The sequence below is a fragment of the Rufibacter sp. LB8 genome (genome assembly GCF_014876185.1).
Lineage (GTDB): Bacteria > Bacteroidota > Bacteroidia > Cytophagales > Hymenobacteraceae > Nibribacter.
Genome location: NZ_JADALJ010000001.1, coordinates 1,382,537 through 1,440,011, shown reverse-complemented (window position 1 = coordinate 1,440,011; position 57,475 = coordinate 1,382,537). Strand labels below are relative to the sequence as shown.

Here is a 57,475-nt window from a genome sequence, read left to right as displayed (position 1 = left end):
GGGGCGGCGGAGCTCTTCCGGAAGGTGGTGAAGGACGTATTCTCCTCAAGGGGATCGGATGAGAAGGAGGAGCGGAAACTAGTGATCGAGCAGATAGGGGAGCAGGAGCGGCTGCTGACTGCGGCCAGGAAAAGGCTGCTGCTGGAGGAGATCGACGCGGATGATTTCAGGGAGATAAAGAAAGATTGCAAAGAAAAGATGGCCAGGCTGGAGGCCAAGTTGGCGGACTTGCCTGCGAAGGGCAGACCGGCCAAGCCCATAGAAACGCTGCTGGACGAGGTGGTGGGCAATTTCTCGGATTTGGAAGCAGTCTACCGGAACGCGCCGGTTGAGGGGAAGAGGAGGCTGGTGAGTTCGATCTTCCCCGGAAAGATCACCTTCGACGGGAAAGCACATCGAACTGAGGGGGTGAACGAGGCGGCGGAGCTTATGTTTCTGGTAAACAGGGAGTTGACTCAAAAGAAAAAGCGGAAGAACTCTGTTGGAGAGAATTCTTCCGCTTTGGTAGTCCGTAGGGGAATCGAACCCCTGTTACCAGAATGAAAATCTGGTGTCCTAACCCCTAGACGAACGGACCGTTTTGGTGTTGGTGGTGCAAATATAGAAGGCTCTTTTTTATTTGCCAACCCCCACTTTTAAAATAATTGCCCGTATGGAGGTAAAATGCTCTGAATGAGCCCCAAAATTTTTAGTTTGTTTTGCCTGCAGTATCCCGTAACTTGCCCCTGTTAAATGTGCATTTAAACCTAATTGAACATGTCTAAGAAAATAAGAGTAGCCATCAACGGCTTCGGCCGCATAGGCCGTCTTACCTTTAAGACCCTGATTGAGCGCGAAAACGTGGAATTGGTCGCTATCAATGACCTGACTGACAACGCTACGTTGGCGCACTTACTGAAATATGACTCGGTACATGGCCGCTTCAACGGCACCGTGACCGCCGATGAGAACAGCATCACTGTGAACGGTCAGCGCATTGAGGTATACGCCGAGCGCGAGCCGAAGAACCTGCCTTGGGGCAAGCTGAACGTAGACGTGGTATTGGAGTCTACCGGCCGTTTTGTAGACGAGAAAGGCGCAGGTGGCCACTTAGAGGCTGGTGCCAAAAAAGTGGTAATTTCGGCCCCGGCCAAAGGCAACATCCCAACCGTGGTATTGGGCGTGAACGAGGAAATCTTGACGGGCAATGAAACCATTGTGTCTAACGCTTCCTGTACCACCAACTGCCTGGCGCCCATGGCGAAAGTGTTGGACGAGGCCTTCGGTATTGAGAAAGGCTACATCACCACAGTGCACGCGTACACCGCAGACCAGAACCTGCAAGATGCGCCGCACTCAGATTTACGCAGAGCCCGTGCGGCCGCGTATTCCATTGTGCCCACCTCAACCGGGGCTGCAAAAGCCGTAGGTTTGGTGTTGCCGCATTTGAACGGTAAACTAGACGGGATTGCCATGCGCGTGCCTATTCCGGATGGTTCTTTGACGGATTTAACAGTTATCCTGAAGAAAGAAGCCACCAAAGAGCAGATCAACGCCGCCATGAAAGCCGCCGCTGAAGGCCCAATGAAAGGCATTCTGGAATACACTGAGGATGAGATTGTGTCTATTGACATTGTGGGCAACACGCACTCGTGCATCTTTGACTCCGGCTTGACTTCGGCCAGCGGCACGTTGGTGAAAGTGGTGGGATGGTATGACAACGAGGCCGGATATTCTAACCGCGCCGCTGACTTAATTGAGCGTTTAGGCGCTTAATCTGGTAAAGAAATAATATTGCAAGTGGTGCTGCCGTCCGGTGGCACCACTTTTTTTGTGTATTTTTACCTGATGGCCGCTTGGGCTTCTCCTTTTACTGGCAAAACCAGTAGAACAGAAAAAACCAGCGTAGCCTTGAGCCCTGCGTGACCCGCGTTGTATGACAAATTCCACCCAACCAGAGAAAGCCTGTTTCATCCTTAACCCAAAGTCTGGGGTGAAGAGCAGCGTAGATGTGCCGGCGCTCATCCATGAAAAACTAGACACCACCCGTTGGACGCCTGAAATTGTCTTCACTGAACGGGCCGACCATGCGCCGGAACTAGCCCGGAAGGCCGCGGAGGCCGGTGCTAGGTTGGTGGTAGCCGTGGGCGGCGACGGGACCGTCAATGAAGTAGCCCGGGGTGTTTTGGGCACCTCAGCGGCGCTGGGTATTTTACCGAAGGGCTCCGGCAACGGGTTGGCGCGGCACCTGGGCATTCCGTTGGTCCTACCGCAGGCGCTGGAACTGCTGAACCAACCATCTTTCGGGAAGATAGACACCTGTAACATTAACGGCCATGCCTTTTTCTGCACGGCTGGTATTGGTTTTGACGGTCTTATCAGTTCTGTGTTCGCGAAGAGTGCCAAGCGCGGGCTCAGCAGTTACATTCAGTTGATCATCAGGGAGTTTACCAGCTTTTCGGCCAAGCCAGCTACGGTGCGGGTGAATGGCAAAGAACTGACCTCCGACTTTTTTGTGGTGGCGTTCGGGAATGCGTCACAGTACGGCAACAACGCCTACATTGCGCCCATGGCCAACATTCAGGACGGCTTGCTGGACATCTGTTTGATCAGGCACGTGGGCGTGGCAGAGGCCATTCAGTTGGGCTACGGACTGTTGACCAAGCAGATTGCCAATTCCAGCCTGGCCGAGTTCCACACCTGTTCCACCATTGAGGTGGAGAGCCCCGAAGCCCAGCATTTCCACGCCGATGGGGAATACATGGGCGAGGCCACTTCGTTTAACATTCAATTATCGCCGGCCTCTTTAGAAGTAGTGGCCCCCTTTTAAGTTACCGCCATGAGCAAAAACAAGAAACAGCGCGAGGGTATTGTCTTCTCCACCAACCCAGATTTTACCTATGATTACCAGCAGGACGAAGTGGTGCAAACCTTGCCGCCTCAGCAGCAGAACCTGCGCGTGCAGCTAGACAAAAAGTCCCGCGGCGGTAAACAAGTGACGTTAATTACGGGTTTTATTGGCCAGGACGAAGACCTGCAAACCTTAGGCAAAACCCTGAAAACCAAATGCGGGGTGGGCGGCAGCGCCAAAGAAAACGAAATCACCATTCAGGGCGACTTCCGGGACAAAGTGCTGCAACTGCTCCTGGACTTAGGCTACAAAGCCAAAAAAGCGGGCGGTTGATTTTGCAAGTGTTGCCGATTCCTGTTTTCGGGCTCATTTCTGGAAATGAGCCCGAAAACAGGAATTTTATTTTTGATTCTGCAGAAAGTTCAGAGCTTTTTCCATGTCCTGGGGCGTGTCAATTCCCAGCGTCTCTAAATCGGTTTCAGCGGTAATGATGGTGAAACCGTGCTCCAGCCAGCGTAACTGTTCCAGAGATTCGGCCTTCTCCAGCAGGGTAGGAGCCAGTTGGGTCAGTTGCGCCAGCACGCTGGTTCTGTAGCCGTAAATACCAATGTGCTTGAAATAACTGTGTTTCTCCAGCCATTCTTGTTGATCATACCCGCGCAAATACGGGATTGGGTGCCGACTGAAATATAAGGCCTGCTGCTGCGCGCCCAAGACTACTTTGGGACTGTTGGGGTTGAACAGTTCCTGCGCGTCTTTCACCTTTTTCACCAACGTGGCAATCTGCGCCGAGGGCAGCTGAAAACATGACAAGACTTTGTTGATCTGCTCCGGCTGAATGAAAGGTTCATCGCCCTGAATGTTCACCACCACGTCAAACTCCTGGGCCAGTTGGGTGTAGGCTTCATAGCAGCGGTCGGTGCCGCTTTGGTGGTCTGCAGAAGTCATGACCGCTTGCCCCCCGAAGGCCAGCACGTGTTCCAGAATGCGCGTATCATCGGTGGCCACCACCACATGTTGCAGGTTAGCTTTTTTCGCCTGGGCGTACACCCGCTCAATCATGGATTTTCCACCCAGGTCCACCAAAGGTTTGCCGGGGAAACGGGTAGACGCAAATCGGGCCGGAATGATGCCAAGTGCTTTCATGGGCGATTGATTATGATAACTGAATTTCGGGCTAAATTACGATTAAATCTTTGCCGCAGGACACATCTGGCTTCTGAGAAAAATCCGCCCTGCATAAAATCTTCCGCTTTGCTGAACATAAAAAAGGAGAACCAGCGTTTTTCCGTTTTCGGGCTCATTTCTGAAATTGAGCCCAAAAACGGAATGGTTCTTGCGCTGGAGGCGAATGTCGGCCCCGGAAAACCTAGAATTCAGGTTCCGGGAAACATTTACTTTTTAACCGAAGCCGACCAATAGGTAAGAGCCTTTTAAAAATGCTTTGTCTGGAGTTCTTAACTGGTTTTTTCTTTCGCTTTACGCAAACGATTGTAAGGAAATCAGGGGGCAGGACAGGCTTTGGGTGGAAGTAGGAATTGGGTTGTTTCATGAAAAATTTGGTAACTTACACCCTCTCTGGGATTTCGCCCGGAAATTGAGGCGCGTAAGGAAACGGTTCAACGGCTCTAAAAGGGTTCATGCATGCCGCAGGAAACCCTTTTTGGCGGCCTGAAACCGTAGATTTGTCTGGATTGCAAGTGCCTTACCATAGTTGAATTAAAAAATTGAGTGACCATGTTGAAGAAATTTGTGTTTGTGCTGGGTTGTGTATTGGTGTCTTATGGCGCTGCATCGGCGAGCACGGTGGCGGTGAGAGATTCTGTGGGCGTGAAAGTGCAGAACGGCAAAACGTACATCACCCATAAAGTGGAACCCAAAGAAACGCTGTACGCCTTGTCTAGGAAGTACGGCGTGCCGGTGGCCAAAATCACCGAGGTAAACAAAAACATTGAGAAGTCTTTGATAGTAGGCCAGTTGGTGTTGATTCCTATTCTGTCGAAAACGCCGGCGGCTACCGTGGCCAAGACGGCACAGGCCCCAGCCAACAAGCCCGCCGATGCGCCCGCCAGTACCCCAGCCGCCAACAGAACCTACGAGATTGATGACAAAGGCAACAAAAAGCATGAAGTGCAGCCGCGCCAGACGCTGTTTTCCATCTCAAGATTGCACGGCGTCACCGTAGATGACCTCAAGAAATGGAACAAACTCCCCGACAATACCGTGAGCGTAGGCCAGTCCCTGATTGTGGGTGTGGGCGCGAAAGCACCGGCCCAGGCGGCCGCCAAATCTAAGATTTACGTGCCCGAGAAAGACGATGCGGTAAGCGCCACCAAGGAAACTACGGTCGCTACCACCACCACGGCCACCACCAATCCGGTGACCACGGCTTCCACACCAATTACCGCCACCGTTAAGACTACCCCAGAACCTGCTAAAACAGAAACCTCAGAAGAGAAATCTGCCGGCAAGACCACTGAGTATGTGTCTAGGGTGAATGAAAGCGGCATGGCCGAACAAATTGACCAGAAAGCCGATGCCAATAAATTCCTGGCCCTTCATAAAACTGCTCCAGTGGGCACCATTATGGCCGTGAAAAATCCTCAGAACGACCAGACCGTGTACGTGCGCGTGATTGGCAAACTGCCTTCTACCGGCGACAATGACAAAGTGGTGGTGAAACTTTCCAAGAAAGCCTGCCAGCAGATTGGTGCGGTAGACAAGCGCTTCAGGGTTGAAGTGTCTTACATGCCATAGGCGTTTTACCCGTTATTTGAGATATAGAGGCAAAAAACGTAATCTTTGGATTTCGCTTTTTGCCTCTTTTCTGTTTCTGATTTTCCAAGGTTTGCACTCCGGATGGAATGCTCGTTTATAAACTATTTTCAACTGCCGTTATTGATGTCATTTTCTTTTGAACAGGTAAAAGCCTTGCTAGAAGACCGGTACCAGCGTTACAACACGCCCGCTTTTATTCCGCACGACCCGGTGTCTGTTCCGCATTTGTTCCAGCAGAAACAGGACATTGAGATTGCCGGTTTTTTTGCCGCTATTCTGGCCTGGGGGCAGCGCAAAACCATCATCAACAAATGCCATGAACTGCTCCAGCGCCTGGACAACGCGCCTTATCAGTTCATTACTCAGCACCATGACGAAGATTTAAAACAACTCCTCGGGTTTAAGCACCGCACCTTCAATGACACAGATTTATTGTATCTGGTCTATTTTTTCAAGTGGTTCTATGAACAGCATGACAGCCTGGAAGAAGCCTTTCTTGGAAACCCAGCTTCGCCAATCACTTGCCAGAAAGCGCGGCTGGAGCATTTCTACAACCTTGTATTCTCGCTGCCTGAAGCTCCTCACCGCACCCGCAAACACATTTCTACACCTGCTAAAAAATCTGCCTGCAAGCGTATTAATATGTATTTGCGTTGGATGGTGAGAAATGATGAAAGAGGAGTAGACTTCGGGATTTGGAACCGCATTCCTGCGGCAGATTTGATATGCCCTTGTGATGTTCACGTGCAGCGCGTGGCCCGCCGCCTGGGCTTGATTCAGCGTACCCAATCAGACTGGGCTATGGCCGAGGAACTGACCCAAAACCTCAGGCTTTTTGACCCAGATGACCCAGTTAAATATGATTACGCTTTGTTCGGGCTGGGCATTGAGGAGAAGTTTTAAAGGAATTAGGAAGTAGGAATTAATTTTTTCTTGACTTCCATCTAAATTTTCTGGTTCAAGTTTTCAACTTGGACCTATCCATGTCCTGAAGTTTCCAACTTCAGTTAGGCATCAGCCTCAAACCTCTTTATCAGAATGTAATGTGTAAAGCAATAACTTTTGAACTATTAAAGCTTAATCTATAAAATTATGTTAAGTTAAATTCATTCTTCCATTATAAATTTAATTCCTCCTCTTTGGAACAACAGGGGGCAGGAGCTTGTTCTGAAATGCTAGGCAAACCCGTTTTTGGGCTACATTTGTGAAATGGAAGCCAAAACGATTTCCTGAAAACGAACAACTGATAACTAATTACTACACTTGATATATCCATCTAATTTTGAGCAGAAGATTGGCTTCCAACAAATCAGGGAAATGCTGTCTGATGCCTGTTTGAGCCCGTTGGGCCGCCGGTTTGTGGAGCGCGTCCATTTTCTGGACCGTTTTGATTTGGTGCAGCGCCTGCTGCAGCAAGCCGATGAATTTGCACATATCCTGCGCTCCGGCGAAGACTTTCCGTCCAGCTACTATTTTGACGTCTCTGAGCACCTGAACCGGGCTTCTCTGGAAGGTGCGTTTCTGGAAGTGCGGGGCGTGTTTGAAATAAAAATGTCGTTGCGCGCCATCCGGCAGGCCCTGGGTTTCTTTGTGGAATCTGAGGAGAATGCCTACCCGGCCTTGAAAGCGCTTACCAAAGATGTGGAAGTGGACCGGCAACTGGTGGCTGCGCTGGAGAAATTGGTAGACGACAACGGCAACGTGAAAGAAGACGCCTCGCCGGAATTGCAGCGCGTGAAGCGGGACTTAATTGGACAGCAAACCGCCTTGCGCAAAACCATAAACAGCATTCTGCGCCACGCCAAAAATGAAGGCTGGACCCCTGGCGATGCCGAACCAACCGTCCGCGGTGGCCGCCTGGTGATTCCAGTGATTGCCGAGTTCAAGCGCCGCATCAAAGGCTTGATCCATGATGAATCGGCTACGGGCCAAACGGTGTACCTGGAACCTGAAAGTGTCTTTGAACTGAACAACGACATCAAGGACCTGGAAAACGCCTACCACCGCGAGTTAATCAGGTTGTTGACAGCCGTGACCAACCAGGTGCGGCATCATTTGCCATCGTTGAAAAGAGCCTACCAGTTTCTGGCTTTGCTGGATTTCATAAGGGCCAAAGCGGTGCTGGCCAATAGAATTGGTGCCTTGATGCCTACGCTGCACAAACGCCCCTTGTTGAAATGGAAAGATGCCCGGCACCCTATTTTGCACCTCACGTTGCAGGCGCAGGGCAAGAAAGCCGTTCCGTTGAGCCTGGAATTAGACCAGGAACAGCGCATTCTCTTGATTTCGGGCCCTAACGCCGGGGGTAAATCGGTGGCGATGAAAACGGTGGGTTTGCTGCAGTACATGCTCCAGTGCGGTTTGCTGATTCCGGTGGCTGAAAACTCAGAGGCAGGCTTGTTTGAAGACGTGTTCCTGGACATGGGCGACGAGCAATCCATTGAGAATGACCTCAGTACGTACAGTTCGCACCTGCAGAACATGAAGCAGTTTCAGCTGTTTGCCGGTAAGAAATCATTGGTTTTGATTGACGAGTTCGGGACGGGCACGGAGCCAGCCTTGGGCGGCGCCATTGCCGAAGCTGTGCTGGGACAACTGCATCAGCAACAGGTTTTTGGGGTTATCACCACGCACTATACCAATTTAAAGAACTTCGCGGAGAAGAATACGGGCATTGTGAACGGCGCTATGCGCTACAACCCGGCGCAGCTCCAGCCGCTGTACCAACTGGAGATTGGCAAACCAGGTTCTTCGTTTGCGCTGGAGATTGCCCGGAAAATCGGCCTGCCGAAAAATATTATTGACAAAGCGGGCACGTTGGTGGGCAAGGAGAAAATCAGGTATGACAAGCTGCTGGAACAACTAGAACAGGAGAAAACCGATTTAGAGGCGCTCAATGCTACCGTGGCTAAGCAGGAACGCAAGCTGAAGAAGGCCGTGGAAGAATACACCGCCCTCAAGCAGCACCTGGAAGAAAGCAAGCAAGACATCATCCGGACCGCCAAAGGCCAGGCCAAGTTGTTGCTCAAAGATGCCAACCAGCAGATTGAGAGCACCATTGAGCAGATTAAACGCAGCCAAGCCGACAAGGAACAAACCAAAGTAGCGCGGCAGGAATTAGATACCTTCAGAGAGAAACTAACGCCTGAGCCCAAGCCGGTCTTCAAGAAAGCGAACGGTTCTGTGAAAACCGGCCCTTTGCAAATTGGCGAGCGCGTGGCGTTGATTGGTCAGGACTCTGTGGGCGAATTGTTGGCCATTAAAGGCAAGACTGCTGAGGTGAGTTTTGGCGGCCTGAAAACCATTGTGAAGCTGGAAAAACTGGAGCGCCCTGACCCGACCATGGTGAAGGAGAAAGCCAAAAAGGAAAAGGAATTCCAGGTGGCCCAGAACCAAACTAAAGGCCTGGACGTGACCCAACGCATGGCTGACTTTGTGCATACCATTGACGTGCGCGGGAAATACGCCGAAGATGCCCTGACCACCATCATGAATTTCATGGATGATGCCATTATGCTAGGCATGCCCGAAGTGAAAATCATCCACGGTCGGGGAAACGGAATCCTGAAACAGGTGATCAGAGACTACGTGCGCACCCTGCGCGAAGTGGCCAGCGTGAGTGATGAAGCTGTTGAACGCGGCGGCGACGGGGCAAGTGTGATTGTGTTGAAGTAAATTCCGTTTTTGGGCTCGTTTTCAGAAATGAGCCCGAAAACGCAAATGAAAAGAGCCAGCTGTAAAAGCTGGCTCTTTTTGGTTTACAGGTTTTGCGATAACATCTCTAATTTCCATAGCGTCTTCAACAACATGCGTCCGCGGGCATTGATGGCTTTTCCGCCTTTGGCCATGTGTTGGTGAATAAGTTCCTCTACTTCGTGACGGAGCCAGGGGTGCCGCACCGAAATATCTGTGAGCGATTGCAAGCAGAATACTTTCACAAATTGATGGTCAATATGCTGAAGCCAGTGTTCTAGCCGTTCCACCACCAGCGCTACGTCTTCGTCGGGCCATTTTAGCAAGCCCATGATGGGTGGAATATGGAAGTAAAACGCTTTATCTAAGTCAGGTTTCGCCATCTGGTGCAAGATTTCTGGCTGAAAAGGCTGCAACCATTCAGGTTTCTGTTTGGCCACGGTTTCCAAGACGTGAGCCGTCCGGGACCGGAGAAGAGGAGGGGCGTGCGTTAACCCCGGCCACAGGGCAATAAGCAGTTCGGGGCCTTGTTGTAGTATGTAAGCAGCCACGTCGTCCGCAAAACCCTTGCCCACGGGTTTGCCTTCGCTTAGTTTTTGCAGTAGTTCCTGGGTGGTCTGCATGGCCGTTTTGTGGTTAAATAATGTTCACCTCCGGCGTGAGCGCAATGCCGAATTTGGCTTTCACTGAATCTATAATCTCGTAGGCCAAGGCCTTCACTTCATTTCCGGTGGCACCACCGTAGTTCACCAGCACTAGGGCCTGGTCTTTGTGCACGCCGTGCTGGCCCAAGACTTTCCCTTTCCAGCCGCACTGTTCAATCAGCCAGCCGGCCGGAACTTTCACCAATTCTTCACTCACGGGGTAACCGGGCAAATTTGCGTACTGCGTTTTCAGTTGCTCAAACAGGGCTTTCGGAATCTCGGGATTTTTGAAAAAAGAGCCGGCGTTTCCAATTTGAGCAGGATCCGGCAATTTGCTTCTTCTTATGTGGCACACGGCTTCACTAATGGCACGCAAACTCAGTTCCTTATCTTCTTTTGCTGACAGTACATCTGTAATAGCGCCGTAGGAGGTATTGTAGCGGTGGTTTTCACGGGTCAATTGGAGCGTAACCGAAGTGACGATGTATTTACCCTTGGCCTCGCGCTTGAAAATGCTTTCGCGGTAGCCAAACCCGCATTGCTCTTTGGTAAACGTATGCAGCTGGCCCGTGGCAATCTCCAAAGCCTCCAGAGAATGGAACGTGTCTTTCAGTTCTACACCATACGCGCCAATGTTCTGCAAAGGGGCTGCGCCCACCGTGCCCGGTATCAAAGACAGGTTCTCAATGCCTCCCAAATTCTGGTCAATGGTGTACAAAACCAGGTCATGCCAGGTCTCGCCGCTGCCCGCCGTCACCAGCACGTGCTCGCCTTCTGCGGTTTGCGTGATACCTTTGATTCTGTTCAGGAGCACCGCCGCAGTTACATCCTGGGTTAAAAGCACGTTGCTTCCGCCGCCCAAAACCAATAACGGAAGCTGTTGCACCTCAGGCTGTTGCAGTAAGGTTTTCAGTTCTTCCACCGAAGTGAATTCGGCCAAAAGGCTGGCAGTGGCGTCAATCCCGAAGGTGTTGTAGGCTTTCAACGAGGCGTTTCTCTGAATCTCCATGCGGTCATCTGATCTAAAGGCCAAAAGTACGCAAAGCCGCCCAAATGTTGGAAGGATTTTGTGTAGGCTCTCTTTTATCTGAATTGGGCAGAGGCTCAATACCTTGCGTCTTGCACGCATTCCAACATTTTTGCTTCATAGACGCAAGGCGCATAGCTTTCCGTCTCTACAGAATTTCCGTTTTCGGCTTCATTTTCAGAAACGAGCCCGAAAACGGAAATTCTAAGGTTTCTGCCAAGCGCGCCGTCATTCATTTTCACCTTGGCGTTTATTTGTTGAAATTGCGGCCCAAACAGTCGGTCGCACGGCGGCCCCACAAGCAGCAACCCATGGCAAAAGCAAAGGCTTCAGGAAATTTTAACATGACCGCCACCACCCTGGCCGGTTTAGAGGAAGTGTTGGCGCAGGAATTGCGTGATTTGGGCGCGCAGTACGTGAAAGTAGGCGTGCGCGCGGTCACCTTCAGCGGCAACCAATATTTGCTCTACCAAGCCAACCTTTGCTGCCGCACCGCCATCAGAATCCTCAAACCCTTCGCACAGTTCAAGGCCCGCGACGAGAAAGAACTGTACCTGAAGGTTCGAGAACAGGACTGGAGCCGGTTTCTGGATGTGAACCATACCTTTGCCATTAATGCAGTGGTGGCGCGCTCCACGTTTGAGCACTCTTTGTTTGTGGCGCAACTCACCAAAGACGCCATTGTGGACCAGTTCAGAGACGCCACCGGCCAGCGCCCCAGCGTAGACGTCACCACGCCCGACGTGCGCATTAACCTGCACATGCATGAGAATATCGTGACCCTGGCCCTGGACGCCTCCGGCGATTCCCTGCACCGCCGGGGCTACCGTCAGCAGACCAACGTGGCCCCGCTCAATGAAGTGCTGGCCGCTGGAATATTAATGCTGAGCGGTTGGGATAAGAATACGCCATTGTATGACCCCATGTGCGGGTCGGGTACGTTTCTGGCGGAGGCCGCCATGCTGGCCCACAATATCGCACCGGGTAAATTCCGGAAGGATTACGGCTTCATGCGCTGGCCAGATTATGACGCTGCTCTCCACCAACGCGTGATTCAAGACGAAGCCGCCAAAGAAGAACCAGACCATGAATTAGAAATATACGGCTCAGACATTGATCCTGACTTTGTGGAGGCCGCCTTCCAGAATCTGGAATATGCCGAACTGGAGCAATACGTGCGAATCAAAGAGCTCGACTTTAAAGATGCGGTCAAGCCACAGGAGCAAGGGTTATTGGTGATGAACCCGCCCTACGGCGAACGCATTGGGGAGGAATCTGAAATCAACGGCCTCTACAAAATGATTGGTGACACGCTTAAAAGCAATTTCCAGGATTGGGATGCCTGCCTTTTCACGGGTAACCTGGAAGCCGCCAAACACATTGGTCTTAAACCTTCGCGTAGAATTCCGCTATACAACGGGCCCATTGAATGCCGTTTGTTCAAATATGAGTTGTACCGCGGCAGCAGAAGAGAGAAAGAAACTTCTGAGGAAGCAGAGTAATAGTTTCCGTTTTCGGGCTCGTTTCCAGAAATGAGCCCGAAAACGGAAACTGCTTTACACTAGTTTAGATCTGCGGGCCAGCCAAACGCCAATCAAAATCAGGACAATTGGCCACAGGTAGCAAACCCCAACCAAGAGCGAGATAAACAGCTGCCATCCAGTTCCGAAGGCATTGTAAAACCGGCTTCCCAGGCCAACCCGCTCAGAGAAACTCAGGGGCACAATCTGGTAAATGCTCAATTTGATGGTACTGTAGCTGGTTTGGTCAGACATGTGCCGCAGGCGTGCATCGGCGCGTTCAATGTCTTCCCTGATTCGCTGCAGTTCATATTCCACCTTCATGATTTCCTCAATAGATTTGGCTTCTTTCAGGAGACTGATGAACCGTTCCTCCGTCAATTTTTTGGCTTTGATGCGGGCCGCCACATCCACCACTTCCAGGGTCACATCATCGGTGGAAAGGGTGCGGTAATCCAGTTTGGTGCTCTGCTTCTGAAGTTCCTCTAACAGTGTCAGAAACTGTTGCGGTTGTACCCTTATTTCAAAGTCGGTGGTTTGTTCATCACCAGCAATATTCTGGGCGGTATTGGTAATTAAGGCCTGATGCTTTTTAGCCGCCTGCTCAATGCGCTGGGTGCTGGTTTCCATGTTCTGCACCTGGAACCGCACCGAGGCGTTCTTGATAATCTTCTTTTCCGGGTTTGGCTCAGACGCTTCCTCAGATTTTGCATCAGTGGAGGCGGCGGCGTCTGTGGATTCCGTGGTAAATGGTTCCTCCTTAGCGCTGCACCCCATTAAGTTGGCAAGGCCAATCATGATCAGCAGGCGAAAGGCAGTGATTTTCAAGGTTTTCATAGGCATATGGTTTTAGCCTTAATGCCAGCAACCACCAATGGTAACCCTTGAAAACCAGATAATAAAACAGCACGAAGGTTCGTTTGCAGCCTATTTTTAAGAGATTAAATTTAGAAGCCGGAAATAAGAAAAGTGGGAAAACAAAAAGAGGAAGCACTTTTGGGAGCTTCCTCTTTCAATAAAAGATTTTCAGAAAATTTCTAGATTCTGGTAATCTGCGCGCCCAAGGCGTTCAAACGGCCGTCAATGTTTTGGTACCCGCGGTCAATCTGCTCAATGTTGTGGATCACGCTGCGGCCTTCCGCAGAAAGGGCAGCAATCAGCAAAGCCTGACCAGCTCTGATATCTGGGGAAGTCATGGAGATGCCCCGCAACGGTACTTGTTTGTTCTGGCCAATCACGGTGGCGCGATGCGGGTCACAAAGGATAATCTGGGCGCCCATGTCTATGAGTTTGTCCACGAAGAACAGGCGGCTCTCAAACATCTTCTGGTGAATGAGCACCGTTCCCTTGGCTTGCGTAGCTACAACTAATGCAATGCTGAGCAAATCTGGGGTAAAACCGGGCCAGGTGTGGTCAGAAACGGTCAAGATGCTGCCGTCAATGTAGGTGTCAATCTCGTAAGAATCCTGGGCCGGAATATAGATGTCATCGCCCCGGAATTCCATTTTAATGCCCAATCTCCGGAACGTGTCTGGGATCAAGCCCAACTCCATGATCTGGGCGTTTTTGATGGTGATTTCTGAACCCGTCATGCCTGCCAAACCAATGAAAGAGCCAATCTCAATCATATCTGGTAACATGCGGTGCTCGGTGCCGCCCAGGCTTTCCACGCCTTCAATGATGAGCAGGTTTGAGCCAATGCCGCTGATCTTCGCGCCCATGCGCACCAGCATCTTGCAAAGCTGTTGCAGATACGGCTCACAGGCGGCGTTGTAAATAGTGGTGATCCCTTCGGCCAGCACGGCGGCCATGGCAATGTTGGCGGTTCCGGTCACCGAGGCTTCGTCCAGCAGCATGTAGGTGCCTTTCAGGTTTTTGCCTTCCAGGTGGTAGAATGCGTCATTGGAGTCATAGGTGAACTTGGCGCCCAGTTTCTCAAACCCAATAAAGTGCGTGTCTAGCCTGCGACGGCCAATTTTGTCGCCGCCTGGCTTAGGCAACTTGGCCATCCCGAAGCGGGCCAATAATGGTCCAAGAATCATAACTGAGCCTCTGATGGCGCGGGCCTGCTCAATAAACGGCTGGGTAGTGAGGTAATCCAGATTGACGTTTTCGGCTTTGAAAATGTACGTGTCTGGCGCAGTCTGTTCTACAGAAACGCCCATGTCACGTAGCAACTCAATCAGTTTGTTGACATCCCGAATGTTGGGCACATTGGAGATAATGACCGGTTCCGGCGTTAAAAGTACGGCGCACAGAATCTGCAATGCTTCGTTTTTGGCCCCCTGCGGGGTAATTTCGCCTTTCAGGGGACGACCACCTATTACTTCAAAAGACGCCATGCGTTCTTACTTGTTCTTGTAGTTACGGTTGTTTTGATTCTTGTTCTGAGAACCCTTGTTGTTATTGTTCTTCTGGTTGTTCTGGTAGTTGTTGCCAGGCCCTTGCGGTGTTTTAATCACGCTCTCAAACAGGTTTCCTTTTTCCAGTAAAGCGGCATCAAGGTCCAGTTCGCCTTTAGAAAGATCGCGCAGGTTTTCCAGAATTACCTGGTCTGTCACGCTGTCTTTGTTGTAAGTGCGGTACAAGACTTTCATCAACTTCCCGATGGAGATAATAGCGGCTTCTTTTTCCTGGGGGTCATTGATCTGTTTGGCTTTGTCAATGAGGCGTTCCAGGTTGGTGCCATAGTGCATGAACCGTGGAGTTTGCGTTGGGTAGTCCACGCGTTGCGGCTTGTCATTGAGGTAGTCCATGGCGCTGAGCTGGAACGGCGCATCCACGTCCAGCTGACCGTCGGCCATTACGTACAAGTGGTTCCAGAGCGTTTGCTGGGCATCTTGTATGTCTTTCACGTTGGGGTTGAGGCGGCCCATGAGGTTCACCAGCAGCTGCGCCAGTTGGGTGCGCTTGGTACGGTCTTCCACGGTGAGAATGTACTGTACAATGTTCTGTACGTTACGGCCGTACTCCCTAAGCAAAAGCTCTTGTTTAAATGTAGAACTGGCTACCATGATTGTAGGATGAGATGCAAAGTCAAAATTAGGAAATTTTTAGGCGTATCAGGTATTGGGCAGCAAGTATCATGATAAAAGATTTCCTGTTTTTGGCTTCGTTTTAAGAAATGAAGCCAAAAACAGGAAAAATTATAATGAAAGGACGCCCAACTTGCTACCTGATACCTGATACTTGCTACCAGTTACGCATGTATGCGCAACTTAGCGAAGCTCAGGAGCAGGGTTTTCTCGCCCACGCCCTCAAAGTTGATGATGGCCTTGGTGGAGTTGCCCTGGGTGTCCATCTTGGCCACAGTGCCAAACCCGAACTTAGGATGCTCTACGCGCATGCCCGCCTGTAGGTTAGACGTGTCGCTGGGGGTGAAGTCAGTGGGGGGCGTGTAATTTGGGGCCACCGTGGGTTTCCGGGGCGGCGTGATTAAATTGCTTACCGGCGTTTTACGCTGCAAGATTTTCTCAACCGGACCGCGTTCCTCCCCGAACTTAAAGTTTAGGTAGGTGGGGTCAATCTCGTCAATGAACCGGCTTTTCTCGGCGGCTCTCAGGTTACCCCACTGGTAGCGGCTGGTGGCGTAGGAGAGGGTCAGTTTTTTCTCGGCGCGGGTGATGGCCACGTAGAACAAACGGCGTTCTTCCTCCAAATCTGCGCGCGAGGTGATCATCATCTGGCTGGGGAACAGATTTTCTTCCATGCCCACAATGAACACGTTCCGGAACTCCAGACCTTTGGCCGAGTGAATGGTCATCATGGTCACGTACTCGCCTTCGTCTTCTTTCTTGGTGTCCGCGTCGGTGAGCAGCGCAATATCCTGCAGGAACGAGGCCAACGATTGATCTTCCTTCTCCGGGTCATCCACAAACTCCTTGATGGCATTCAGCAATTCCTGAATGTTCTCGTAGCGCGCTAAGCCTTCCACCGATTTATCGGAGTATAAATCATCTACCAAGCCAGAATGTTTGGCAATGTACGTAGCGGCCTCAAACGCGTCTTTCTGCTCCGCCATCACTGCGAAGCTCTTGATCTTAGTGGCGAAGTCCTGAATGGCCTGACCTGCTCTGCCGCCCAACAACAAATTGGCGTTGCTGGTCACTTCCCAAAGGCTGTGGTCGGTCTCGTTGGCGGCCACAATCAGTTTTTCTATGGTGGTGTCACCGATGCCGCGCTTGGGATAATTGATCACGCGGCGCAGCGCCTGTTCGTCATTGTGGTTGATGGCCAGGCGCAGGTAAGAGATTAAATCCTTGATTTCCTTGCGCTGGTAGAAAGACAGGCCGCCCACAATCCGGTACTTGATGTTCATCTTCCGAAGCGCTTCTTCCATGGCCCGGCTTTGGGCGTTGGTGCGGTAGAGAATCGCAAAATCTTCATACGACAAATGGTGGTTCATCTTCTCCTCAAAGATGGCGTGCGCCACCAGTTTGCCTTCCTCGTTGTCTGAACTGGCCTTAATCACATCCACCAAATTGCCTTCCTCGTTTTCAGAGAAAACATCTTTGCGCAACTGGGCTTTGTTGTTTTTGATAACACTGTTCGCCGCCTTTACAATGTGCTGGGTGCTGCGGTAGTTCTGCTCCAGTTTAAAGACTTCCAACTCTGGGTAGTCTTTCTCAAAGTTCAAGATATTGGTAATATCCGCGCCGCGGAAGGCGTAGATACTTTGCGCGTCATCGCCCACCACACAAATGTTCCGGTCTTTGGCGGCCAGTTTGCGGGTAATCAGGTATTGGCTGTAGTTGGTATCTTGGTACTCATCTACCATCACGTACTTGAAGATGTGCTGGTATTTGTTCAACACGTCCACATGGTCGCGGAACAAGACGTTGGTGTTAAACAATAAATCGTCAAAGTCCATGGCGCCGGCCCTAAAGCAGCGCTCCGCATAGGTCTTGAAAATCTGCCCAATCTTGGGTCTTAACGCGGCCTCATCATCGGCTTGAATAGCGGGGTCGCGCAGGTATTGGGCCACGGAAATCAACTTATTCTTCGCCGCCGAAATTCGTCCCAAGACCATGTTGGCTTTGTAGAGTTTGTCGTCCAGGTTCATCTCCTTCACAATGTTCCGGATCAACGTTTTGGAGTCGTCAGAATCATAGATGGTGAAGTGGCTGGGATAACCGATTTTCTGGGCCTCGGCCCGCAGGATGCGCGAGAAAACCGAGTGAAACGTACCCATCCAAAGGTTTTTGGCCTCAGGGCCCACCACTTTTTCAATACGCGTCCGCATTTCTTTGGCGGCCCGGTTGGTAAAGGTGAGCGAGAGAATATTGAACGGGTCCACGCCCTTCTGCAGCAAATGCGCAATGCGGTAGGTGAGCACTCTGGTTTTGCCGGAACCCGCCCCGGCAATAATCATACACGGGCCTTCAGTATTTAAAACAGCAGCGCGCTGTGAGTCATTCAGGAGTTTAAGATAATCCATCAATCTGTATGTTCTTGCTATCTGGAGAGGAACACAAAATTACGCAATTAAGTGGCAAGTAGGAGCGCCAATTTTTGACAGGCGCGCAGGCCGATTCCATCCTTTCGTGTGTGGTCTGAAGAGGTATTTGTAGGGCTTTCCGTTTTGGGGCTCATTTCTGGAAATGAGGCCGAAAACGGAAAATCTTCCGTTGAAAATCCTTCAATTGATGGCGAGCAGTTTTTAAAAATCTTGTAAAAGGTAGTTGGCTCCTTTGAAACGAGGCCAAATTTGCCCAATTTGGGCATACAACCATCTGCGGTGGCCTCAGAATCAAGAATATGATTCGGCCAGTTGCACCAACGGAGCAGGCTTCTCCCATTTTTTTTGGTCGCTCCACAGCCCTGACAAAGCTGCCAACACAGACCTTCAGACAGACCAGAACACCATGGAATATTTCAAGAACGCCCACATCACCATTAGCTATGACCCCGCGAGGCAACTAGTGCAGACCCGGTGGAAGGGTTTTGTGAACAGCGAGGAATACCGCGAGATTCTGGGCGTTTACCTCAACCTAATCAAAGTAAAACCGGTGACCCGCTGGCTAGCCGACAACACCCACGCCAAGGCCATCAGGCCCGCTGACCAGGAATGGACCGCGCAGGAATGGGTGCCCCGGTTTTCTGAGGCCGGCGGCGTGAAGCGCATGGCCGTGATTCTGTCCACAGATATTTTCAACAAAATGGCCGTGGAGAATATAGTGCAGAAGGGCGGCATGGACATTGCTTTTGACACCCATTATTTTGACAATGAAGAAGACGCCCTGGCCTGGGTAATGCAGGATTAGCGGTTTTGGGGCTCATTTCCAGAAACGAGCCCCAAAACGGCATGCCCCTACGTATTTCCTGAGGTTTTGCGCCCGAACTTAAATAGCGGTACTTTTGTCTTCTTGTTTGAAATTCCCATTAGATGATAGTCCTGCAAAACACCGTCCTTTCAGACGATCTCAAAGATAAATTTTTTGTCTGTAACCTTGACAAATGCAAAGGCGCCTGCTGCGTGGAAGGCGACTTGGGCGCACCCCTGGAGCAAGAAGAACTGGCTATTCTTGAGGAGGTGTATGATCATGTAAAACCCTACATGTCCCCGGAAGGCGTGGCCGCCGTGGAAACCCAAGGTCTGTACGTGGAGGAATTCTCCGGCGATTTCAGCACCACCACCATTGGCAACCGCGAGTGCGCCTACGCCATCTATGACGAAAACCTGACGTTGAAGTGTGCCATTGAAGCCGCGTACCTAGACGGAAAAATCTCCTGGAAAAAACCCATCTCCTGCCACTTGTACCCCATCAGAATTACCAAATATGACGGGTTTGAAGCACTGAACTATGACCGCTGGGAAATCTGCAACCCAGCCTGTTCTTTCGGGCTGGAGTTGGGCGTGCCGGTCTACAAATTCCTGCGCGAACCGTTAATCAGACGCTACGGCGAGGCTTGGTTCCAGGAATTGGATGAAATGGTGACCGCAGAAAGCAGCGCCAAAGTGTAGAGACGCAATACCTTGCGTCTTCCACGCATTGCTAAACAGCTATTCTAAAGAGTAAGAGACGCAATAATTAGCGTCTATCCATCCAATTGCGGTTTTTGGGCTCAATTCCATAAATGAAGCCAAAAACGGAAGTCTTATACAAACAGAAAGAGCAGCCTTTGGGCTGCTCTTTCTGTTTGTATAAGGTTCTAAAATCTAAAACTGCGTGAAATCATAGCTGTCCAAATAGCTGGTGGTGAAGTTTCCGGACTTGAAACCTTCGTCTTCCATCATAGCCAGGTGGAACGGAATGGTGGTTTTGATGCCCTCAATCACGAATTCGCTTAAGGCACGCTTCATCTTCACAATGGCTTCCTCCCGGGTCTGCGCGCTCACAATCAACTTGGCGATCATGGAGTCATAGTTGGCCGGAATGGTGTAGCCCGCATATACGTGGGTGTCTACGCGCACGCCGTGACCGCCCGGTATGTGCAAGACATTGATTTTACCAGGGCTAGGACGGAAACCGTTCTTTGGGTCTTCGGCGTTAATGCGGCACTCAATGGCATGCATCTGCGGATAGTAGTTCTTGCCCGAGATAGGAATACCAGCCGCTACTTTAATCTGCTCCTTGATCAAGTCATAGTTTACCACTTCCTCAGTGATGGGGTGCTCCACCTGAATACGGGTGTTCATCTCCATGAAGTAGAAGTCTTTGTGCTTGTCAACCAAAAACTCGATGGTACCCACACCTTCATAGTTGATGGCGCTGGCACCGGCAATGGCCGCCTGACCCATCCGCTCGCGCAGATCATCATCAATAAACGGCGAAGGTGTTTCTTCAATCAGTTTCTGGTGACGGCGCTGAATGCTGCAATCACGCTCAGAAAGGTGACAGACTTTTCCGTACTGGTCGCCTACAATCTGGATTTCAATGTGACGGGGTTCCTCCACAAATTTCTCCAAATACATACCGTCATTCCCGAAGGCGGCCTTGGCTTCCTGGCGGGCATCATTCCAGGCTTTGTCAAACTCATCGGCAGATTTGATGATGCGCATTCCGCGCCCACCACCACCTGCCGTGGCTTTAATAATCACCGGATATTTGATTTTAGCGGCCAGTTTCTTTCCTTGTTCGGCAGAAGACAAAAGTCCCTCAGAACCCGGAATGGTAGGCACGCCGGCCTTTTTCATGTACTCCTTCGCCGACGACTTGTCACCCATGGAGTTGATCATCTCCGGGGAGGCACCAATGAACTTGATTCCGTTTTCAGCGCAGATTCTGGAGAATTCCGCGTTTTCTGACAGGAACCCGTAGCCCGGGTGAATAGCGTCTGCGTTGGTAATTTCCGCGGCAGCAATCAGGTTGGGCATGTTCAGGTAAGACTGCGAGCTGGGCGCAGGCCCAATGCACACCGCCTCATCCGCGAAGCGCACGTGCAAACTTTCTTTGTCAGCGGTAGAATACACGGCTACCGTCTTAATGCCCATCTCTTTGCACGTCCTGATGATGCGGAGTGCAATTTCGCCACGGTTGGCAATTAGTATTTTTTTGAACACTTTCTTTTAATTAAAAATTAAGAATTAGGAATTAAGAATTACTAGAAGAATTAGAACAGGCGTACCCATTCATAATTCATAATTCATAATTTTCAATTGTTCTAGCTTGGGTCTACCAAGAAAAGCGGCTGGTCATATTCCACCGGGGAAGAATTGTCTACCAGTACTTTCACAATGCGGCCAGAAACCTCAGATTCAATCTCGTTGAACAGTTTCATGGCTTCAATGATACAGATGACCTGTCCTTTCTTCACCTCGTCGCCCACGTTCACGAATGACGGCGATTCTGGGTTGGCCGAACGGTACAATGTACCAATCATAGGCGCTTTGATGGTGATGTATTTGGCGCTGTCATCTGCCGGAGGAGCAGGGGCGGTTGGGGCTGCAGGCGCGGCCTGCGGGGCCGGAGCTGCAACTGGCAATGCTGCTGGGGCAGCGGGTGCGGCTTGCATGGGCGAAGAAGAGTACTTCACCTTTTGGCTTGCTTCGCGCTGTACAGAGATTTTGAACTCCTCTGTCTCAATGTCAACTTTGTTCAGGCCTGATTTCGCGATGAAATCAATCAGTTCTTGGATTTCCTTAGCTTTCATAGTTCTATTTTACTCGTTCGGCGTAAGTATAGGTACGCGTGTCTACCTTTATTTTTTCGTCTTGGCCAATGAAGAGCGGCACCGAGATGGTGGCACCGGTTTCAACCGTGGCTGGTTTTGAGGCGTTGGTGGCAGTGTCACCTTTTATGCCTGGTTCTGTGTAGGTGATGGTCAGTTCTACATACGTAGGAAGTTCCGCCGTGAGTGGTGTCTCTGTCTCGGCGTGAAACAAGATAGTCACTTCCTGGCCTTCTTTCATTAAATCTGCGAACGGCACCATTTTCTCCTGCAAGGTCACCTGCTCAAAATTCTCCATGTTCATGAAGTTGTAGCCGTAGTCATCTTTGAAGATGTACTGGTGCAGGCGCTGCTCCACCCGCGCGGTGGTCACTTTTATGCCGGCGGTAAAGGTATTGTCCACCACTTTACCGGTCTTGATGTTTTTCAGTTTGGTCCGGACGAAAGCTGGGCCCTTGCCTGGTTTCACGTGCTGAAACTCAGTAATGATCCATAGGTCGCCGTTAAATTCAATGCAAAGCCCGTTGCGAAAATCAGCGGTGGTTGCCATAATGTGTCGTTCGTTTCGGTTTAAGATGCCTGCCGGGATTCTCCCTTTTTGACATAAAAAAATTCGGATAAAGATAGCCGAATTTTTTTATCTATTTCATAAAATACGCCCAAAAGCCAGGTTTCTAGGCTGGGTCATACGCCCATTTCAGGTAAATGGAACCCCACGTAAAGCCGCCGCCAAAGGCCGCTAGAATCACGTTGTCTCCTTTTTTAAGCTGGTTTTCATACTCCCACAAACACAAGGGAATGGTGCCGCTGGTGGTGTTGCCGTATTTCTGGATGTTGATCATCACTTTCTCCGGGCCAACACCCATGCGGTTGGCCGTAGCGTCAATAATGCGTTTGTTGGCTTGGTGCGGCACCAGCCAGGCAATGTCTTCGGCCTGCAGGTTGTTGCGGTCCATGACCTCAGCGGCCACATCGGCCATGCCTTTCACCGCGAACTTAAACACCGACTGACCTTCCTGGAAAGCAAAATGCTCGCGGCGGTCCAAAGTTTCCTGCGTGGCGGGTCTGCGGCTGCCGCCGGCTTTCATGTGCAGGAACTGAACGCCCGTGCCGTCAGATTTCAAGATACTGTCTTGCACGCCTAAACCTTCAGTATTGGGTTCCAGCATTACGGCGCCGCCGCCGTCCCCGAAGATGATGCACGTAGCGCGGTCTGTATAATCCACAATTGCTGACATTTTATCAGCGCCCACAATGATGATTTTCTTGTATTTGCCCGTTTCTATGAACTGCGCACCCGTGGCCAGCGCAAACAGGAAACCAGAGCAGGCAGCCTGCAGGTCATAGCCGAAGGCGTTTACGCAGCCCGTGGCTTCTGTGATGATGTTGGCCGTAGCCGGAAACACGTAGTCTGGGGTGGTGGTGGCGCAGATCAGCATTTCTACTTCCTCTGGCTTGGTGTTGGTTTTTTTGAGCAGGTCCAGCACCGCAGGAATAGCAATGGCTGACGTTCCCTGGTCTTCGCCTTTCAGAATGCGCCTTTCCTCAATGCCCGTTCGGCTGACAATCCAGTCATGGTTGGTTTCTACCATGGTCTCCAACTCATGGTTGGTCATCACATACTCTGGGGCATATCCGCTCACACCGGTGATCGCGGCGGTTAATTTGCTCATATTGTTCTGAGGGCTTGTCTGGTGAGGCGCACGGTTAGGCGCTGAAGTGTTGTTTGAATTTATCTGCTATGTGGGTCTCGGCCATTTTATTAGCCAGATGCACCATGTTGCAGATAGCGGTAGGGGTGGAGACACCATGCCCAATCACCGCGTTGCCGTTCACCCCTAACACAGGGCTACCGCCTACCGCTTCATAATTGAAACGGTCAAAGAAAGGGTCTCTGATGTTTTTCTCCCGGATGATGTCATAGATAGACTCCGCGAGTTTGAGGATCACGTTACCGGTAAAACCGTCACAAACAATTACGTCTGCTTTGTCATTGAAAACGTCGCGGCCCTCAATGTTCCCGATAAAGTTGATGGATTTGTTTTCTTTGAGGAGTTTGTGGGCAGGTTGGGTCACCATGGTGCCTTTGCCTTCCTCTTCGCCCAGGTTCATTAAGCCCACGCGTGGGTTCTTAATGTCCAGGACTAATTCTGCGCAGATAGAGCCAATCTCACCAAACTGTTCCAGAATCTCTGGTTTGCAGTCGGCAATGGCGCCAACGTCCAGGAGCACGCCTAGTCCGCCGGAGAGTTTGGGGATAAAGCTGGCCAGCGCTGGCCGAAGTATGCCTTCTACCTGTTTTACGCTGAACACGGCGCCCACCAGCATGGCACCGGTGTTGCCGGCGCTGCAGAAGGCGTCTGCTTTTTTAGAGGCCAGCATGCCGTAGCCTACCGCAATGCTGGAATCTGGTTTTTGGGTAAGCGCTTTAGTAGGGTGTTCACCCATCCCAATGACTTGAGATGCGTGAACAACCTTAATTCTGGACCCAGTGTAGCCGTGCTTTTGCAGGAGGTCTTGGATAGTGGTTTCATCCCCAATCAGGAAAATCTCAACCTCATCCGTTAATGTCTCAGCCGCCAAAAGTGCGCCTTCTACAACTGCCTGAGGAGCGAAATCGCCACCCATTGCGTCCAGAGCTATTTTCATGTAAAGCGTGTTTCGTAAATTATCCTACAAGTAACTAAAATAAAGCCTGATTAGGCAAGCTTTATTACGCAACAGAGGTATAATTTTTGATGGCCACTTTGCCGTTACGGTACAGATCGCCGTCTACAACGTACGCTCTGTGGTATTGGTGCACCTCGCCGGTGTTAGGGCAGATAGAAATCGCTTTCGGCGTGATTTTGTCGTGCGTTCTTCTCTTATCTCTTCTGGTTTTGGAGATTTTTCGCTTAGGATGTGCCATCTCTGGTAGTTATTACTAATTGGTTAAAAACTTATTTAAGCTTCTTGAGGGCGGCGAAGCGCGGGTCCACGGGGCCTTCTTCGTCATCATCGTCCTCGGTATCATCTTCGGCGTAGCCGGTGGAGTAAATCAAAAGGCCGTCTGCCTCTGGGTCTATCTCCCGTTGTTGGTCTTCTTCTACAAACCGGGGGTGCAGCTTCTTCATGGGCAGCGCCAGGCCTATGTAATCATAGAGGTGCTGGGCCACGTTGATGTACTGCGTCTCAGGTACAATCTGCAACACGTTCACGTCTAGTTCCAGGTCTTCTGGGCCGTAGCGCGCCAACAGCGTCTGTTTTACTTCCAGGGGATGCTCAAATTCCTCCAGGCTCCGGTCGCAGGTCAGGGTTACCGTTCCTTTGATGTGGAAGTCAAACTGCAAAAGAAGCTCAGACTTGAGTAAAGTCACGTCTGCTTTCAGGTGGCCGCCCAAGACTAAATCTTGGTCAAACATCTCAAAGAAGCGGTTGTCCAACTCAAACTCGTAGTCATGGGCCTTGTTGCCCAGCTTGACAAGATTGATATCGTATTTCTTAATCTCCTTCACGTTGCCTCTTTTTTTGCAAGTCGCAAAATTAGCAAGAATATCTGAATTATAAAATACAAATGCCTTTTTTGCGCGGGAATTACATTTCCGTTTTCGGGCTCATTTCCGGAAACGGGGCCAAAAACGGAAATGTCTGACTCGCTAAAATCTATTTATGTACAAGAAACAATTAATTACCAATGCGTTTTGGGGCTCATTTTTGAAAATGAGCCCCAAAACGCATTCCTATCTTCTTATGGAGTCTTCTAATATGCCCGCCCGGGCCCGCAGAATATCTACTGCCATAAACAAGGCTTCTCTGAACGAAGTCTCGTCTGCCTTGTTCTGGCCGGCAATGTCATAGGCGGTGCCGTGGTCTGGCGAGGTGCGGACAATAGGCAAGCCCGCCGTGAAGTTCACCCCGCGTTCAAAGGCCAGCGTCTTGAATGGAATCAAGCCTTGGTCATGATACAGCGCCAAAGTGGCATCAAATTTCTGGTAACTGCGCGTCCCGAAGAACCCGTCGGCAGGGTAGGGCCCGAAGACCAGGTTGCCTTTGTTGCGCAGCTGTTCAATCACCGGAATCACAATCTCAGTTTCCTCTGAGCCCAGCAAACCATTCTCGCCGGCATGTGGGTTGAGGCCCAGCACGGCAATCTTGGGTTTCTGAATCCCGAAGTCCTGCTTGAGCGAGTTCTCCAGGATGTTGATTTTCCGGATTAGCAGTTCGGCGGTCAATACATTAGCCACGTCTTTCAAGGGCAGATGCCCGGTGACGGTGGCCACTCTAAATTTCTCTGCTACCAGAAACATCAAACTTTCCGGCGCATTGAAAAAAGTGGTGAAAAACTCGGTGTGGCCGGGGAAATGGAAGCCTTCGCCCTGGGTGTTGTCTTTGTCAATGGGGGCGGTGACCACGGCCTGAATGTGGCCGTCTTTCAGGTCCTGGGCGGCACGCAACAAGGCAGCGCGGGCTAAGGCACCAGTGGCGGGCGTAGGCGTACCAGGCGTGAATTCTACCTCTTCTTCCTGGCAGTTGAGCACGTTCACCTTTTTGGGGTGCAGTTGGTCAAAGGCCTGTACCTGCTGAAAACTGAAATTCTCTAGGGCCAGTAACTTTCGGTATTTGTTGACTACGTTGGCGTTGCCGTAGATGATTGGCGTACAATAATTCAAAACGCGGCTGTCAGCTAGGGTTTTCAGAATCACTTCGGGGCCAATGCCGGCAATGTCACCAATGGTGATGCCTATGCGGGGCTTGTTTTTGTGCTCCATAAACTAGGCGGTGGCTTGGGAAGACAGGAAATGATACAGCAAACGCACGCTGCTGCCGGTGGCATGTTTACCTCTGTAAGAATCTGGGCTCAACAGGTAGGCCGTGCCGGCGATGTCCAGGTGAATCCAAGGGTAATTAGTAAAGAATTCCAGGAATTTGCCTGCTGAAATGGCTCCAGCCTCAGCTGCGCCGATGTTTTTAATGTCTGCGATGTCAGATTTTATATGCTCGTGGTATTCTTCCCACAAAGGCAATTCTACCAAGCGTTCATGGGCCATGTCTCCGGCAAACTTTAAGTCGGTTTTCAACACGTCATTGGCGGTGCCCATCATCACAATGCCTTCACGGCCTACGGCGCGGGCGGCAGCTCCGGTGAGGGTGGCAATATCAATCACCAAGGCAGGGTTGTAGCGCTTGGCAAAATGCAGGGCATCAGCTAAAATTAAACGGCCTTCTGCATCGGTGTTCAGGACTTCCACGGTGTGCCCACTGTGCATGGTAATTACGTCGCCGGGCATAAAGCCTTTGTCGCTCACCAAGTTATCAGTGGCCGGAATCAAGCCAATCACGTGCAGGGGAATGTTGTTCTTAGCCAAGGCATACAGCGTGCCGGCCACGGAAGCGGCACCCGACATGTCTGATTTCATGTAGTCCATAGAATTGGGCGTGGGCTTGATGCTCAATCCGCCGGTGTCATAGACTACGCCTTTCCCCACCAGTACCACGGGTTGGGTGTTGGTGGCGTTGGCGGGTTTGTATTCCAGAATGTTGAACGTAGGAGCTTCGTCTGAGGCTTGGTTCACGGCCAACAATCCACCCATTTTCAGGGATTGAATCTGCACCAGGTCCAGCACTTCCACTTTTACCTCGGTACCGCTCAGCATCTCCGTTATTTGCTCACTCAAGATGGAGGCCGTCTGCATATTGGGAGGCGTGTTCACCAGATCGCGGGTATGATAAACCGCATCCAGTAAATTGCCCAACTCTGTTACTTGTGTCGCAGAAAGGTTCTTGCCAGAAATGGTCACTGATTTCAGGACAGGTGGCGTGGCTTTCTCCGTTTTATATCCCTGAAAGGAATAATTGCTCAATACCAAACCTTCAGCAACAAACAGAGCCGCATCAGCATCAGCGCTATCCACTAAGGCTATGCTTTCCACTTTGTCAGCGGTGAGGCGTTGGTGCAGGGCGTGGCCGGCTTTGCGAAGGGCTTCCTGGGTGAGGGTGCCTGATTTCTTTGGCTCTGTCAGTACCAAATACAACTGGTGGGTGAGTTTATTGATGGTCACCAGCGTGCTTTTCAGGTCTAGCTGGCGATTGATATAGGTGCGTTCATCAGCGGAGAAAAGTTCCTCGGGGAGGTGCTCGCGGCCCGGCACCAACACAGCGGTGCTGGTATTTGCGGGTAATGTTGCAGCGTAGGTCAGTTCTGTGCGCATATGTTGTGTATCTTTGGCCTGCAATATAGCCTTAACAAACGGAAACCGAAAACCAGTGAAGCCCGTCCAGCCCAAGAAACACCTGGGTCAGCATTTCCTGACTGACCTGAATATTGCGCAGAACATAGTAGAGGCCTTGCGCTTGCCCGGAGGGGTACAGGACGTGCTGGAGGTAGGCCCCGGCATGGGCGTGCTCACCCAGTACCTGGTGCAGCACCCAGAATACAAAACCACCATTGTAGACATTGACCGCGAAAGCATTGCGTGGCTCAACGAGCATTTTCCGCAACTGGAAGGCCGTGTCCTGCTGGCCGATTTCCTGAAAACCGACCTAAAAACCTTGTTCTCAGGCCCGTTTGCGGTCATCGGTAATTTTCCGTACAACATCTCCAGCCAAATCTTCTTCAAGGTACTGGACCACCGCGACCAGGTGCCCGAAGTGGTGGGCATGATTCAGAAGGAAGTAGCCGAACGCATTGCCGCGCCGCACGGGTCCAAAACCTACGGCATCATGAGTGTGCTGCTGCAGGCTTTCTATGATATTGAGTACCTGTTCACGGTACATGAGCACGTGTTCAACCCGCCGCCCAAAGTAAAATCAGCGGTCATCAGGCTCACCAGAAACCAGGTTCCGCAATTGCCCTGCAACGAACGGCTGTTCATGCAGGTGGTGAAAGCTAGTTTCGCCACGCGCCGGAAAACCTTGCGCAACTGCCTTAAGCTGTTCAACCTTCCGCAGGAAGTGGCCCAGGATAAATTGTTCGACAAGCGCGCTGAGCAGTTATCTGTACAAGATTTTATTCAACTGACCCTATTGATTCAGGAGCATGCAGTCTGAAATAACCCGGGAGTTCATTGACCAGATAGAAGACGCCATTGAGCGCCGAGACGCCGAGTTCATTCTCTCCAACATGGAGGAAATGTACCCGGTTGACATCACAACGGTGCTCTATGAACTCAACACAGACCAGAGCAAATACGTGATGGAACTGCTGCCTACCGAGGTGGGCGCGGAAATCCTGAGCGATTTGGACACTGATGTTCGGACCAATTTCCTGAAGAATTTCACCAACGAGGAAATTGCCCGCTATGTAGCGGAAATGGAGTCTGACGACGCCGTGGACGTGCTCAACGAGCAAACCGTGCAGCGCAAAGAGGAAATCATTGCGCAGCTAGAGGACCGCGAGCACGTAGCCTACATCATTGACCTTTTGCACTACGACGAGGACTGCGCCGGCGGTCTAATGGCGAAAGAGTTAATCAAAGTGAACCTCAACTGGAAAGTGGGGCAATGCATTGAGGAAATCAGGCGGCAAGCCGAAGACGTGGAGAAAGTCTACGCCATTTACGTGGTAGATGACCGCGACAAACTGGTGGGCCGATTGGGCATGAAAACCCTGATTCTGAGCAATGACCAAACGCCTATTGCCGACTTGTATGACCCCAACGTGATTTCCATAGAGTCTTACAAAGAAGACCAGGAAGTGGCCACCATCATGCAGAAATATGACCTGGACGCTATTCCGGTGGTCAACATTCAAGGGCGTTTGCTGGGCCGTATCACCATTGATGACGTCATTGACGTGATTCAGGAACAGGCTGAAATCAGCCGTCAGTTGATGACCGGTATCACCGAGAACATTGAGGAAGACGACAGCATTTTCCGGCTTTCCCGCGCCCGTTTGCCTTGGCTCATGATTGGCATGGTAGGCGGTTTGTTGGGTGCTCGCTTCATTGGCTTGTTTGAAGGTGACATTGCCGTGATTCCGGCGTTGGCCATGTTTACGCCCCTAATTACCGCTACCGGCGGAAACGTGGGCATTCAATCCTCTTCTATCATCATCCAGACCTTGGCCAATAAAACCATTCTGTTCGACAACTTCACTGCCCGTATTATAAAGGTGCTGTTGGTGGCGGTCATTAATGGCTTGGTCATGTCGGGTTTGGTGCTGGGTTTCAATCTGTTGTTCGGCGTGGAATTTACCTTGTCTTTGGTGGTAGCGGTGGCCTTGTTCAGCGTGGTCTTGCTGGCCTCGTTTATGGGCACGGTCACGCCCATGATTTTGGATAAATACGGTGTGAACCCCGCCATGGCCGCCGGACCTTTCATCACCACGGCCAATGACTTGCTGGGTTTGGCGGTGTATTTCCTGGTGGCCCACGTGTTGCTCAACCTTTAATTCTTGACAGATGCTGCCACTTCAAAAGCCCTTCAAGTGCCTGGTCATTGACTTGATGCATGAAAGCCTTTTGCCCTTGCTACAGGAACTTGGCGTGGAGGTAACCTATGCCCCTGAAATAAAAAAAGAAGAAGTTCCAGCCCTTTTGCCTGCTTTCCACATGCTGATGGTCCGGAGCAAAATGCGCATCACGGCTGATTTGCTTCTGCATGCGCCTAACTTAAAAGTGCTTGCCAGAGCAGGAGCCGGCGTGGATAACATTGACGATGGCGTGTTGGAAGAGAGGGGAATTACTTTAATCAACGCGCCCGAAGGAAACCGTGATGCCGTGGGCGAACACACACTTGGTTTGCTGCTGACCTTATTTCGGAAAATCAAACAAGGCGACGGCCAGATTCGTGAAGGCCTTTGGCTGCGCGAAGAGAACCGCGGCGCGGAGATTGGCGGCAAAACCATAGGGCTGATTGGCTACGGCCACATGGGCAAAGCCTTCGCCAAACGGTTGGCTGGGTTTGACTGCGAAGTGTTGGCCTTTGACAAAGCGCCCGTTGAAAATCCGTTTAGCCACGTGAAGTTGGTTTCTCTGCATGAAATTCAGAAAAAAGCCGACGTGCTCAGCCTGCATATTCCTTACACCAAGGAAAACCATCACTTTGCAAATGCTGAATTTTTGGCAGCATTTCAAAAGCCACTCTGGCTATTAAACACCGCCCGTGGCGAAGTTCTGGACCATCAGGCTCTGGTGAATTCCATGAAGATTGGCAAAGTGTTAGGCGCAGCGCTGGATGTGCTGGAGAATGAAAAACTAACTTCCCTGACCTCTGCTCAACAAGAGCGCCTGTCCTATCTGCACCAACATCCCCGCGTGATTTTGACTCCCCACATCGCCGGCTGGACCCAGGAATCTTACATCCGCATCAATGAAGTGCTGGTAGCTAAGCTGAAAGCATTTTTGGAAGGCCGTTAGCTTTCCGTTTTCGGGCTCATTTTCAGAAATGAGCCCGAAAACGGGATTTAGACTTTTTTAATTTCCGTAGAACTTACAGGTTCAAACGCATTCCGTCTCCCTTTGAAGGGGTAGGGGGATGATTGGCATCTGTTGAGAACCACGTTTTATTTCCCTGCCGCAAGTTTAGCGTCAGCTTGAATGTGGTTTCTGTTAAGTGGATTTCTCAACATACGTAAGTTTATAAACTTACCATGTGGTTAGCCACAAGTTACGCTGGCGCTAAACTTGCGGCAGTGAATTGCAGAGAAACTTGTGCTAACTCAAACATTCAACTTAAAGGGGAACGAAAAAGAACTTAAAACCCGTTTTCGGCTTCATTTCTGAAAATGAGCCCGAAAACGGAATCCAACAATCAGCAACTAACAATCAACAATTAATTACCGCTGCGGATTGAAGGTGATGGTGGAGTACCCGATGATTAAGTCAGCGCGCGTGCCCGGCGGACGGTAATAAACCAGCACATCATACACATTTTCGGTGGCGAAGTGGCTACCCTCAAAATAACGGGCATCTGCCTGGCCATTGGCACCTTTCACCGCAAAATAGTAGTTGTAATAGCCTTGCTTGAGCAGCGCGGAGCCGGAATAAAGTTTGTTTTCGGCGTCATAGGTTAGTTTAAAGCCTTCCTGCAATTGCCAATCACTCAATCCACCGAAGACATAGACCGGGCCGGGCGCGGGTTCCGGGGAATGCAGCTGGAAGAAAACCTGCTGGTAATCGGCGTTCAAAGGGGCGTTGCCGTACTCGCGGCTGCCATAAAGAAACTTGCCGTTGGCGTCTGGCTGGGTGCTGTAGGCCTCGCGGGCGCGGCTTTTGCCGGTAAGGGCGTACACGCGGTCTGGGCTGGTGGAAATGTCGCGGCGCTCCACGCCCAGTCCGCTGAACCGCTCACTGCGGGTGTCCAAGGCCCTGAATTCGCTCAAACCCAGAAACGTCTGCTCCACGTCAAACAACTGATACTCCAAGCGGCGCTGGGCCTCTTGGGTGAACGTAGGCCGGTTGAAATATTTGCCATTGTCCCAACGGTGGTTCTGGCGCAAGACTACTTTAATTTCCTGCGCCGGATTCACCAGCGGATACTGCGCGTAGAAGATGTTGAAGTCCAGTTGCTGCCGTACGTTTCTATCGCCGGCGCCGGGCGTGGCCATGGGTCTGAGGCCTACCTGCACCGCTTCCTCAAAAACCACAAAACGGCGGCTCAACAATCGGTTGCCGCCTTCCTCCAAGACTTCCAGCAGGTAATTGCCGCTCAGTTTCACTCTTGGTACGCTAAACCGGTAATGCCAATAAGGCACCTTGGTCCCCGCCGAGGGCTCCACTTCCATAATGAAGAATTCGTTGAACTCCTGCACGTACTGCATGGGCTGAATGGAAGACGGCTGCCAGTTGATGTCACAGTGGTACAACTTCACCACCGCTCTTCCGCGTGGCGCAGATAAGCGGTCAAACTCCAGAATCAAGGGGCTGGACTGGTCCAGGGAAACTACCGGCGGCGCCAGCACATCGGCCACATTGTAACTGCGTGAATACAGCTGCACCGACCGCACATCTGTGGAATAGACGGCATCATCGTACCGTAGAGCCGCACTTGTGGTTCCCGTTCCGGTGCCAGTTCCTTCTACGGGCACACAGCCGGTGAGCAGGTTGCCCAGCAAGATGGAGGCGAGGAAAGCGTGTTTTATTTTGGAAGTGAAAGTCATAGGGAAATTCAATATTAACTAGAAAATGGGCGAGAGGCCAGCCGTTCAAAGCGATTTAAAGCTACATTTTTTCTTCTTTATGAAGAAGAAAGTTTCTTGGTAGCGGATTGATTTGGCTTCGCGCCAAAGCTTTTCTACTACGCCCAGAACATCCTTTCAGGATGACAAAAGTAAGTGGATGTTGCAGTAAAAGTTTAGGCCGCTTCTAAAGGTCGTGAGTTAAAATTCGCTCAAAATTTTAACGAATTGGAGCTGCAAAACTTGCCTTGATTTTCCGTTTTTGGGCTTTAAATGGGAAATGGAGGCCAAAACAAAACCTCACCGGCTGTGGGGCCAATGAGGTTTTAAGGTTATTTCAATTGTGTTTCTAAGGTCTCTACTTGTTCCATAAGCTGTTCCCAGGTGGCCTGCTCTTTGTCTAGCTGGGCCTTCACTTTATTGAACTGCTGGGTGGCCTCGTGGAGGGCGTTGGGGTCGGCGTAAGTGCTGGGCAGGGCCAGTTTGTTTTCGCAGTTCTTAAGTTTGCCTTCCAGTTCGTTCACCAGCCCTTCCACTTGCTTCAGTTTTTGGTTGGCTTTCTTCAGTTCTGCCTCCAGTTCCTGCTGTTGGCTCGCGGTGGGCTTGGGTTTGGCCTGGGTTTTGGCGGCAGTTGGCGTTTGAGAGGGCCGTTTCAGGCCTTTGTCGCGCTGCTCCATCCAGTACTCGTATTCATGGTAGGTGCCGGGGTATTCCTTTAGTTCATGGTCTTCAATGTACCAGATTTTGTTGGCCACGCTCTCTACAAAATACCTGTCGTGGGAGATGACCACAAACGTTCCTTCATACTGTTCCAGGGCTTGAATCAGGATGTTCACACTCTGCATGTCCAGGTGATTGGTGGGCTCATCCAGAAGCAGGAAGTTGGCTTCTGAGATCAATGTTTTGGCCAGGGCCACGCGGCTTTTCTCGCCCCCGGAGAGGACTTTTATTTTTTTGAAAACGGTATCTCCAGTAAACAGGAAAGAACCTAAAACGCCACGCAGTTCCATCTCGGTGCGGCGACTGCCGGCTTGCACCATTTCCTGCAACACTTCGTTTTCTACAGTTAAGCTTTCCAGTTGGTGCTGCGCGTAGAAGGCCATGATTACGTTATGGCCCAACTGGCGCTCTCCCTGAATGGGTTCATCGCCGGAGATTACCCGCATGAGCGTGGACTTGCCTTTTCCGTTGGCGCCAATCAACGCTATTTTATCGCCGCGCTCAATGTTCACGTGCGTGTTCTTGAAAATGAGTTTGTCGCCGTAGCTTTTGCTCATGTTGTCTAGCCGCAGGATGTTTCTGCCGGGCTGTACCGTGAACTGGAACTTGAAATTGACAACGGGCGCGTCGCCGGCCACGTCTTCAATGCGTTCCATTTTGTCAAGGGCTTTCATGCGGCTTTGCGCCTGCTTGGCTTTGGTGGCTTTGGCCTTGAAACGGGCTATGAACTGTTCGGCCTGCTTTATCTGCTGCTGCTGGTTTTCAAAGGCACCTTTCTGAATCTCGTTTCTAAGCTCTTTCTCTTCTAAATAAAAACTGTAATTGCCCGCATACACATTTAGTTTCTGGCCCGACACCTCCACCGTCATGTTAGTGGTTTTGTCAAGGAACTCCCTGTCGTGAGATACAATCACAATGGCGCCTTCATAGCCGGCCAAATAAGTTTCCAGCCATTTAATGGAAGGTAAATCCAAGTGGTTGGTGGGTTCATCCAGGAGCAGGAGCGACGGTTTTTGCAACAGGATCTTGGCCAGCATCACGCGCATGCGCCAGCCGCCGGAGAAAGTCTTTAAGGGTTGCTGCAGTTCCTCGGTGGTAAAGCCCAGGCCTTCCAGAATTTCCTCGGCTTTTACCTGAATGTTGTAACCGTCCAGGGCTTCAAATTGCTCCTGCAGGCGGGCCAGTTTGTCTATGTGCTCATCTTTGTAATTGGTTTCCATCTCATGCAGCACGTCGTCAATGCGGTTCTGCAGTTGAATGGCTTCCTCAAAGGCTTGCATGGCCACTTTCAAGATGCTCTCATGGGTGTCATACGAAAGCAGATCCTGGTTCAGGAAACCCAGTGACACTTCCTTGCCCATGGTTATGCTGCCGCCGTCTGGCTTGTATTCGCCCACCAGTAAGCGTAAAAGCGTTGATTTACCGGTTCCGTTGAGACCCACCAGGCCAATCTGGTCTTTGGGTTTGATGTGCAGGTTGGCGTCTTGGTAAAGGGTGCGGCTCCCGAAATGGAAGTTGAGGTTATTGATGGAAATCATGGATCAAAGCGAATAAGCCGCAAAGGTACGCATTTTGCCAGAAACCTGAATTTTAACCGAAAGGGGGGAGGGGCGGGTTGTGATTTATTGTTTCCGGAGCAGCAACACGCCCGCCAGCAGAAATACCACGCCCAGAATCTTGGTCCAACTGATGGGCTTCACCGGAAAACCCAGCCACCCATAATGGTCCAGCACAATAGCCATCAGTAACTGCCCGGCCACAATAATTCCTAAAGAATTAGCCGCCCCAATGCGCGGCGCGGCCAGAATCACGGCGGTCACATAAAACACGCCCAGCAAACCGCCCAGCCATTTCCAGCCGGAGATTTGCTGCACCTGGTCCAGGGAGGGAAATTCCTGTCGGAAAAAAACGAAGGAGAGAATCAATAAGCAGAACGTGCCCACACAAAAAGAGAACAACGCCGTGAGGATGGGGTTGCCCACCGCCAACCTTAGTTCTGAATTGATGCCCGCCTGTACCGCCACCGCCATTCCGGCCGCCAACGCCAATAAATAATATAATTCCTTGCCCATGGTTTCTCTTTTCAACTGCAAAAGTACGCAGGAACCCGGTAGTTCAGTTCCGTTTTCGGGCTCATTTTCAGAAATGAGCCCCAAAACGGAAATTCCGGAAACCGTTACTTTTGCCGGGTCAGTTCCAGGTCTTGGGCTTTCTGCTGCAAGAGGGTGAGGCAGAGGTCAATGGTGGCTTTGTGCGTTCTAAACGATAAAATGGCGATGCGGAGCATGAAATGCCCGTCAACCTTGGTGGAAGACAGGAAAACCCGGCCGTCTAACTGTATGGCTTTTATCAATTCCTGGTTAAAGTGGTCCACGTTATTATTCTCAGACGGAAGATACCGGAACAACACCACCGACAGCTCCGGCACCACCGGCGCCTCAAACCCGGGCATCTGCCGTAATTTCTGGAAGGCGTACTGGGCCAGCAGCAGTTTTTCCTCCAACGCACTCCTGAACGCCGCCACGCCGTGCAACTTCAAAGGCAACCACAACCGCAGCCCCCTGAAATGCTTGCTCAGCTCCGGTGACAAATCAGCAGGCGAGGCTTCCTCGGTGGCCGACAGCGTGTCTTGCATGTAATTGGCCTGGTAGTGGTGGGTTTTGGCCAACTGGTCCCGGTCTTTGATGAGCACCGCGCCAAGGCCATACGGAATAAAAAGCCCTTTGTGCGGGTCCATCACCACTGAGTCTGCCAGTTCAATGCCTTTCAGTTTCTGCTTACCCGCTGGTGCCAAAGCAAAAAAACCGCCGTAGGCTGCGTCCACATGAAACCAAAGTTGGTGCTGCCTGGCAATTTCAGCTAGTTCTGGCAATGGGTCTACCGCGCCCACATCAGTGGTGCCGGCTGTGGCAATCACCAGCCACGGCGTGAGGCCCGCCGCCAGGTCTTGTTCTATGGCCTGGGCCAAGGCGTCGGGCTGAAGTTTGAAGTGGGCATCCATGGGAATCTCGCGCACGGGGCAATCGCCCAGGCCCGCAATTCTCAAGGCTTTGTCCAGGCAATGGTGGGCGTGGGCGCTCATGTACACCACGGCATCAGGAATCATTCTAGCGGTTATCTTTTGGGCATCGCGGGCGGTGGCCAGGGCAATAAGCGTGGCGATGCTTCCGCCGGAAGCCAAGTTGCCCACCGCGTCTTTCGGGAAACCAATGATTTCGGCCATCCACCTTATGAGCATGTTCTCCATGCGGACCGCACCGGGTGCCGAATAGAAAAGGCCCGCGTACCGGTTGGAGACCGCCGCCAGATAATCTCCCAGCGCCGCGTAATACAATCCGCCACCCGGAATATAGCCTAAATGTCCGCCGGAGGCAGGGTTCAGGCCAGGCGTGTCTACGTGTTCTTTGAGCAATGCCAGGGCCTGCTGCACCGGTAAGGGTTCCTCAGAAAGGGGGCTTTCCAACAAGCCGCCGCCCATGGCAGGATGCTCCACATACGCCGGGAGCGTTTCCAATTCTGTCAGGAAAGATTGGGCATAGGTCTCCACTGAGGTTTGAATGAAGGACCGTTCTGAGGGGCTAGGTTCCAACGTTAGAGCCGCTTGCTCTAAGGTCTGGAGGTTTTTTTCAATAGTGGGTACTTGTGTCAATTGTTTGAATTCAATGTCAGATAAACTATATAATAACCTGCTAATATACGGAGGAAGGCGAGAGATTCAATTAGCGGATATTCCCCGGTTATTTTCCAGGCTGATTCTCTTGAATAGGCTTTACTACAATTCCAGGTTCTCTTAGAAAGCCATTGCCGTGTGATATGTCTGAAAGTTGATTAATTATGTAAAACAATGCATTACCAACCGGTTTTCCGTTTTCGGGCTCATTTCTGAAAATGAGCCCGAAAACAGAATTTTGAGACACAAAAAACGAGTTAATTCAATTGCGAATTGTGGTCACGCAGGTAGCCTTTCCTGAAAACCCGGTACTGGTCAAAAATGGTGCGGACGGCGCGGTTGAGGTAGGTGGTGTTTTCCACGTCTTTGTCGGCCATCACGCCCGAGGCGTACCCTTGCCAGACGGCATTGTGCTTTTTGTGGTCCAGCAAGGTAACCAGCAGCGTGCCCTGGCTCATAAATAACTTGATGGGCCGGTAGGGGTCTGGGTTGGTAGTGGCCGGTTCCTGGTTGTTGGTGAGCCAGATGTCAAATTCCTCCTGCTCATAGCCTTTCATGTTGAGGTCATTGTAATACAGGTAATAACTTACCAGTAGATCTGGCTTGCGGTCTGTGAATTCATAGCCCTGCATCTCCAGCCTTTCCCGAATGTATTTTTGGAGCACCGCATACTGCCTGAGTGTGGAACTGTCATGCGCAGAGGCGTGCGTGATGAAGTTGAAGGTTTTGTATTTATGGAAAGCGCCGCCATAGCTGTAGTCAGACCCGTATTTTCGTTTGTTCAAACCCATGCAGCCACTCAAGGCCAACACAACAAATACCAAAGCAAGGACAAGGAGAGGGTAATGCTTTCTCATGGCAGGGTAGGTTTAATTGACTAGAACCTTGACACTTACGGAATTTTCTTCTGGAAAGGTTTTAAAAAATTATTGAAAAAGTAAAATAAATCTGTAAAAGTTTTCGAAGCCTTCATTTGCGCTATTATGATAAGGAGACTGGAGTTGCTTCCGACATTTTTAAGTTTGTCCAGATTTGATTTCGACTTACAATGGATAGCCAGTTTTGCCGGATACGTTGAATAGGGAAGGCCTTGGCTCTGCTTTGAATAGATCTTGAAATTCTACTGGCGATAATAGTTTCATCTTGATATTATAAAACTAGGGCACAAAAAAATGCGGACCGTTTTGGCCCGCATTTCAGATTTAGAAGCCAAAAACGGCTTTAGGATAAGACTGGCTTATTTGTCCAGCACAATCGCGAAGATCAACGGTGCCACAATGGTAGCGTCTGACTCAATCACGAACTTTGGCGTGTCAATGCCCAGTTTGCCCCAGGTGATTTTCTCGTTCGGTACCGCGCCGGAGTAAGAACCGTAGCTGGTGGTAGAGTCTGAAATCTGCGCGAAATAGCCCCACAACGGAACGCCCGTGCGCTGCAGATCCTGGTGCAGCATAGGCACCACGCAGATAGGGAAGTCACCCGCAATACCGCCGCCAATCTGGAAGAAACCAATAGTAGAGTCTTCTTTGGCGGTCTCGGTATACCATGAGGCCAGTTCCATCATGTACTGGATTCCGGTTTTAACGGTGTGCACGTTTTTTACATCGCCGCTGATCACGTGGCCCGTAAAGATGTTGCCCAAGGTAGAATCTTCCCAGCCCGGTACAAAGATGGGCAGGTTTTTCTTAGCCGCTTCCAGCATCCAGCTGTTTTTAGGGTCAATCTGGTAATACTGCTCCAACTCACCAGATAACAGAATCTGATAGAAGAACTGGTGCGGGAAATAGGCTTCACCGGCTTGGTCGGCTTTCTGCCAGTATTTCAAGACGCTGTGCTCCAGGCGGCGCATGGCCTCTTCCTCCGGAATACAGGTATCAGTCACACGGTTCATGTGGCGGTTCAGGAGCGCCACTTCATCTTGGGGCGTAAGGTCACGGTAATTGGGAATGCGCTCGTAGAAATCATGGGCCACCAGGTTGAAAATATCTTCCTCCAGGTTGGCGCCGGTACAGGTAATGGCCTGCACTTTATCTTCCCTGATCATCTCGGCCAGAATAATGCCCAGCTCAGCGGTACTCATGGCGCCGGCCAGGGTAATCATCATTTTGCCGCCATTGTTCAAATGGGCTTTGTAGCCTTCGGCGGCGTCAATCAAAGCGGCGGCGTTGAAGTGCTTGTAGTGATCTTTCAGGAATTGGGTTACCTTCATTCTTCTTTCTGTAGTTTATGCTTTAAATACTCCTGGCTTACGTCTTTTGTTCAGCCGAATTCAAACACCCTAACCTGACGGTTAGTTCGGTTTTTCAATGATGAAATTGTGGTTGGTGTAGATGCAGATGTCGGCGGCAATGGTCAAAGCCTCACGCACCATTTCCTCGGCGGTGAGGTGCGGCGCGTGCTTTTTCAGGGCAAGGGCGGCAGCCTGCGCATACGTACTTCCTGAGCCGATGGCCGCTATCTGATAGTCTGGCTCCAGCACATCGCCGGTGCCGGAGATGATCAGCAGCTCTTCTTTGTTGGCGACCACCATCATAGCCTCCAACTTGCGTAGGTACTGGTCTTTGCGCCAGTCTTTGGCCAATTCAATGGCCGCGCGTTTCATGTTGTTGCTATAGGCGCCCAGCTTTTCCTCAAAGCGCTCCAGCAGGGTGAAGGCATCGGCGGTGGAACCGGCAAAGCCCGTCACAATCTTGCCGTCTTGCAGCTTGCGTATCTTGCGCACGTTGCTTTTGGCTATGTATTTATCCATGGTGGCCTGTCCGTCGGCACCCACGGCCACCTCGCCGTTGTGGTAAATGCCTAAAACGGTAGTTGAACGTATTTTTACCATTGTCTCTGTCTTTTTCCTGTTCGGCCCACGGCCCAACGCAGCCGCGAAAGTACGAATTCTTTCTTGATTGAACATCGCCCCGCCCTTAGTGGTGACTGGACTTCTCTCAAACGCGCTGGCTGGTTCTTTGTTGATAAATAAGTAGCCCGAAATCTTTGCGGAAGTAAAAGGAATTTCAGACTTTGTAAAAAAAATAAAAAAGTTTGTGTCCAAAGGATTTGACCTTTGGTTTGTCTTTTTACCTTTGCTAGTTCACGATATCCAATAGCCAACCATCCACTATGAGTCGATTAAACCTCTTAGAAGAAACCAGATTTGAGAAGCTCCCGGTAACCGTTTACCCAGACCAGCACATTGCCTCCAAAACGGTGGCGCACCGTATTGCGGCGCTGATCAAGGGCAAGCAGCAAAAAGGGGAGACCACCGTGTTGGGTCTGGCCACGGGTGCCACCCCGGTGGGCGTGTATGAAGAATTGGTGCGGCTGCACAAAGAGGAAGGCCTGAGTTTTAAAAACGTGGTCACCTTCAACCTGGATGAATACTACCCCATGCAACCCACGGCCAAGCAGAGCTACGTGACGTTCATGAACGAAAACCTGTTTGACCACATAGACATTGAGCGCCAGAACATCAACATTCCAGATGGTACTCTGCCCCTGGAAGAGATTCCGGCCTTCTGCCTGAACTACGAACGCAAGATTGAGGAATTGGGCGGACTGGATTTTCAGGTGCTGGGGATTGGCCGTACCGGTCACATTGGTTTCAACGAACCGGGCTCTGCGCCCAACTCCGGTACGCGTCTGGTGACCCTGGATGATTTGACCCGCCGTGATGCCTCCCGTGACTTCGGGGGTAAGGAGAATGTGCCTACCAAAGCCATCACCATGGGTATTGGCACCATCTTTAAGGCCCGCGAGATTGTGTTGATGGCCTGGAACGGAAAAAAAGCCTCCATCATCAAGAAAGCGGTGGAAGGCGAGATTTCCAGTGAAGTTCCTGCCACCTATCTGCAACTGTCTGACAACGTGGAGTTCATTCTGGACCAGGATGCGGCCTCAGAACTCACTCGTTTTGACACACCATGGCTTACCCGTGACTGCGTTTGGGACGAGCAAATGACCAAAAAAGCGGTGATCTGGCTTTCTTGCGAAGTGAAGAAACCTATCTTAAAACTCACCGAGGAAGATTACAACAACAACGGCATGGCCCAGCTGGCCGTGGACCGCGGCCCGGCCTATAACATTAACATAGACGTTTTCAACAAACTGCAGCGCACCATCACCGGCTGGCCCGGCGGAAAACCCAACGCAGACGATTCGCAGCGCCCGGAAAGAGCCCTGCCGGAGAAAAAACGCTCTATCATTTTTTCCCCGCACCCAGATGATGACGTGATCTCCATGGGCGGTACCTTTATCAGGTTGGTGGACCAGGGGCATGACGTGCACGTGGCGTACCAGACCTCGGGCAATACCGCCGTCTGGGACGATGACGTGCTGCGCTACATGGAATTCGCGATTGACTTCAAAGGCAGCATTGGCGATGACAATAGCAAGCTCAAAGGCATTTACGAAGACATGCGCGCCTTCATTGAGCACAAGGAGCCCAACCAGGTAGATTCGCCCGAGATTCAGAACGTGAAAGCCTTCATCAGAAAGAGTGAGGCCATTGCCGGCGCCCGTTACGCGGGGCTGGAAGATGACCACATCCATTTCCAGGCGCTTCCTTTCTATGAATCTGGCAAGACCAAGAAAAACCCGGTCACTGATGAAGACATTCAACTGACCATGGCGCTGTTGCAAAAAATACAGCCGCACCAGGTTTTCGCCGCCGGCGATTTTGAAGACCCGCACGGCACGCACATTGTCTGCTTCAACATCATCATTGAGGCCCTGCGCAGGCTGCGTGACCAAGGAGAAACCTGGGTGAATGATTGCTGGCTCTGGATGTACCGCGGTGCCTGGCACGAGTTTGAGACCCATGAGATTGAAATGGCCGTTCCGTTGTCGCCGCAGGAAGTGGAACGCAAGCGCAACGCCATCTTCAAGCACCAAAGCCAGAAAGACCGCCCCGTATTCCCGGGTGACGATGAGCGCGAGTTCTGGGTACGCGCCCAGGAGCGCAACTCTGACACCGCCCGCCGTTATGACCGCCTGGGCCTGGCAGATTATGAAGCCATGGAAGCCTTCGTGCGGTTTAAGTTTTAGTATATCCCTTTTTTCAAAAGAAAGCCGCTTCAGGAAACTGGAGCGGCTTTTCTGTTTTCGGGCTCATTTCTGGAAATGAGCCCGAAAACAGGAGGAATTTCAATTGTAGAGACCAGACACTGCCTTGTCTCAATCGTTCCCAGAATTTTAAATTCCAGCAGACGCTTTTAAAAGAATATTTAGAAATTTTGACGGTACGATTTAGCATGCGTGAGAGACAAGGCAGTGCCTGGTCTCTACAGATTTTGATTTCCGTTTTTGGATCCGTTTCCAGAAATGAAGCCGAAAACGCAAAAGCGCCGCTGGATTTTTCCAGCGGCGCTTTCGTTATGAATCGTTTAACTAAAAACAATCAGCAAATAACAAGCAGCAATTAAACCAGCATGGTTACCGGGTTCTCCAGGAACGCTTTCAGGGTCTGCAGGAACGCAGAGCCAACGGCGCCGTCTACCACGCGGTGGTCGCAGGAAAGGGTTACTTTCATCACGTTGCCAATCTGGATCTGTCCGTTTTTCACCACTGGGGTTTCTTTGATACCACCCACAGCCAAAATACAGGCGTCTGGTGGGTTGATGATGGCGGTGAATTCCTCAATGCCGAACATGCCTAGGTTGGAAATGGTGAACGTGCTGCCTTCCCAATCACTTGGCTGTAGTTTCTTAGACTTGGCTTTGCCGCCCAGGTCTTTCACTTCGGCAGAAATGGTGGAGAGGGACTTTTGATCAGCGTTGCGAACCACGGGCACCAGCAGACCATCTTCCACGGCTACGGCTACGCCAATGTTCACCACGTTGTTGTAGCGAATTTTATCGCCTAACCAGGAAGAATTCACGGCTGGGTGCTTGCGAAGGGCAGCGGCGGCGGCTTTGATCACCATGTCATTGAAGGAGACTTTCACCGGGGCAACCTCGTTCATGGCCACGCGGGCTTCCATGGCTTTGTCCATGTCAATTTCCATGGTCAGGAAGAAGTGCGGCGCGGTAAACAAGCTCTCAGACAGACGGCGGGCAATAACCTTGCGCATCTGTGATACTGGAACCTCAGTGTAGGCTTCGCCAGACTGGGCTGGAGCAGAAACTTGTGGGGCAGCAGCTTGTAGCTGGGCAGCTTTAGGAGCGGCCGCGCCAGGGGTGAAGTTCTCCACGTCACGCAGCACAATACGTCCGTTTTCGCCGGAACCTTTCACGTCTGCCAGGCTGATGCCTTTTTCCTGGGCAACTTTCTTGGCCAACGGTGAAGCTAACAGTCTGCCTTGGTTGGCAGGTGCACTAGCCGTTTGCGTGCCTTGGCCTGGTACCGGAGCACCGGCAGCCTGGTTCACGCCGTCACCGGACTGGGACTGGGCTTCGGTTTTATGTTCTTCTAAGCGGGTGGCTTCTTCTTGTGATTTGGCTTCAGCGGGGTTGGCGTTTCCGCCAGAAGAGGAGCCGCCATTTAATAACGCCTGGTAATCGGCACCGGCTTCGCCGATGATGGCCAGAATTCCGTCTACGGCTACAGAGGCACCGGCTTCCACGCCAATGTACAACAGGGTGCCGTCTTCGTAAGACTCCAGCTCCATGGTGGCTTTGTCGGTTTCCACCTCGGCCAGAAGGTCACCGGATTTCACTTTGTCGCCCACCTTTTTATGCCAGGCCACAATGGTGCCTTCCTGCATGGTGTCGCTCATTTTGGGCATTTTGATGACCTCAGCGTATACCTTGGCGGCAGGCGCTGAAGGAGCAGCGGCTGGGGCTGCTTCTGGTTTGGCTTCGGCTTTAGGGGCTTCGTCTGCTTTAGGGGCAGCGGCCTCTGGGGCAGCAGTGCCACCGTTAGCGCCAGATAAAAGGCCAGAGATGTCTTCGCCCTGCTTGCCGATAATGGCTAGAACGCCGTCTACGGGCACAGATTCGCCGGCTTGCGGTCCAATATGGAGTAGAGTTCCGTCTTCGTATGATTCCAATTCCATGGTCGCCTTGTCGGTTTCCACTTCAGCAAGAACGTCCCCAGATTTCACAGAGTCACCAACTTTCTTTAACCATGAGGCAATGACTCCCTCGGTCATAGTGTCACTCATCTTGGGCATTCGTATGATTTCGGCCATAGTTTGTTGCGCGGGTTTAAGGCTTCAAAAATAGGGTCAAAATTGCTCTTATACAAATAGCGCGGCAAGAGAATGTGCGCACGTTTTTGCCTTCATTTCAAGAAATGAGCCCAAAAACGGAAAGGTTGGTGTTATTCTCAGGCTAAATGTGAGACATCGGCAAAGCGTTCTACCCAAAACATGGAGCCGGTGTGGTTCAGCTCATAGAGGCAGAGGTTCTGGTGGGTGAACTGGTCCATCTGGTACAGCGGGTAGTTCAAAAGCCAGGCCAAGAGGATGCGCATGGCGCGGCCATGCATGCATATTAAGATGGTTTCCTCCTCGGGCCTGGACAGGATCAAATCCAGCACGTCTTTCTGGCGCTCGGCCACCTGTTCCGGGCTTTCGCCGCCTTCTATGGGCACGTGGGTTTCGCCTTGTTGCCAGCGTTCCAGCATGTTGTAGTAATAGGCGTCTTCCTCGGGGGTGATTTTGGTGCCTTCGCGGGTGCCCCAGCAGATTTCGTTCAGGCCGGCGTGCTGCTCATAGGGGATGCCCAGGTCAATAAATTGCTCCACGCTCTGCACGCTGCGCTGAAGCGCCGAGGTGTAGATTTTATCGAATTTCACGTGCCGGTACGCCTGAAAGAATTTGTCGGCCTGCCAAAGACCGGTGTCATTTAAGGGGGCGTCCACGCCGCTGCCTTGCACAATGCCTTGCAGGTTGAGGTCGGTTTGGCCGTGCCGGATAAGGTATATTTTTTTGAGGCTCAATTTTACGCTAATTTGCGGCCCAAGATAGGCCATTATTCCCAATACTACCCATGAAAAAACGCCGCGAACTCACCCTAGAGCAACTCAACGCCTGGAACAAGAATACGTTAGGCGAGCACTTAGGGATGGAATACACAGAGATTGGCGATGATTTTCTGATTGGCCGCATGCCCGTTGACCACCGCACTCACCAGCCTATGGGCCTGCTGCACGGCGGCGCCTCCGTAGCCCTGGCCGAAACCTTGGGCAGCGTGGCCGCCACCATGTTCCTGGATTTGGAGAAGCAATATTGCGTAGGACTGGAAATCAACGCCAACCACATCAAGAGCGTGCGCAGCGGGTTTGTCTACGGCAAAGCCAGCGCGGTGCACATTGGTCGCCGCACCCAAGTCTGGGAAATACGTATCACCTCAGAGGCCGGTGATTTGGTGTGCCTGAGCCGCATTACCATGGCCGTTTTGGATAGAGTGAAATAGATTTTCAGTAGCATCCTTAAAAAAGTGAAGCCATGCAAGAAGAACTCATCAACCGCATTACAATTGACCCGGACATCTGCCATGGCAAACCTACCATTAGGGGCTTGCGTTACCCGGTGGAGAACATGCTGGAGCTTTTGGCAGGCGGTATGACCATTGAAGAATTGCTGGAAGACTATCCAGACTTAGTGCGCGAAGATTTTTTGGCCTGTCTGCAATATGCCGCTAAACTGGTGCAAGTGAAAGGAGTCTATCGCATTGCGTCATGAAGTTTCTGGTAGATGCCCAACTGCCTAAAAGTCTTTCTGCGTTACTTGAGAACCAAGGTTTCAATACTCTTCACACTCTTGATTTGCCTGAAAGGAATGCCACAAAAGACGGCTTGATTGCCCGTTTGGCAAAAGAACAGGACAGGGTTGTCATCACCAAAGATTCTGACTTTCTGAAGTCCTTCATAATCAAAAAGGAGCCGCCCAAGTTGCTTTTGCTTAAGACCGGAAATATGAAAAACCAAGGTTTACTTTCTTTATTTGAAAAGAACCTTACCTTGCTTCAGAAGTTATTTAAACACCATGATTTAGTTGAAATGACGCGTGAGGAAATTATAGTTCATCAGTAACTGATGCAGTAGCAACACACCACGTCAAAAAACATCTGCCAAAAAAAGGCAGTTGGCCAACGTTAAACTCAATGCCCGACGATATTTCTGCTTACATCACCCACCTCACCAAAGGCTTTTCGCTTCAGGAAACCGCGTTTTCTTTGTTTCAGGCAGCCGTTGAAACTGAACTCCCAGCTGTCCTGTGGCGGTTGCCCAATACCCAGCATATTCAGGTTTTAGTAAGCAAGAAAACACAGAACACTTTACCGCCGCTTGAAGGCCCAACTAAAGGCTTCGCTTTTCACCCGTTCCAGGTTTCTGAAACTTCGCCTGTCAAGTTCCTGCCAGCGGATATTTACTTTTGCGGCAAAGCCGATGAAAAAATAGATGTTAGCGCCACAGAATTTCCAGAGCGTTTTTGGGCTCACTTTCAGAAACGAAGCCAAAAACAGAACGCGCAATCTTTGCAAACTTGGCCACAACATCCAATTGGTTCTGTTTCTGCCATTCAACGAGATGTATTTGAGCAGACGGTAGCCACCGCGGTGAATGCCATGCAGGCGGGCTGTCTGGAGAAAGTAGTGCTGTCCAGAACCAAAACGCTGCCGCTGTTTGAGGGTTTTGACTTGTTGCAGGCCTTTTTGCAGTTGACCAACTTGTACCCCACGGCCTTCGTCTCATTGGTGGCCATTCCAGGTATTGGCACGTGGCTGGGCGCAACGCCTGAAGTGTTGGTGCAGATTGACCGCCACCACGTGTTCAGGACCGTGGCTCTGGCCGGCACACAACCCATCACCGAGGGCCTCACGCCCGCCGATGCCATTTGGCGACAGAAGGAAATTGAGGAACAGTCCTTGGTGCAACGCTACATCATCAGCTGTTTTAAACACCTGCGCCTGCGCGATTACGTGGAGATGGGCCCCAGAACCATCGCCGCCGGAAACTTATTGCATCTTAAAACCGAGTACAGTGCCGCCATGGAGGAAGTCGGGTTCCCGAACCTGGGCACGCAGATGCTGGAGTTGTTGCACCCCACTTCCGCCGTGGGCGGAATGCCCAAAGCCGCCGCCTTAAAGATGATTAACGAACTGGAGCAGCATAACCGACGCTATTACAGCGGGTTTCTGGGGCCGGTGCAAATAGGGCAGGAGACCAATCTGTTTGTGAACCTGCGCTGCGCCGAAGTAGGAAAGGACACCGTGACCGCCTACGCCGGCGCGGGCATGACCGCCGACTCCAATCCCGCCAAAGAGTGGCAGGAGACCGAACTCAAAATGCAGACCGTGCTGCGCCTTTTCCAAGCCTCTGAATCATGATTCTACAAGCCGTTATTGACATAGCCGAAATCTGCGCCCGCAAAGGCGTGCAAGATGTGGTGCTTTCGCCGGGCTCACGCTGCGCGCCGCTCACGCTGGCCTTTGCCCGTCACCCACAGCTGCGGGTGCGCACCGTGCCAGATGAACGCAGCGCCGCCTTTATTGGCCTGGGCATGGCCCAGCAGACGGGCAAACCGGTGGTGCTGGTCTGTACCTCGGGCACCGCGGCCTATAACTACGCGCCCGCCGTGGCCGAGGCCTTTTACCAGAACATTCCGCTGCTGGTGCTGACCGCCGACCGTCCGCCAGAATGGATTGACCAGCTGGACGGACAGACCATTCGGCAGAGCCACATTTACGGTGGCCACGTGAAGCGGAGCCTGGACTTCCCGGTGGATGCCACGCACCCAGATTCGCAATGGCACGCGGCCCGCCTGGTCAACGAAGCCCTGAACGAAGCCTACGCTTTCCCCGAAGGCCCCGTGCACCTCAACATTCCGCTGCGCGAACCTTTTTATCCCGAGGAAGGAGAGGTGTTTGCTTATGCTTCTGATGTGAAAATTATTGCCGAAATGCCTTCTTCTTTCGGCTTCACGACCGAGGTTTGGCTGACCTTGACGGCAGAACTTAAGCAGTACAAGCGGGTGCTGGTGGTTGCCGGTCAAGGAAAAAAGGACGAAGCGCTTCATCAATCCATCCAGAATTTCTGCCGCGTCACCGGAGCCGTATTTGTGGCAGACACCATCAGCAACCAGCAATCCGAAGGCGAGACCATCAATTACCATGATGTCTTTCTGGGCGCCAAGCATCTGCAAACTGAACCAACTTTAAAACCAGATTTGCTGATTACGTTCCATAAATCGCTAATCTCCAAGAACCTGAAACTGTTTTTGCGGCAGCAGGAAGGAATGGCGCATTGGCACGTGCAGCCCGCCGGCATGGTGGCAGATACGTTCCAGAAACTCACGCGCATCATCAGAACCCAGCCGCAAGAATTTTTCACGAGGTTAAATCAACTGGACAGTGTTCAAATAAACCCAGCTTTTACCCAGGCCTGGCATTCGTTGAACCATCAGGGGAAGGCTGTATTGAACAGTTTTCAGGAAGAAAGTCCGTTTTCAGAGTTTAAAGCCTGTTACCAGGTGTTGAGGAATTTGCCAACAAACAGCTTATTGCATTTGGCCAACAGCATGACTGTTCGCTACGCCAATCTTATCGGCGTAGCCGAAAATGGAGGCGTGGAGGTGTTCGCCAACCGGGGCACCAGCGGCATTGACGGCAGCACCAGCACGGCCGTGGGGTCAGCGTTGAGCACAGACAAACTAGTGACCTTGGTAACCGGCGACATGGCCTTTCTCTATGACCGGAACGCGCTTTGGCACAATTACCTTCCCCAGAACCTCAGGATAGTGGTGCTGAACAACCATGGCGGCGGCATTTTCAGGATGATTGAAGGTCCCAGAAGTCAACCGGAACTCAGGCCTTTCTTTGAAACCGACCAGCGCCAGACCGCCCAAAAAACTGCCGAGGACATGGGCTTGGCGTATACCTTGGTGAAAGACGAAGCTGCTCTTGCCCAAGCGTTGGCATCGTTTTTTGATGCCTCGGCGGGGCCGCAATTGATTGAGGTGGAAACCAGCAGCCCCGAAAATTATGACGTGTTTGCGCAGTACCGAAAAGCGGTGCAGGGAATTCGGCTGGGGTAAACCAGTTTGCGTTTTTGGCCTCGTTTTTAGAAATGAAGCCTAAAACAGAAAGGCAAAGCCCCTTGTTTTATTTGCGAAATGACCTTCCGGTTAAATACTTTTGCGTCGGTGCAGTAGAAAACTGGTATGCATCGTACGTTTGTAGTAGAATTACTATTGAAAATCGGGCGGAAGCCTGTTTTATAAAACCTACCCTATGGAAAGTAAATTCGCTTGGAATACCATTAAGGAATACAAAGAGATTCTGTTCCAGTTTTACAACGGCATCGCCAAAATCAGCATTAACCGGCCGCAGGTGCACAACGCGTTCACGCCGCGCACCGTGGCCGAGATGATTGACGCCATGAACATCTGCCGTGACAATTCTGACATTGGCGTGATCATCTTGACCGGCGAGGGCGGAAAAGCCTTCTGCTCGGGCGGCGACCAAAGCGTGCGCGGCCATGGCGGCTACATTGGCGAAGACACCGTTCCGCGCCTGAATGTGCTGGATTTACAGATGCAAATCAGACGCATCCCCAAGCCTGTGATTGCCATGGTGGCCGGCTGGGCCATTGGCGGCGGGCACGTGTTGCACGTGGTCTGTGATTTGAGCATCGCCGCGGAGAACGCCCGTTTCGGGCAGACCGGACCGAAGGTAGGTTCGTTTGACGGCGGCTTCGGGGCGAGTTATCTGGCGCGTGTGGTTGGCCAGAAGAAAGCCCGCGAAATCTGGTACCTCTGCGACCAATACAACGCGCAGGAAGCCCTGGACATGGGCTTGGTGAACAAAGTAGTGCCCTTGGAGCAACTAGAGGAAACCACCGTGGAATGGTGCGGCAAAATCCTGGAGAAAAGCCCGCTGGCTTTGCGTATGCTAAAAGCCTCGTTCAACGCCGAGCTGGACGGCCAGTCAGGAATTCAACAATTAGCCGGTGACGCTACCTTGCTGTATTATTTATCTGACGAAGCCAAGGAAGGGAAAAATGCGTTCCTGGAGAAGCGCAAACCAGATTTCTCCAAGTACCCTAAGTTTCCGTGATTTGGCCTTTAGGATAAGCTTCATTCCGAATTTGTAAACGGTAATTAAAAACGGCAATGAGAGGTATTTTAAAATGTTAAACTTTTAACACAAAAAAGTCTCGCTGTTTCTACAATGAAAATCCAGTTTGAAGTGATTTTAAAATTTAGGTGACTTTTGTATAATATTACTTTACTGAAATCTAAAAGCCTTTCTACATTAATGGCAATATGAATTCATTTCTGAGTAATACAGTTGCTTCTAAAAAAGCAGTGTTTAGGTTATCACAGGAGTCTAGGGTGTTGCTCAAATCTGTAAGATTCAATGCAATGTGCGCATGAGGTATAGGTTCAAGCGCATGTTTGATGTGAAGGTGTGGGCTTTGCTTATAAGGATAATTTTTAATATTAGTACCTGTGTTAGGTTCACAATGAAGAAAAACATATTCCTTATCTTCTATATCTGTACCAGTTTCCTCTAAGACATAAAGGTTGAGATTTGCCTGATCCAAATAATAAATATTCTTTTCTTTCGGTTTCCAAACCTCATTATAAGTTGCTTCTACAACTGTAGCCAGGGTCGGAAATCTCCATTTAGTATAATCATCTCCAAATGAGGAAGGTCCCTTCACAGCATAAGTCGGACTGCCAAAAACTGAAAATGTATTTACGTAAACAATGTCTGTTCTAGGTTGAATAGTGTTTATAAGCTTCCTAATTTCGTCTGGTCTATAGGTTGCCAAATTATTTATATCTCTTTCTATTCTATACATTTAAAGTTGCGCCAAATAGCCCTTTCATGTCTTCATCACTTAAATTATACAATTTACAAACAAGCATATCAATACTTCTCTCAATCTCATAATAATCGCTTGATTTGGCATTTATCCTTTTCCTAACAAGATTTATCAACTTGATAACTAAGTTAGAATCAGATGTTGTAGGGTCTGGCACAGGAGTTTTTACTAATGTCTTAACCTCAACCATCGTGTACCCACTGCCATATTTATGTGAATGGCTGCTTATATACCAAAAGCACGGGCTAGAATTTAGTACTCCTAGAAAATAATATAGTAAATTTATATCAGTATACTGTTTTTTGAGCGTAAAATAGGGGCTTCTTGATACACCTACTGCCCCATTTATATCTAGAGAATATCTTGGCATTACTGCAAGATGTGGCCCAATAACTTTAGGCTGAAGCAAATCTTTTGGGTCTCTAGTTCTGGATGGAAACCACCAATTCTTCTCTTCTTTTTTTGTTTTGGAAAGAATAGCTCTTTTGCTTAATAGATAGTCCCAAGTAGCTGGGAAATTTTTCATTATATATTCTTGATCTACTTTTTGACCATTCACAAAAGGGTAGAAAAAATACTTTGTTATTACCTCAGGAAGAGTATAGGTTTCCATCTCACGATCCCGAACATGCGGAATATAAATAGACAACTCATTGGCAGGTATATCTACTACATCTCTTATAAACACTTCATCGCCGCCAGAATTAAAGCCTTGTTTTATGTCAAGAAACTCATCTAGCTTTCTAAATGTCTCAAGTCTTTTATTTAAAGAATATTCAAACTTCGATAAAACAAACCATTGGTCCCTTTGAAATATATCCTGCTCAACTTGATAGATGCTATAATTTTTTTGCTCAACAAAATTACAATTTAGCACATCTTCCAAAGCTTTACCTACGTTTCTATTGCATTTTAATATCGTAACATTATTTGTTTCACGGCTGGAGTGCGGATGCTTTTTCTGAAAAATTAAAAGCGTTACATAAACTCCAGTGTTACCAAATACTCCAATTGAAGAAAGGTCAGCCCAAAATTTAATAATAACATTTTCAGCTAAGTATTTTCTCAATAATTTGGCTCCATCAGTTACCAAAAAACTGTGGGGCAAAACAAAGGCTGCGTACCCTCCGGGTTTAAGGGCTTCTATTGCTAACTTTAAGAATGCAAAATACAAATCTGGCTTTCCTCTATACAAGGGCCCTAGATAATTTTTTAATTTATTCTTATTTTCTTCATCTAAGCTATTGAATTGAACAAAAGGTGGATTAGATATTATGACATCAAATTCGTTATTATGATTCGATGTCATAAAATAATCAACAGACTCTTTGTTTAAAATATTTAGCTTACTTGGGAATTTATTAAATGCTAATAAATGAAGAAGCGAAATAGAAAGCCGTGTTGCTTGGCAAGCATTCTCGTCAATATCTAGGCCTAATAAGTTTTCAAAATTATTTCTATAAATATTTTCTTCTAATTGGCCGTCAAATGCTTCCCATTGTAGCTCCAAAAGAGTACGGATAAAAATTCCAGAGCCAATTGCGGGTTCCAAAGTTTTTAAATTTAAAAACTTAGAAACAGGAAGTTGGCTTTGTAAATATTTAGCAAAGAAGCGAGCAATATATTGAGGTGTATAAACAGTTCCTGTCGCTTTATTTAATTCCTCTGCTACTACTGGCCATAATGAAGTTTGAGGAGTTTCTTCTATTTTTAGAATTGACACATACCTTTCATATATTCTACTAAAGGCATGTTTAGACATTATTGAAAAATCATATGTATATAAATCAGCTACTTTGTTAATATAAAAATCACGGATTAAAAATTGCACATCTCTTTTCGGCAACTCATTGAACACTTTCAAAGTGTCAAAATTTACAATATCCTCAGGGACTTCGCCATAATCCAGTTTTTTAATTACATGCTTTAATAAATACGTTATATTAAAATTATCTGGCTGTGATAAGGTCAATAAATTAAATTCATCCATAAGTATTTTATCACCTATGGAATCTTTGTCATACCTTTTTTTTGTATCTTCTAAAGCTCTAATAAAGAATATGGTATTAAATAATGAAGATATTTCTCCATTTGTAACACTGTAATTTGTTAAAGAAGCTAAGTTTCTTTTCCAGTATGAAATTGTGTCAATTAGTGCATCATCAAGCGGTGGAAGATTTGGAGATGGCTTTTTTCCCCTAACTTTATCAAAGGCCTCACTCCTTAAATCATTAAATTTTGAATCAAGCTTATTCCTACTTATAACGCTTGCTCCAGGCAAACTCCTATTATATATGTAGTTGATATAGTTTCTATCTACGACAATGTGCCAATCAACTAAATTATTGTATGAAATATTAATCAGTAGCCTTTGTTGAATTGTTGATAATTCTTCAAATTCAATATTTAGAAAGGACAGGACAGCAGTATTTTCTAAGCCATGTTCTACAATAATATGTCCATTGGCAAAATCTTCAAGTGTAGGCTTTTCAAAATAGCTCGGGTTCCAGCCTAGTTCACTTGCAAATTTTCCTATCTGGTCAATAGATAAAGATATTCCATTTTGGACCTTAGATGTTAAAATGTTATAGGTGTCGAATAAAGCTTCCATAGCTATTTCTGCGAACAGAAAAATATATTTTTAGAGAATACTTGAGTGCTAAGTTAGGGCAAAGGCTCAATGTTGCCAATTTTTTTAGCAAACCAATATGTAAATGAATAATAGTCAATCTAAAATATTTCAGTTAAAATTTTAAATATTTTCATAGATAGTCTGGATGTTGCTCTTCCTTCAGATTTTCAAAACGTTGACTGTTTAAAGATTTTTCCAGAATACCTATTTTGTATGCTCCAAAAGCGAAGTATTTGTTATAACCCAATGGTGCAAATGATAAAAGGGGACATATGCCCCCTTTTATCATTTGTCAAGCTGCCAGTCAAAATGTGGCAGGCGCTTTTTTAGTTCTCTAGGTAGTGCTTTCCTGGCCACCAAATCTTTTAATAAATCTCTCTTTTTGTCAAGGCGTTGCACAACCACAGCGGCAGTTATATAGAACTCCTTTTCAAGTTCAGCGAGAGAGTCATCATAACGCTTCCTTTTCAAGTGGCCCCAATAATAATAACGGTAAGTTAAATCTTCATCCCTTCTATCAGTCTGTGTGTGCCGCTGTCCCTTGACCCGTTCGCCTAAGTTAACAGAGGTAGGAAACACTTGGTCATAGAGCACTTCGCGGCCACGCATACATTTCTAACCTAAATTTATAATTGAAACAATTGGGTGAACACTCTTTTTTATCCCAAAGCCTCCTGCTTCCTTATAAAGTTAAGTGAAGGAACAAAAATAGTATTCCTATATAGTACACCGGGAATCATTTCACCATTATGATACCCTTTGAGCTCCCAACCATTTATATTTGGTAGTGGTTTAGAAAGTATGATGGGATAAAAGCTGACAGTGAGTTGTTTAAGATGATGGAATGTTCGAAGTCCTCATCAAAATAAACTGTCCCCACTGCCAGAGCAGTAAGGTAGTAAAAAACGGAAAGAAAAAGAACGGTGCCCAGAACCTGCTATGCCACAGCTGCAGAAAGCAGTTCCAGGCCACGTACCAGTACAAAGGCGCCGATCCGGCCACAAAGCAGCTAATGGTGCGGCTTTTGGAGCGCAACAACGGCATCCGCGACATAGAGGCGCTGCTGGGGGTGAGCCGCAAGTGCATACTGGACAACCTGTGCCGGCAAGGCAGCCGACTCAGCATCGCACCGGCGCGGCGCTGCTACGAGTCGGTGCAGATAGACGAGGTCTGGAGCTACGTGGGCAGGCGCAGGAAAGGGAAGTACTGGCTTTTGTATGCCTACTGCCCCGAGACGGATGAGGTTTTGGCTTACAGTTGCGGCCCCAGGAGCGCAGCAACTGTGAGGAAGCTGCTCAAGAAGCTGGAGAAAGCACACATTGGAGAATACTGCACCGACCATTGGAGAGCCTTCGCCCAGGTGATACCTACAGAGAAACACAAGGTGGGCAAGGCTTACACAAAAAATATAGAAGGGGTAAATACCTGCCTCAGGGCCAGGAACAGGAGGCTGGTCAGGAAAACGACCTGCTTCTCCAAGAAAAAGGAGAACCATGATGCGAGCTTAAACCTAATGTTCAACTACCGAAACAACCAAAAATCAAAGCATCATACATTGTAAACCACTACCTTATATTTAACTCATTCCAGCTGTTGAGTGCATTGCACACATTGACTAAATGCGTAGCAAGGAGTGCCCCTCTATCATTCTTACTGTAATAGGTGAACTCCTCCTCCAGTTTATCTTCTGCATCCGGGGCCTTTGCAACAACTTACTTCACCAACGTTAGAAGGTTGACCCTGAAGCCCTGACCGCCACTCTGCCATACACCATGCTCCTTCACTACATTCACCACTGGCGTAAGGTCAGGCACATCAACCATCTCAAGCACCATTGCCCGTTTTATAGGCACACCGTTGAAGTTAGGCTGGTTTGCTTTGTCAGCAAGTTTGTTCGTGACAAAATCCAAAAGGAATTCTGTTTTTGGGTTTGCATTAGATAGCCTCTGAGTAACTAAGCCAAGCTCTTGTAATGATGCTGTAACTCCTATAGCCTTCAGAGCATCATAAAGCTCCTGGAGAAATGATACCGCGCTATCAAGTCTGTCAATTTCCTCTTCTATTCTTCTTTGGTCTTTCTCAATAAATACTGGTTCCATACTTTAGTTTGTTAATGATTGACTTTAACTGTTTTCAAAACCTTTTCAAATTGCCCGCTATTCGATTATCTCTGGTTTGGCGGGCCTTTGTACTGTTTAAAATTCAAGTGGCGCACAGGCCGCTAATTCAAGGCACCGGCGGCTGAGTTGGTGACTCTCAGAAAAGCCTCCATTACTTTCTGCTCAATGTCATTCAGACCCTCACTGAGATTGCTGGAATGTACTTCAATCTTCTCTACCATCTTGCCGATGTTGATGTTCATGGTGCGTACCCCGCCGCCCGTGATGCCGCTGGCCGTCTCGCCCAACGATGCCGGGGCTCCCTTACCGGTGCCGGTGCCCGCGCCCCCGAAAGAATTCAGAAAGCCGCCGCCCGTGGCCGTTGCGCCTTTGGCCGCTTTTGCGTTGCGTGGCTTGAGCTTACCCAAGATGTCAATGTTGCGAGCCGTGTTCATGTTGGACATGAAGTCAGAGAGGTTCTTGGCCCGCTGCGTGCCACGGGTACGCTCCAGCGCCTCAATCTCCGCTGTGGCCGTGGTGGTGACCTTTGCGCCCAATGCTTTCTTGGCACCGGCGAAATCCATCTGAGCGGCCAGCTTCATGGCCGTGATGAAGTTCTGGATGGTGCCGCCTATGAACTGAAAACTCTCTTTGATGCGTAGCACGAATAGCTCTAGCTTGAAACCTATCTCCTGAAAGAAGTCCTTGAAGGCGATTCCCACGTTAGAAACCCAAAGCTTGATCACCGTCCAAAGGGCTTTCATGGCGTCACCCCAGCCCTGGTACTTTGATACCAGCATGACTATACCGCCCACTATGGCCGCAATGAGAATGACCGGCCACATAAGGGCAAGGTTCATAAGCCACGCAGAGACAGTGGCCCACTTGGTAACTATATTATAGATGCCTATTCCAGCGGTGAGGGCACCTATGGCGGCGGTGAGCCCGTTCACCATTCCCGGCGTGCTGACTAGCCACTGTCCGAAATCAAGCAGCGGTTCCATAAGGCTTAGCATGTTGGAGCCGAAATTGGCCGCCAAGCCCTGCGCTGCTCCCTGCAGGGCAAGCAGCTTGCCCGGTGCCGTCTCGCCAATCTGCTTGGTCATCTCAAAGAACCTGCCCCCTTTGCCGGTGGCCGTGTCAATGGAGTTGGCCACGTCTAGGAAACTGATTTTCCCGGCCTCCATCTCCTTCTTGAGGTCACCCATGGACTTGCCGGTTCTCTTTGAAATCTCCTGCAAAGGGTTGAAGCCCGCGTTCACGAACTGCAATAGGTCCTGTCCCATGAGCCGACCCGTGGCCGCCGTCTGCGAGAATGCGAGCGCAAGGCTCTGGAGCCGGTCTTTGTTTCCACCGGCTATGTCACCTAGTTTCTCAACAGATGGCATGACCGCCTTTGCGCTAACCCCGAAGGATAGCATTGTCTGCGCGGCCCCGAAAACCTCCTTGCCGTACATGGTGCTCTCTGCGAACTGCGTCAGGTTTCTGGAGAGTTGGCCGCCCTGCTCTTTCCCGGCCATGACCTCAAAGCGCTTGTCGGTCATCTGCTTCTCCATGCCCATGATCACCATGCCGCCCAGACCGGCCACACCGGCCAGCGCCATAGCGCCGCCCATAAGACCACCGAGGCCTAAGCCGCCCCGTGAGTTGCCGCCCTCCAGACGGCCCTTGCGCCGCTCCAGCTGGTCAATCTCAGAGTTGATGCGGCGCAGCTGCGAGCTGTCAACCGTCATCCTCCTGGTTCTCTGGAGGTGGTCCAGCTTTTTGTCTATGTCGCTTATGGACATACCAAGCCGGTTGAACTTGGCGGTGAAGGCGTTGGCCTGCTGCGTTAGCTTGCCGAAAGACTTGTCACCTGCCCCCGCGATCTTCACCATGGGCCCGCTGGCCAA

Annotated in this window: 52 protein-coding genes and 1 tRNA gene (2 of these 53 cut by a window edge); 22 read left to right on the top strand and 31 right to left on the bottom strand. The window is 50.2% G+C overall.

Annotation, left to right across the window (positions count from 1 at the left end; all coding sequences use genetic code 11):
* Positions 1-543: the end of a recombinase family protein gene (locus tag IMY23_RS20295; RefSeq protein ID WP_192823702.1), read on the top strand. It extends 1,020 nt beyond the left edge of the window; 543 of the gene's 1,563 nt are visible here — the last part of the coding sequence; its start codon lies off the left edge, out of view; it ends in the stop codon at positions 541-543.
* Here the strand turns inward: IMY23_RS20295 and IMY23_RS06215 are convergent.
* A tRNA-Glu gene (locus tag IMY23_RS06215) sits at positions 503-577 on the bottom strand. The two genes, IMY23_RS20295 and IMY23_RS06215, sit on opposite strands and share 41 nt — an antisense overlap.
* Positions 578-756: 179 nt before the next feature.
* Here IMY23_RS06215 and gap point away from each other — a divergent pair.
* The 3 genes from gap to IMY23_RS06200 all read left to right on the top strand — a co-directional run bounded on the left by gap (position 757) and on the right by IMY23_RS06200 (position 3,163).
* Entirely contained in the window at positions 757-1,755 is a 999-nt protein-coding gene (gene gap, locus IMY23_RS06210) for a type I glyceraldehyde-3-phosphate dehydrogenase (protein ID WP_192821256.1), read from the top strand.
* Between the two features lie 160 nt (positions 1,756-1,915).
* Entirely contained in the window at positions 1,916-2,809 is an 894-nt protein-coding gene (locus IMY23_RS06205) for a diacylglycerol kinase family protein (protein ID WP_192821255.1), read from the top strand.
* Between the two features lie 9 nt (positions 2,810-2,818).
* On the top strand, positions 2,819-3,163 hold the full coding sequence (locus IMY23_RS06200) for a translation initiation factor (protein WP_192821254.1): 345 nt from the start codon (positions 2,819-2,821) through the stop codon (positions 3,161-3,163).
* 66 nt (positions 3,164-3,229) lie between these two features.
* Here the strand turns inward: IMY23_RS06200 and kdsB are convergent, their stop codons facing one another.
* A complete protein-coding gene (kdsB, locus tag IMY23_RS06195) occupies positions 3,230-3,976 on the bottom strand; it encodes a 3-deoxy-manno-octulosonate cytidylyltransferase (RefSeq protein ID WP_192821253.1) in 747 nt (248 codons plus the stop codon).
* A gap of 591 nt (positions 3,977-4,567) precedes the next feature.
* Here kdsB and IMY23_RS06190 point away from each other — a divergent pair.
* The 3 genes from IMY23_RS06190 (at position 4,568) to IMY23_RS06180 (ending at position 9,283) form a co-directional block, all read left to right on the top strand.
* Positions 4,568-5,587, top strand: coding sequence for a LysM peptidoglycan-binding domain-containing protein (locus tag IMY23_RS06190; protein WP_225986424.1), 1,020 nt, complete (start codon positions 4,568-4,570; stop codon positions 5,585-5,587).
* A 144-nt stretch (positions 5,588-5,731) separates the two neighbouring features.
* Complete coding sequence (locus IMY23_RS06185; RefSeq protein WP_192821252.1) at positions 5,732-6,511, top strand: TIGR02757 family protein; 780 nt, start codon at positions 5,732-5,734, stop codon at positions 6,509-6,511.
* Positions 6,512-6,871: 360 nt separating this feature from the next.
* Entirely contained in the window at positions 6,872-9,283 is a 2,412-nt protein-coding gene (locus IMY23_RS06180; RefSeq protein ID WP_192821251.1) for an endonuclease MutS2, read from the top strand.
* 83 nt (positions 9,284-9,366) lie between these two features.
* On the opposite strand, the gene IMY23_RS06175 is transcribed toward IMY23_RS06180, so the two are convergent.
* A complete protein-coding gene (locus IMY23_RS06175; protein WP_192821250.1) occupies positions 9,367-9,924 on the bottom strand; it encodes a hypothetical protein in 558 nt (185 codons plus the stop codon).
* A gap of 13 nt (positions 9,925-9,937) precedes the next feature.
* Positions 9,938-10,954 carry a UDP-N-acetylmuramate dehydrogenase gene (gene murB, locus IMY23_RS06170; protein ID WP_192821249.1) on the bottom strand — a complete coding sequence of 339 codons (1,017 nt, stop codon included), beginning with the start codon at positions 10,952-10,954 and terminating at the stop codon, positions 9,938-9,940.
* A gap of 329 nt (positions 10,955-11,283) precedes the next feature.
* Here murB and IMY23_RS06165 point away from each other — a divergent pair, with 329 nt between their 5' ends.
* A complete protein-coding gene (locus IMY23_RS06165) occupies positions 11,284-12,474 on the top strand; it encodes a class I SAM-dependent RNA methyltransferase (protein WP_192821248.1) in 1,191 nt (396 codons plus the stop codon).
* A gap of 54 nt (positions 12,475-12,528) precedes the next feature.
* Here the strand turns inward: IMY23_RS06165 and IMY23_RS06160 are convergent, their stop codons facing one another.
* The 4 genes from IMY23_RS06160 to IMY23_RS06145 all read right to left on the bottom strand — a co-directional run bounded on the left by IMY23_RS06160 (position 12,529) and on the right by IMY23_RS06145 (position 17,929).
* Positions 12,529-13,329, bottom strand: a complete 801-nt coding sequence (locus tag IMY23_RS06160) for a DUF4349 domain-containing protein (protein WP_192821247.1) — start codon at positions 13,327-13,329, stop codon at positions 12,529-12,531.
* Between the two features lie 200 nt (positions 13,330-13,529).
* The gene (gene murA, locus IMY23_RS06155; protein ID WP_192821246.1) at positions 13,530-14,834 is read right to left on the bottom strand and encodes a UDP-N-acetylglucosamine 1-carboxyvinyltransferase; all 1,305 of its coding nucleotides are present in this window, start codon (positions 14,832-14,834) and stop codon (positions 13,530-13,532) included.
* A gap of 6 nt (positions 14,835-14,840) precedes the next feature.
* Positions 14,841-15,506 carry a DUF4290 domain-containing protein gene (locus IMY23_RS06150; RefSeq protein WP_192821245.1) on the bottom strand — a complete coding sequence of 222 codons (666 nt, stop codon included), beginning with the start codon at positions 15,504-15,506 and terminating at the stop codon, positions 14,841-14,843.
* Positions 15,507-15,691: 185 nt separating this feature from the next.
* The gene (locus IMY23_RS06145) at positions 15,692-17,929 is read right to left on the bottom strand and encodes an ATP-dependent helicase (RefSeq protein WP_192821244.1); all 2,238 of its coding nucleotides are present in this window, start codon (positions 17,927-17,929) and stop codon (positions 15,692-15,694) included.
* A 427-nt stretch (positions 17,930-18,356) separates the two neighbouring features.
* Between IMY23_RS06145 and IMY23_RS06140 the strand changes: the two genes are divergently transcribed.
* Both IMY23_RS06140 and IMY23_RS06135 read left to right on the top strand, forming a co-directional pair.
* Positions 18,357-18,755 carry an STAS/SEC14 domain-containing protein gene (locus IMY23_RS06140; protein ID WP_192821243.1) on the top strand — a complete coding sequence of 133 codons (399 nt, stop codon included), beginning with the start codon at positions 18,357-18,359 and terminating at the stop codon, positions 18,753-18,755.
* A gap of 122 nt (positions 18,756-18,877) precedes the next feature.
* The gene (locus IMY23_RS06135; protein ID WP_192821242.1) at positions 18,878-19,456 is read left to right on the top strand and encodes a DUF3109 family protein; all 579 of its coding nucleotides are present in this window, start codon (positions 18,878-18,880) and stop codon (positions 19,454-19,456) included.
* Positions 19,457-19,651: 195 nt separating this feature from the next.
* Here IMY23_RS06135 and accC read toward each other — a convergent pair whose 3' ends face one another.
* From accC to IMY23_RS06090, 9 genes are all read right to left on the bottom strand, one after another.
* Positions 19,652-20,995 (bottom strand): acetyl-CoA carboxylase biotin carboxylase subunit, encoded by a 1,344-nt coding sequence (gene accC / locus IMY23_RS06130; RefSeq protein WP_192821241.1) that lies wholly within the window; start codon positions 20,993-20,995, stop codon positions 19,652-19,654.
* A gap of 101 nt (positions 20,996-21,096) precedes the next feature.
* Entirely contained in the window at positions 21,097-21,585 is a 489-nt protein-coding gene (accB, locus tag IMY23_RS06125; protein WP_192821240.1) for an acetyl-CoA carboxylase biotin carboxyl carrier protein, read from the bottom strand.
* Between the two features lie 4 nt (positions 21,586-21,589).
* Positions 21,590-22,153: an elongation factor P gene (gene efp / locus IMY23_RS06120; protein WP_192821239.1), complete on the bottom strand. Its 564-nt coding sequence runs from the start codon at positions 22,151-22,153 to the stop codon at positions 21,590-21,592.
* A gap of 124 nt (positions 22,154-22,277) precedes the next feature.
* Positions 22,278-23,276, bottom strand: coding sequence for a beta-ketoacyl-ACP synthase III (locus tag IMY23_RS06115; RefSeq protein WP_192821238.1), 999 nt, complete (start codon positions 23,274-23,276; stop codon positions 22,278-22,280).
* A 34-nt stretch (positions 23,277-23,310) separates the two neighbouring features.
* Positions 23,311-24,252 carry a phosphate acyltransferase PlsX gene (gene plsX / locus IMY23_RS06110; protein WP_192821237.1) on the bottom strand — a complete coding sequence of 314 codons (942 nt, stop codon included), beginning with the start codon at positions 24,250-24,252 and terminating at the stop codon, positions 23,311-23,313.
* A gap of 64 nt (positions 24,253-24,316) precedes the next feature.
* On the bottom strand, positions 24,317-24,511 hold the full coding sequence (rpmF, locus tag IMY23_RS06105) for a 50S ribosomal protein L32 (RefSeq protein WP_192821236.1): 195 nt from the start codon (positions 24,509-24,511) through the stop codon (positions 24,317-24,319).
* A 31-nt stretch (positions 24,512-24,542) separates the two neighbouring features.
* On the bottom strand, positions 24,543-25,097 hold the full coding sequence (locus IMY23_RS06100) for a DUF177 domain-containing protein (protein WP_192821235.1): 555 nt from the start codon (positions 25,095-25,097) through the stop codon (positions 24,543-24,545).
* Positions 25,098-25,322: 225 nt separating this feature from the next.
* Entirely contained in the window at positions 25,323-26,351 is a 1,029-nt protein-coding gene (gene pdxA / locus IMY23_RS06095) for a 4-hydroxythreonine-4-phosphate dehydrogenase PdxA (RefSeq protein ID WP_192821234.1), read from the bottom strand.
* A 3-nt stretch (positions 26,352-26,354) separates the two neighbouring features.
* A complete protein-coding gene (locus IMY23_RS06090) occupies positions 26,355-27,791 on the bottom strand; it encodes a M17 family metallopeptidase (protein WP_192821233.1) in 1,437 nt (478 codons plus the stop codon).
* A 55-nt stretch (positions 27,792-27,846) separates the two neighbouring features.
* On the opposite strand from IMY23_RS06090, the gene rsmA reads away from it, so the two are divergent.
* From rsmA to IMY23_RS06075, 3 genes are read left to right on the top strand one after another with little or no spacing between them, the layout of a single operon-like run.
* Complete coding sequence (gene rsmA, locus IMY23_RS06085; RefSeq protein WP_192821232.1) at positions 27,847-28,629, top strand: 16S rRNA (adenine(1518)-N(6)/adenine(1519)-N(6))-dimethyltransferase RsmA; 783 nt, start codon at positions 27,847-27,849, stop codon at positions 28,627-28,629.
* Positions 28,619-29,971 carry a magnesium transporter gene (gene mgtE, locus IMY23_RS06080; RefSeq protein WP_192821231.1) on the top strand — a complete coding sequence of 451 codons (1,353 nt, stop codon included), beginning with the start codon at positions 28,619-28,621 and terminating at the stop codon, positions 29,969-29,971. The genes rsmA and mgtE overlap by 11 nt, the downstream gene beginning before the upstream one ends.
* A gap of 10 nt (positions 29,972-29,981) precedes the next feature.
* Positions 29,982-30,938, top strand: coding sequence for an NAD(P)-dependent oxidoreductase (locus IMY23_RS06075; protein ID WP_192821230.1), 957 nt, complete (start codon positions 29,982-29,984; stop codon positions 30,936-30,938).
* 419 nt (positions 30,939-31,357) lie between these two features.
* On the opposite strand, the gene IMY23_RS06070 is transcribed toward IMY23_RS06075, so the two are convergent.
* From IMY23_RS06070 to hslV, 7 genes are all read right to left on the bottom strand, one after another.
* Positions 31,358-32,680 carry a DUF5103 domain-containing protein gene (locus tag IMY23_RS06070; RefSeq protein ID WP_192821229.1) on the bottom strand — a complete coding sequence of 441 codons (1,323 nt, stop codon included), beginning with the start codon at positions 32,678-32,680 and terminating at the stop codon, positions 31,358-31,360.
* A gap of 350 nt (positions 32,681-33,030) precedes the next feature.
* On the bottom strand, positions 33,031-34,956 hold the full coding sequence (gene abc-f, locus IMY23_RS06065; RefSeq protein ID WP_192821228.1) for a ribosomal protection-like ABC-F family protein: 1,926 nt from the start codon (positions 34,954-34,956) through the stop codon (positions 33,031-33,033).
* An 84-nt stretch (positions 34,957-35,040) separates the two neighbouring features.
* Positions 35,041-35,490: a DMT family transporter gene (locus IMY23_RS06060; RefSeq protein WP_192821227.1), complete on the bottom strand. Its 450-nt coding sequence runs from the start codon at positions 35,488-35,490 to the stop codon at positions 35,041-35,043.
* A gap of 104 nt (positions 35,491-35,594) precedes the next feature.
* A complete protein-coding gene (locus IMY23_RS06055) occupies positions 35,595-37,067 on the bottom strand; it encodes an aminotransferase class V-fold PLP-dependent enzyme (protein ID WP_225986422.1) in 1,473 nt (490 codons plus the stop codon).
* Between the two features lie 278 nt (positions 37,068-37,345).
* Positions 37,346-37,945, bottom strand: a complete 600-nt coding sequence (locus IMY23_RS06050; RefSeq protein WP_192821226.1) for a DUF4136 domain-containing protein — start codon at positions 37,943-37,945, stop codon at positions 37,346-37,348.
* Between the two features lie 380 nt (positions 37,946-38,325).
* Positions 38,326-39,297: a deoxyhypusine synthase family protein gene (locus tag IMY23_RS06045; RefSeq protein ID WP_192821225.1), complete on the bottom strand. Its 972-nt coding sequence runs from the start codon at positions 39,295-39,297 to the stop codon at positions 38,326-38,328.
* Positions 39,298-39,378: 81 nt separating this feature from the next.
* Positions 39,379-39,918: an ATP-dependent protease subunit HslV gene (gene hslV / locus IMY23_RS06040; RefSeq protein WP_192821224.1), complete on the bottom strand. Its 540-nt coding sequence runs from the start codon at positions 39,916-39,918 to the stop codon at positions 39,379-39,381.
* 257 nt (positions 39,919-40,175) lie between these two features.
* Here hslV and nagB point away from each other — a divergent pair, with 257 nt between their 5' ends.
* Positions 40,176-42,122: a glucosamine-6-phosphate deaminase gene (nagB, locus tag IMY23_RS06035; protein WP_370589902.1), complete on the top strand. Its 1,947-nt coding sequence runs from the start codon at positions 40,176-40,178 to the stop codon at positions 42,120-42,122.
* Between the two features lie 206 nt (positions 42,123-42,328).
* Complete coding sequence (locus IMY23_RS06030) at positions 42,329-42,499, top strand: hypothetical protein (RefSeq protein ID WP_192821222.1); 171 nt, start codon at positions 42,329-42,331, stop codon at positions 42,497-42,499.
* On the opposite strand, the gene IMY23_RS06025 is transcribed toward IMY23_RS06030, so the two are convergent.
* Together IMY23_RS06025 and IMY23_RS06020 are read right to left on the bottom strand one after the other, a co-directional pair.
* Positions 42,496-44,205: a pyruvate dehydrogenase complex dihydrolipoamide acetyltransferase gene (locus IMY23_RS06025; protein ID WP_192821221.1), complete on the bottom strand. Its 1,710-nt coding sequence runs from the start codon at positions 44,203-44,205 to the stop codon at positions 42,496-42,498. The genes IMY23_RS06030 and IMY23_RS06025 overlap by 4 nt on opposite strands.
* A 137-nt stretch (positions 44,206-44,342) precedes the next feature.
* Complete coding sequence (locus tag IMY23_RS06020; protein WP_192821220.1) at positions 44,343-44,957, bottom strand: histidine phosphatase family protein; 615 nt, start codon at positions 44,955-44,957, stop codon at positions 44,343-44,345.
* A 50-nt stretch (positions 44,958-45,007) separates the two neighbouring features.
* Between IMY23_RS06020 and IMY23_RS06015 the strand changes: the two genes are divergently transcribed.
* From IMY23_RS06015 to menB, 6 genes are all read left to right on the top strand, one after another.
* Positions 45,008-45,433 (top strand): hotdog fold thioesterase, encoded by a 426-nt coding sequence (locus IMY23_RS06015; protein ID WP_192821219.1) that lies wholly within the window; start codon positions 45,008-45,010, stop codon positions 45,431-45,433.
* Positions 45,434-45,465: 32 nt separating this feature from the next.
* Positions 45,466-45,702 carry a DUF433 domain-containing protein gene (locus IMY23_RS06010; protein WP_192821218.1) on the top strand — a complete coding sequence of 79 codons (237 nt, stop codon included), beginning with the start codon at positions 45,466-45,468 and terminating at the stop codon, positions 45,700-45,702.
* Positions 45,699-46,052, top strand: coding sequence for a DUF5615 family PIN-like protein (locus tag IMY23_RS06005; RefSeq protein ID WP_192821217.1), 354 nt, complete (start codon positions 45,699-45,701; stop codon positions 46,050-46,052). The genes IMY23_RS06010 and IMY23_RS06005 overlap by 4 nt, the downstream gene beginning before the upstream one ends.
* 71 nt (positions 46,053-46,123) lie before the next feature.
* The gene (locus IMY23_RS06000) at positions 46,124-47,350 is read left to right on the top strand and encodes a chorismate-binding protein (RefSeq protein WP_192821216.1); all 1,227 of its coding nucleotides are present in this window, start codon (positions 46,124-46,126) and stop codon (positions 47,348-47,350) included.
* Positions 47,347-49,056, top strand: coding sequence for a 2-succinyl-5-enolpyruvyl-6-hydroxy-3-cyclohexene-1-carboxylic-acid synthase (gene menD, locus IMY23_RS05995; protein WP_192821215.1), 1,710 nt, complete (start codon positions 47,347-47,349; stop codon positions 49,054-49,056). The genes IMY23_RS06000 and menD overlap by 4 nt, the downstream gene beginning before the upstream one ends.
* A 196-nt stretch (positions 49,057-49,252) precedes the next feature.
* The gene (gene menB / locus IMY23_RS05990) at positions 49,253-50,077 is read left to right on the top strand and encodes a 1,4-dihydroxy-2-naphthoyl-CoA synthase (RefSeq protein WP_192821214.1); all 825 of its coding nucleotides are present in this window, start codon (positions 49,253-49,255) and stop codon (positions 50,075-50,077) included.
* Between the two features lie 193 nt (positions 50,078-50,270).
* Here the strand turns inward: menB and IMY23_RS05985 are convergent, their stop codons facing one another.
* The 3 genes from IMY23_RS05985 to IMY23_RS05975 all read right to left on the bottom strand — a co-directional run bounded on the left by IMY23_RS05985 (position 50,271) and on the right by IMY23_RS05975 (position 54,093).
* Positions 50,271-50,828 carry a hypothetical protein gene (locus IMY23_RS05985; RefSeq protein ID WP_192821213.1) on the bottom strand — a complete coding sequence of 186 codons (558 nt, stop codon included), beginning with the start codon at positions 50,826-50,828 and terminating at the stop codon, positions 50,271-50,273.
* Entirely contained in the window at positions 50,821-53,463 is a 2,643-nt protein-coding gene (locus IMY23_RS05980) for an N-6 DNA methylase (protein ID WP_192821212.1), read from the bottom strand. Before IMY23_RS05980 ends, IMY23_RS05985 begins: the two co-directional genes overlap by 8 nt.
* Before the next feature lie 306 nt (positions 53,464-53,769).
* Positions 53,770-54,093 (bottom strand): hypothetical protein, encoded by a 324-nt coding sequence (locus IMY23_RS05975; protein WP_192821211.1) that lies wholly within the window; start codon positions 54,091-54,093, stop codon positions 53,770-53,772.
* A 235-nt stretch (positions 54,094-54,328) separates the two neighbouring features.
* Here IMY23_RS05975 and IMY23_RS05970 point away from each other — a divergent pair, with 235 nt between their 5' ends.
* Positions 54,329-55,045, top strand: coding sequence for an IS1 family transposase (locus IMY23_RS05970; protein ID WP_192820093.1), 717 nt, complete (start codon positions 54,329-54,331; stop codon positions 55,043-55,045).
* 151 nt (positions 55,046-55,196) lie between these two features.
* Here the strand turns inward: IMY23_RS05970 and IMY23_RS05965 are convergent, their stop codons facing one another.
* Positions 55,197-55,583: a hypothetical protein gene (locus tag IMY23_RS05965; protein WP_192821210.1), complete on the bottom strand. Its 387-nt coding sequence runs from the start codon at positions 55,581-55,583 to the stop codon at positions 55,197-55,199.
* 122 nt (positions 55,584-55,705) lie between these two features.
* Positions 55,706-57,475, bottom strand: the 3' portion of a protein-coding gene (locus IMY23_RS05960) for a tape measure protein (protein ID WP_192821209.1). 39 nt of this gene lie beyond the right edge of the window; 1,770 of the gene's 1,809 nt are visible here — the last part of the coding sequence; the start codon falls outside the window, past its right edge; it ends in the stop codon at positions 55,706-55,708.

What these genes read in the sequence shown, in the direction of transcription:
- gap (WP_192821256.1), top strand. Translation starts at nt 757, where the DNA reads ATGTCTAAGAAAATAAGAGTAGCCATCAACGGCTTCGGCCGCATAGGC.
- IMY23_RS06205 (WP_192821255.1), top strand. Translation starts at nt 1,916, where the DNA reads ATGACAAATTCCACCCAACCAGAGAAAGCCTGTTTCATCCTTAACCCA.
- IMY23_RS06200 (WP_192821254.1), top strand. Translation starts at nt 2,819, where the DNA reads ATGAGCAAAAACAAGAAACAGCGCGAGGGTATTGTCTTCTCCACCAAC.
- kdsB (WP_192821253.1), bottom strand. Translation starts at nt 3,976, where the DNA reads ATGAAAGCACTTGGCATCATTCCGGCCCGATTTGCGTCTACCCGTTTC.
- IMY23_RS06190 (WP_225986424.1), top strand. Translation starts at nt 4,568, where the DNA reads ATGTTGAAGAAATTTGTGTTTGTGCTGGGTTGTGTATTGGTGTCTTAT.
- IMY23_RS06185 (WP_192821252.1), top strand. Translation starts at nt 5,732, where the DNA reads ATGTCATTTTCTTTTGAACAGGTAAAAGCCTTGCTAGAAGACCGGTAC.
- IMY23_RS06175 (WP_192821250.1), bottom strand. Translation starts at nt 9,924, where the DNA reads ATGCAGACCACCCAGGAACTACTGCAAAAACTAAGCGAAGGCAAACCC.
- murB (WP_192821249.1), bottom strand. Translation starts at nt 10,954, where the DNA reads ATGGAGATTCAGAGAAACGCCTCGTTGAAAGCCTACAACACCTTCGGG.
- IMY23_RS06165 (WP_192821248.1), top strand. Translation starts at nt 11,284, where the DNA reads ATGGCAAAAGCAAAGGCTTCAGGAAATTTTAACATGACCGCCACCACC.
- IMY23_RS06160 (WP_192821247.1), bottom strand. Translation starts at nt 13,329, where the DNA reads ATGAAAACCTTGAAAATCACTGCCTTTCGCCTGCTGATCATGATTGGC.
- murA (WP_192821246.1), bottom strand. Translation starts at nt 14,834, where the DNA reads ATGGCGTCTTTTGAAGTAATAGGTGGTCGTCCCCTGAAAGGCGAAATT.
- IMY23_RS06150 (WP_192821245.1), bottom strand. Translation starts at nt 15,506, where the DNA reads ATGGTAGCCAGTTCTACATTTAAACAAGAGCTTTTGCTTAGGGAGTAC.
- IMY23_RS06145 (WP_192821244.1), bottom strand. Translation starts at nt 17,929, where the DNA reads ATGGATTATCTTAAACTCCTGAATGACTCACAGCGCGCTGCTGTTTTA.
- IMY23_RS06140 (WP_192821243.1), top strand. Translation starts at nt 18,357, where the DNA reads ATGGAATATTTCAAGAACGCCCACATCACCATTAGCTATGACCCCGCG.
- IMY23_RS06135 (WP_192821242.1), top strand. Translation starts at nt 18,878, where the DNA reads ATGATAGTCCTGCAAAACACCGTCCTTTCAGACGATCTCAAAGATAAA.
- accB (WP_192821240.1), bottom strand. Translation starts at nt 21,585, where the DNA reads ATGAAAGCTAAGGAAATCCAAGAACTGATTGATTTCATCGCGAAATCA.
- efp (WP_192821239.1), bottom strand. Translation starts at nt 22,153, where the DNA reads ATGGCAACCACCGCTGATTTTCGCAACGGGCTTTGCATTGAATTTAAC.
- IMY23_RS06115 (WP_192821238.1), bottom strand. Translation starts at nt 23,276, where the DNA reads ATGAGCAAATTAACCGCCGCGATCACCGGTGTGAGCGGATATGCCCCA.
- plsX (WP_192821237.1), bottom strand. Translation starts at nt 24,252, where the DNA reads ATGAAAATAGCTCTGGACGCAATGGGTGGCGATTTCGCTCCTCAGGCA.
- rpmF (WP_192821236.1), bottom strand. Translation starts at nt 24,511, where the DNA reads ATGGCACATCCTAAGCGAAAAATCTCCAAAACCAGAAGAGATAAGAGA.
- pdxA (WP_192821234.1), bottom strand. Translation starts at nt 26,351, where the DNA reads ATGGAGCACAAAAACAAGCCCCGCATAGGCATCACCATTGGTGACATT.
- IMY23_RS06090 (WP_192821233.1), bottom strand. Translation starts at nt 27,791, where the DNA reads ATGCGCACAGAACTGACCTACGCTGCAACATTACCCGCAAATACCAGC.
- mgtE (WP_192821231.1), top strand. Translation starts at nt 28,619, where the DNA reads ATGCAGTCTGAAATAACCCGGGAGTTCATTGACCAGATAGAAGACGCC.
- IMY23_RS06075 (WP_192821230.1), top strand. Translation starts at nt 29,982, where the DNA reads ATGCTGCCACTTCAAAAGCCCTTCAAGTGCCTGGTCATTGACTTGATG.
- IMY23_RS06070 (WP_192821229.1), bottom strand. Translation starts at nt 32,680, where the DNA reads ATGACTTTCACTTCCAAAATAAAACACGCTTTCCTCGCCTCCATCTTG.
- abc-f (WP_192821228.1), bottom strand. Translation starts at nt 34,956, where the DNA reads ATGATTTCCATCAATAACCTCAACTTCCATTTCGGGAGCCGCACCCTT.
- IMY23_RS06060 (WP_192821227.1), bottom strand. Translation starts at nt 35,490, where the DNA reads ATGGGCAAGGAATTATATTATTTATTGGCGTTGGCGGCCGGAATGGCG.
- IMY23_RS06050 (WP_192821226.1), bottom strand. Translation starts at nt 37,945, where the DNA reads ATGAGAAAGCATTACCCTCTCCTTGTCCTTGCTTTGGTATTTGTTGTG.
- IMY23_RS06045 (WP_192821225.1), bottom strand. Translation starts at nt 39,297, where the DNA reads ATGAAGGTAACCCAATTCCTGAAAGATCACTACAAGCACTTCAACGCC.
- hslV (WP_192821224.1), bottom strand. Translation starts at nt 39,918, where the DNA reads ATGGTAAAAATACGTTCAACTACCGTTTTAGGCATTTACCACAACGGC.
- IMY23_RS06030 (WP_192821222.1), top strand. Translation starts at nt 42,329, where the DNA reads ATGCGTGAGAGACAAGGCAGTGCCTGGTCTCTACAGATTTTGATTTCC.
- IMY23_RS06025 (WP_192821221.1), bottom strand. Translation starts at nt 44,205, where the DNA reads ATGGCCGAAATCATACGAATGCCCAAGATGAGTGACACTATGACCGAG.
- IMY23_RS06015 (WP_192821219.1), top strand. Translation starts at nt 45,008, where the DNA reads ATGAAAAAACGCCGCGAACTCACCCTAGAGCAACTCAACGCCTGGAAC.
- IMY23_RS06010 (WP_192821218.1), top strand. Translation starts at nt 45,466, where the DNA reads ATGCAAGAAGAACTCATCAACCGCATTACAATTGACCCGGACATCTGC.
- IMY23_RS06005 (WP_192821217.1), top strand. Translation starts at nt 45,699, where the DNA reads ATGAAGTTTCTGGTAGATGCCCAACTGCCTAAAAGTCTTTCTGCGTTA.
- IMY23_RS06000 (WP_192821216.1), top strand. Translation starts at nt 46,124, where the DNA reads ATGCCCGACGATATTTCTGCTTACATCACCCACCTCACCAAAGGCTTT.
- menD (WP_192821215.1), top strand. Translation starts at nt 47,347, where the DNA reads ATGATTCTACAAGCCGTTATTGACATAGCCGAAATCTGCGCCCGCAAA.
- menB (WP_192821214.1), top strand. Translation starts at nt 49,253, where the DNA reads ATGGAAAGTAAATTCGCTTGGAATACCATTAAGGAATACAAAGAGATT.
- IMY23_RS05985 (WP_192821213.1), bottom strand. Translation starts at nt 50,828, where the DNA reads ATGTATAGAATAGAAAGAGATATAAATAATTTGGCAACCTATAGACCA.
- IMY23_RS05980 (WP_192821212.1), bottom strand. Translation starts at nt 53,463, where the DNA reads ATGGAAGCTTTATTCGACACCTATAACATTTTAACATCTAAGGTCCAA.
- IMY23_RS05975 (WP_192821211.1), bottom strand. Translation starts at nt 54,093, where the DNA reads ATGCGTGGCCGCGAAGTGCTCTATGACCAAGTGTTTCCTACCTCTGTT.
- IMY23_RS05970 (WP_192820093.1), top strand. Translation starts at nt 54,329, where the DNA reads ATGTTCGAAGTCCTCATCAAAATAAACTGTCCCCACTGCCAGAGCAGT.
- IMY23_RS05965 (WP_192821210.1), bottom strand. Translation starts at nt 55,583, where the DNA reads ATGGAACCAGTATTTATTGAGAAAGACCAAAGAAGAATAGAAGAGGAA.